This is a genomic window from Mesorhizobium sp. M0217 (assembly GCF_040321955.1).
Taxonomy (GTDB): Bacteria; Pseudomonadota; Alphaproteobacteria; order Rhizobiales; family Rhizobiaceae; genus Mesorhizobium.
Map to the genome: position 1 here is coordinate 1 of NZ_JAMYSN010000028.1, position 57,671 is coordinate 57,671.

The following is a 57,671-nucleotide window of genomic DNA, read 5'->3' on the forward strand; positions in this document are numbered from 1 at the left end:
ACGATCACGCCGGCCTGGTGGCAGCGATCGGCGAGGTGATCCCCGAAGCCGCCTGGCAACGCTGCTACGTGCACTTCCTCAGGAACGCGCTCGATCATCTGCCGAGGAAGCACGGCGACGACTGCCTGCAGGAATTGCGCTGGCTCTACGACCGGCGCGATCTCGCAGAGGCCAGGGCTGATCTTGCCGCATGGCTTGCCAAATGGTCGGCACGCTATCCGCGCCTGACAGGCTGGGCCGAGGATGCCATCGAACAAACCCTGACCTTCTTCAGGCTGCCGAGACAGCACCACAAGCATCTCAAATCCACCAACATGCTGGAGCGGCTCAACGAGGAAATCCGCCGGCGCACCTATGTCGTGCGCATCTTCCCCAATACCGAAAGCTGCCTGCGCCTGGTCAGGGCCTTGGCCGTCGAGACCAACGAAAACTGGATGGAGGCCAATCGATACATCAACATGGATGATCTGCGCGAGCACAAGAAGCTCGCTCTGCGCCAAGCCGCATGACCAGCATCATGGCTGCCCCATTTTGCAGAACTTGACGCACAAAACCATTGCCCCCGAGTCATGCGCGGTCGGTCGTGAGGTGCCTCCGGCTATCCACAGCACTTCCCGGCAAGGTGCCCAACGCCCATTAGAGGCGCATGGATCGGCTTGATCAGGGCGTTGGGCGCGGTCGTCATGAAGCCGTAAAGCTCGAAATCGCCGGCGCCGTCCTTGACCTTGCGCACCCCATGCCATGGCGTCCAGAGGCCAGCGAAGAAGAAAAGCGGCCGGGCCTCATTGAGCGCGAACCAATCCGCTGAATACCTGTCTCAGGGTCCTTATGCCGGGTGTTGGGCTGGGCTCCGAGAAACTCGTCACAGGCACCACACAGCGATGCTCAACCCCAACATACTGCTGCCAATGGCCGTATTGTGGGTTGCGGATATTGGTCGTGCCGTAGTCGGCCCTGCCCTTGACCCGTTCGAGCGGTGTCGGCATTCCCCAAAGCAGGTTGGCGACTTCACGTTGCCCGTCTGCCGCATTGCGGACCACCGGACCGGGATGGTTGGGGGCTGGTTGGGGTAGATGTCGATGGACGGTTCAGGTTGCCTGAGATGGTCGCGCAGAGCCCTGGTGCACTGGCGTATGGCTTCTTGCGACGTGGTGATGTTGTACAGATTGCACATCTAGGAAGGAGCAACCCCGTTCTTTTTGGCAAGCATGGAAAGAGCTTTTTCCTTGATATCTGCCGCGACCAAAGTCAGAGCTTCGTCGCGATCCTTGAAACTTGCGATCGATGTACCCTTGAGGGTCGCCTGAAAAGACCCGAAGACCTCTTCCTGCCACAAGCAATTTCTCGCGATCACTGGAATAACAACCGTCGTGTTGTTGGCCTCTCTCTCCATCGCGTGGGTTAGCTCAATCTGGTTGCAATAACGCGAGTTGATAAAGTCAACGCTTATCAGGAGGATGATAATGTCGGCGCTTTCTAGATTGCCCTTGATGGCGTCCGCCCATTTGTCGCCAGTCTCGATTTCGCCATCGTGCCAAGCCTCGACAAGACCAAGTCGGCTCAGCGGCGTAAGGTGCTTTAGAAGGTCAACCTTGATAGCCGCATCTGCATGCGAGTAGGAGATAAACGCCTTGAGAGGCTTGGGACTGGGGCTAGCCGCATTTTGGGGGAGGGACATAGTCCCACCGGGACCTCCTCTTATCAGTCCATTCTTCCTCAGGCGGTCCTTAGTTGTCGTGTAACGTTCTTCTATCCAACCCAGTTTATTGAAAAGGGCTGCGTTCTTAACGCTCACTTTTCCGCCACCCGACAATTCTCTAACGGCGTCCATAAACCGGTCTTCTAGAGTTCCAACGCGCTTCCGCGATTTTGCCTTGCTTGCCATTTTATGGAGCCCCCCGAATCTAGGTCGACAGTTCCAGCGAAAGTCTTTTGCAGTCAAGTCGACGCTGGAAATTAAGCCGGGAAATCCTCTAATTGGGGAGCCGGCTTGTTGCCAGCAATAAACTCGAACGGTGTTGCGTCTTTGTGTTAGCTTGTCGGGTCGGAGGTCTAGCAAGCCTGAGTTAGAGCCTTCTCAAGGGCCGGTCTGGGCACCTCAAGCTGCGCCTCGTGGCCACCCCATAGTCGTCCCCGACGCTGCGAGCCGTCCAAGGGTTGTCAGCTTTGGTGATGCTGACACGGGGCCTCAATAGCCTAACGCGCTTACCGTCATCTCAGCCCCTGTCGGTTATGTCCGCGGCCAAGGCATCGATATTCCGTCGAATTGCTCTCCCAGGTCGCACCGCTCCTTGGCTCATATCGCATTACCAAAGACTATCTCTGGAACGAAATTGACCGGCCCCGGGAACGCTCCAGGCCGATCCGAGCTAACCGGTCAATCCAAACAACTTCGAATTACCTTAGCGGGTATTACTCTAAAAATGCCCACGGTGCCCCGGTTACAGGCAGCCCGCGAACGCGGGCGAAAGGGTGGACGCCGTCCGAAACAAACCCAATCAGCGCTCCGAAATCACTCGACTCAGCTAAATGAAGGCTGTGCGGCATCTGAAGCAGCCCGTCTCTTTCATAGGACCACCGTCGAGCGCATCGGCGCCGAGGTCAAATAGCCGTTGGCTGAATGTTCTTTCAGTTGGCCGTCTGCAGCGACGCATGCACTAGGCCTATTACGAAGAAAAGCCGGTGGACGGTGGCCACAGCAGCTGTATGAACCGTGCTCGCCGGCGTGCCTTCGGACGTGGCAACCGCATCGGGTCGAGCCGATCTGGAAGGTGCTGCCGATCGCCCCGTCGAGCTACCACGACCATGTCGCCAAGCGCATCGATCCTTCCCGGCTGTCGGCTCGGGCGAAGCGGGATGAGGCCATGGCCTTGAAGGATGAGGTCCGACGCGTGTTCGAGGCCAACTTCCGCGTCTACGGCGTTCGCAAGGTCTGGCGGGAGTTACAGCGTGAGGGCTCGACGTCGCCCGCTGCACGGTTGCCCCACTGATGAGGGCCATGGGTCTTGAGGGCATCATCCGCGGCAAGCCGATCCGCACCAAGGTGAGCGACAAGGCCGCACCTTGCCCTCTCGATCACGTTAATCGCCAGTTCCATGCCCCGGCGCCGAACATGCTGTGGGTCTCCGACTTGACCTGCGTCGCGACCTGGACGGGCTCCGTCTATGTCGCCTTTGTCATCGACACCTATGCGCGAAGGATCGTCGGCCGGCGGGTGAGCCGGACGGCGCATGCCAGCTTCGTTCTGGACCCTCTGAAACAGGCTCTCCATGATCGGCGGCCCGTGCAGGGGGGCAGGCTGATCCATCACAGCGATAGAGGCCGCCCAATACGACTCTATCAGATACACCGAGCGCCTGGTGGAGGCCGGCGTTGAGCCTTCGGTAGGCAACGTCGGCGACAGCTACGACAATGCTCTCGCCGAAACGATCAACGGCCTTTACAAGGCCGAGGTGATCCATCGACGCGGACCATGGCGCAACTTCGAAGCCGTCGAGTTCGGTAGCTCGATTGGGTCGATTGGTTCAACAATCGCCGGCTGCTGGAGGCCATCGGCAACATTCCGCCGGCCGAACCCGAGGAACGCTACTACGCCATTCTGTATGACCCAGCCATGGCCGCGTGACTCAACGAAACGGCCTCCGGAAACCCGGTGCGGTTCAGTTCTCGGAGGAACGACGTTGCCGCGCGGCGCTAAAGAGAGAGGAAGATTGATCTCTTTTCATATCATTTTCTTCACATATGATACATAAACAGATCATCAAAGCATTGAAACTACTCGCTGGATGAGATACCTTTGCGTACCATCGCGCATTGGAATAGATCGCATAGGTTGCGTTATGGACTCTCAATCGGAAATTCTACGGGAAATCGGTGGGTTTTTCAGGCAGGCGAGGTTGGCCGCTGCGATGACGCAGGAGCAGGTCGCCGATTTGGCGGGTATATCCCGTCCCCGATATCGCGACATCGAAAAGGGAGCCGCAGCCGCGCGTGCGACGACGCTCATGAATATCGCTCGCGCGCTCGGTCTGGAAATGATGCTGGTTCCGCAAGCCATGGTGCCGGCTGTCCAGGCTCTATTGCGTCCGCATGATGATGACGATCGACCCGCCTTTGTTTCTCAACCTGACGATGACGATCATGGCTCCAGTCTTTCGCGCACCTAAGACGATCCCGTCACTGGACGTGCTCTTGAATGCAGTGAAGATCGGCACAATCGTCAGGACGCCGGGCGATTTCAATGCGTTCAACTTCGATGACGCCTACCGCGCGACGGGCGGCTTTCCGGTTCTCAGCCTGTCGTTCCGGGCAGCGACGGGAGGATTGCGGAAAGATCCAAAGCCTCTGGCAAGCGCCTTGCCCGCTTTCTTCGCGAACCTCCTGCCGGAGGAGAAATTGCGGGAGGCGATGGAAAGGCATCACGAAGGCAATGTGCGGCCAGGCAATGATTTCGATCTTTTAGCGGCACTGGGCGCCGATCTGCCGGGAGCCGTACGGGCGTTGCCCAGTGACGGCGCGATAACGGTTTCGAAGGATGGCTCAAAGGATCACCCCAAGGCACGGTTCTCGCTTGCCGGCGTGCAGATGAAGCTGTCGGTCATGAAGAACATTGGAAAAGGCGGCGGCCTTACCTTGCCGATGGACGACGAGCAGGGCCGGTACATTGCCAAGTTCCCTTCGACGGCGTTTCCGGGCGTTTCCGAGAACGAATTCGCCAACCTGGCGCTGGCAGCAGCAATCGGCATGGAGGTTCCTGAATGCGAACTGGTCGAGAAGTCCGATTTTGAGGGCGTTCCCGAAGAATTCAATACGCTGTCGGAGGGCAAGGTCCTTCTCGTCAAACGCTTCGATCGCGGCGCCGGTGGCGAGAGGATACACATCGAGGATTTCGCTCAGGTCTTCGGTGTCTACCCCTCGCGCAAATATGAGGGGGCCGCTTATCACGACATAGCCTTGGCTCTTGGCGTGGCCGTCTCGCCTACGGCGGCTCTCGATTTCGTCCGCCGCCTGGCACTGAGCGTCATCACCGGCAATGGCGACATGCACCTGAAGAATTGGTCTTTGATGTATCCCGGAAACGGCGACAAGCCGGCGCTTGCACCAATCTACGACGTCCTGTCCACTGTGCCATATATTCCCGCCGACGCCATGGCGCTGTCGCTTGGAGGAGAGCGCTCGTTCAAGGCGCTAGCAGCACCGCGATGGAAAGCATTTGCGAACCGCGCAAGGCTTCCGGAGCCGGCAGTCCTAAAGGCAGTGGTCGAGACGGTCAAACTCGTCAACGAGTACTGGTGGCATCTGCCTGAGCGCGACGTTGTCGCAGCGAAAGTGCTCAAGCGGATGGACGAACATGTGAAGGCGTTGACGCCGATACTGAACTCCTGCGCCGATAAGTGAGCCGAGTCCCCTCGGGTTGCTGATATAGCGGAACTTTCGATCCGCGGCCCTATGGATGGCTGGATCGAAGGCATGCCAGCGTGGCGCAAGATTCCGCGGAGTGTCCACGATGACACGCGTGAGCAAGCACGTCAGCTCGCCGGAACAGACAGCATCCCGCAATTCACCCAACAGGATCGAGCTGCTGTTCGTCCACTTCAACATAACGACGCGGTTCAAACGAATTCGGTGACTGAGGATCGCGATCCGACGCTTTGTGTCGCCATTGTCGGGTCCGCTACACGGTCTGTTGCGACGATCCTTTCTTTGGCCCTCAGGCTAAACCCCTGAAAAGCAACCATCAAATTATTCTTCGGTTCGATCAGCCAAATTGGCACGAGTCTTGAGATCCTTAGGTGCGAGGCGGCTACAGCTGCCCGACCGGCATTCATGTCGCGGCAGCCGCGATGAATGGAACGAAGGAAGGAAAGCTACATGTCAGGTTTGCGTCAGATCGCCTTTTACGGCAAGGGCGGCATCGGCAAGTCCACCACCTCCCAAAATACGCTCGCCGCCCTTGTCGACCTCGGGCAGAGAATCCTCATCGTCGGCTGCGACCCCAAAGCCGACTCCACCCGCCTGATCCTGAACGCGAAGGCGCAGGATACGGTGCTGCACCTCGCGGCAGAGGAAGGTTCGGTGGAAGACCTGGAACTCGCGGACGTGCTCAAGGTCGGGTACAAAGGCATCAAATGCGTGGAGTCGGGCGGGCCCGAGCCGGGTGTCGGCTGCGCCGGCCGCGGCGTGATCACCTCAATCAACTTCCTCGAGGAGAACGGCGCCTACGACGACGTCGACTATGTCTCCTACGACGTGCTCGGGGATGTGGTGTGTGGCGGTTTCGCGATGCCGATCCGCGAGAACAAGGCCCAGGAAATCTATATCGTCATGTCCGGCGAGATGATGGCGCTCTATGCCGCCAACAACATCGCCAAGGGTATCCTGAAATACGCCCATTCGGGCGGCGTGCGGCTCGGTGGCCTGATCTGCAACGAGCGCCAAACCGACCGCGAGCTCGACCTCGCCGAAGCGCTGGCTTCCAAGCTCAATTCCAGGCTTATCCACTTCGTGCCGCGCGACAACATCGTCCAGCACGCCGAGCTCAGGAAGATGTCTGTCATCCAGTATGCGCCGGACTCCAAGCAGGCCGGGGAATACAGGGCGCTGGCCGAGAAGATTCACGGGAATTCGGGCCAGGGCACCATCCCGACCCCGATCACCATGGAGGAGCTCGAGGACATGCTGCTCGACTTCGGCATCATGAAGACCGACGAGCAGATGCTTGCCGAGCTTCAGGGCAAGGAAGCGGCCAAGACTGCCGCACAGTAGCGACTGCTGCCGACATGAGGCGCCGCCTGACCTGGTGCGTCTTTCAAAGAACGGCGCCTCGTCGGTGAGGCGTCACCCTGAACCTTGAAAGGGGTCCCATGAGCCTGGAATACGAGAATGACGGTGGCCTCCATGCGAGGCTTATCGAGGAGGTGCTGTCGCAATATCCTGACAAGTCGGCGAAGCGCCGCAGAAAGCACCTCAGCGTGGCAAAGAGCGGCGACGAGGCTGGCGAGGAAAGCGAGGTCCTTTCCGAATGCGAGGTCAAATCGAACATCAAGTCCATCCCCGGCGTGATGACGATTCGCGGCTGCGCCTATGCCGGCTCGAAAGGCGTGGTGTGGGGTCCAGTCAAGGATATGGTCCATATCTCGCACGGCCCGGTCGGCTGCGGGCAATATTCCTGGTCTCAACGCCGAAACTACTACGTCGGCACGACCGGCATCGACACGTTCGTCACCATGCAGTTCACCTCCGATTTCCAGGAGAAGGACATTGTTTTCGGCGGCGACAAGAAGCTGGAACGGATCATCGACGAGATCGAGGAACTGTTTCCGCTGAACAAGGGCATGACTGTGCAATCCGAATGCCCGATCGGCCTCATTGGCGACGACACCGAAGCTGTGTCCCGCAATAAAGCCAAGGAGCACGGAAAGACAATCGTGCCGGTGCGCTGCGAGGGCTTCCGCGGCGTTTCGCAATCCCTCGGCCACCACATCGCCAATGATGCGATCCGCGACTGGGTGTTCGAGAAGAAGGACCTCGAGTTCGAGGTCGGCCCGTACGATGTCAATGTGGTCGGCGACTATAATATCGGCGGCGACGCCTGGGCTTCGCGCATCCTGCTCGAGGAGATGGGCCTGCGCGTGGTCGGCAACTGGTCGGGCGACGCTACGCTGGCCGAAATAGAGCGAGCGCCGAAGGCGAAACTCAATCTCATCCATTGCTACAGGTCGATGAACTACATCTGCCGGCACATGGAGGAAAAGTATGGCATCGCCTGGATGGAGTACAATTTCTTCGGCCCCTCCCAGACCGAAGCCTCTCTGCGCAAGATAGCCAAGCACTTCGGGCCGGAAATCGAGGCCAAGGCCGAGGTGGTCATCGCCAAATACCGGCCGTTGGTCGATGCCGTAATCGCCAAGTACCGGCCGCGCCTCGAAGGCAGGACGGTGATGCTCTATGTCGGCGGGCTGCGCCCCCGTCACGTCGTCACGGCATATGAGGACCTGGGCATGGTGATCGTCGGCACTGGCTACGAATTTGGCCATAGCGACGACTATCAGCGCACCGGCCACTACGTGAAAAAGGGCACGCTGATCTATGACGACGTGACTGGTTACGAGCTGGAGAAGTTCATCGAAGGGATCCGTCCTGATCTCGTGGGCTCCGGCATCAAAGAAAAGTACCCGGTCCAGAAGATGGGCATACCGTTCCGACAAATGCATTCCTGGGATTATTCCGGCCCGTATCACGGCTACGACGGCTTCGCCATCTTCGCCCGCGACATGGATCTGGCCATCAACAACCCGGTCTGGAACCTTTACGACGCCCCCTGGAAGAAAAAAGCCGAGCCGTCGGCGGCGATCGCCGCCGAATGAAACCCTGGCCTCCCGGAAGACGGGAGGCCGTGAATGCCTGTGGCCCTTCGTCCGCGGGAGACCTGAAACGTTTCGACGTCCCTGTGCCGCCCTATGGCGGGCCAGATGGAAAGAGGTAACCACCCATGCCGCAGTCGGCTGAAAAAGTTCTCGACCACGCGCCCCTGTTCCGCGAGCCGGAATACAGGCAGATGCTCGCCGAGAAGAGGCTGAATTTCGAATGCCCTCACCCGGACCAGATCGTTACCGACCAACGCGAATTCACCAAGACGTGGGAATACCGCGAAAAGAACCTTGCTCGCGAAGCGCTTGTCGTGAACCCCGCCAAGGCCTGCCAGCCGCTCGGCGCGGTGTTCGCGGCCGCAGGCTTCGAGCGAACCATGTCCTTCGTCCACGGCAGCCAGGGCTGCGTGGCCTACTACCGCTCGCACCTGTCGCGCCATTTCAAGGAGCCTGCTTCGGCGGTTTCCTCCTCGATGACCGAGGACGCGGCAGTGTTCGGCGGCTTGAAGAACCTGGTCGATGGGCTCGCCAACACGTACCAACTCTACGACCCGAAGATGATTGCCGTCTCGACCACTTGTATGGCGGAGGTCATTGGCGATGACCTGCACAGCTTCATCGAGAACGCCAAGGACGAAGGCTCGGTCCCGCGCGACTTCGACGTCCCATTCGCCCATACGCCGGCCTTTGTCGGCAGCCATGTCGACGGCTATGACGTTGCGGTCAAGGGCATTTTGGAGCATTTCTGGAAGGGCGAGGAGCGAACGGAAGCCGAGGGAACCATCAACATCATTCCGGGCTTCGACGGGTTCTGTGTCGGCAACAACCGGGAACTCAAGCGCCTGCTCGATCTGCTGGGCGTGTCCTATACTTTCATCCAAGACGCCTCTGACCAGTTCGACACGCCGTCCGACGGCGAATACCGCATGTATGACGGCGGCACGAACATCGAAGACGTGAGGAAGGCACTCAACGCCGAGGCGACGCTGTCGCTGCAGCATTACAACACCCGAAAAACACTCGAGTATTGCCAGGGGGTAGGGCAGGCGACTGCCTCGTTCCATTACCCGCTCGGAGTCCAGGCGACCGACGACTTCCTGATCGAGGTCTCCGCGATTTCCGGCAAGCAAATCCCCGAGACAATCCGCCTGGAGCGCGGCCGACTTGTTGACGCCATGGCGGACAGCCAATCCTGGCTGCACGGTAAGAAATACGCCATCTACGGCGATCCGGACTTTGTCTACGCCATGGCCCGCTTCATCATGGAGACGGGCGGCGAGCCCACCCATTGCCTCGCCACCAACGGCACCTCGGCATGGGAAGCGGAGTTGAAGGAACTGCTTGCATCATCGCCCTTCGGCAAGGACGCTCAAGTCTGGGCGGGCAAGGACCTCTGGGCGATGCGCTCGCTGCTCTTCACCGAGCCGGTGGACCTGCTGATCGGCAACTCCTATGGCAAGTATCTGGAGCGCGACACCGGCACGCCCCTGATCCGGCTGACGTTTCCGATCTTCGACCGCCACCATCACCATCGCTTTGCGCTTATGGGCTACCAAGGCGGGTTGCGCGTGCTGACGACGATCCTCGACAAGATCTTCGACAAGCTCGATCGCGAGACAAGCGAGACGGGCGTGACGGACTATTCGTATGACCTCACTCGCTAAGCGTGCCGGCCGGCTCATCGGTGAGGCCGGTCGTCTTCCCGAGGGACTTTGGAGACCGACGCAATGTCCTTGCTCAGAGCCAAAATCCAGGATGTCTTCAACGAGCCTGCCTGCGAGCAGAACCGCGGCAAGGATGCCAAGGCGCGCAAAGAGGGCTGTTCGAAGCCGCTGACCCCCGGGGCGGCTGCCGGCGGCTGCGCCTTCGACGGCGCCAAGATCGTGCTGCAGCCGATCACCGACGTCGCGCACCTGATCCATGCGCCGCTCGCCTGCGAGGGCAATTCCTGGGACAACCGGGGTGCGGCTTCGTCCGGGCCAACGCTGTGGCGCACGAGCTTCACGACCGACCTCACCGAACTCGATGTTGTGATGGGGCAGGGCGAGCGGAAGCTTTTCAAAGCGATCCGCGAGATCAAGGAAGCGTATGGGCCGCCGGCGATCTTCGTCTATCCGACCTGCGTGACGGCGCTGATCGGCGACGACATTGAGGCCGTGTGCAAACGCGCGGCGGAAAAGTTCGGCTTGGCCGTTGTCCCGGTCAATGCGCCGGGCTTCGTCGGCTCCAAGAATCTCGGCAACAAGCTTGCCGGCGAGGCGTTGCTCGAGCATGTCATCGGCACGGCCGAGCCCGACGATGTCGGCCCTTACGACATCAACATCCTTGGCGAATTCAACCTCTCGGGCGAATTCTGGCTGGTGAAGCCGCTCCTTGACCGGCTGGGCATCCGGGTGCGCGCCTGCATTCCGGGTGACGCGCGTTACTTCGACATTGCCTGCGCGCACCGTGCCCGGGCGGCTATGATCGTGTGCTCGACCGCGCTCATCAATCTGGCCCGCAAGATGGAGCAGCGCTGGGAGATCCCGTTTTTCGAGGGCTCCTTCTACGGCATCAGCGCCACGTCTGAAGCGCTCCGACAAATATCTCAGCTGCTCGTGAAGAAGGGTGCCGATCCGGAGATCCTCGGCCGTACCGAGGTATTGATTGCAGAGGAAGAGGCGATCGCTTGGAAGAGGCTAGCGGCCTACCGGCCGAGGCTCGCAGGCAAGCGCGTGCTGCTCAACACCGGCGGCGTGAAGTCCTGGTCGGTCGTCCATGCGCTGATGGAGATCGGCATCGAGATCGTCGGAACCTCTGTCAAGAAGTCGACCGTCGAAGACAAGGCGCGCATCAAGCAGATCCTCAAGGACGACAACCACATATTTGAGCAGATGGCGCCGCGCGAGCTCTACGCCATGCTCTCAGAACGCAAGGCGGATATCCTGCTGTCGGGCGGGCGCACGCAATTCATCGCGCTGAAGGCCAAGACACCCTGGCTCGATATCAACCAGGAGCGCCAACACCCTTACGCCGGCTATGACGGCATGGTGGAACTCGTTCGCCAGATCGACATCGCCATTCACAATCCGATCTGGGCGCAGGTGCGGGAGCCGGCACCATGGGATTGCCAGCCTACGGTGAGGGAGGAACGGCCGCGCACGAGAAGCGATACCGTGACCTTGCATGCTGTCCAGGAATTCTCCGGCACGACGGCCGGTGATTTCGGCGAGTGTTGAGGAAGCCAATGGGCCGGATCCTTCCCCAGACCAAAGCGGCGGCGGTCAATCCGCTGAAGTCATCGCAGCCATTGGGTGCCGCCTTGGCCTTTCTTGGCGTCGACGGCGCGATGCCGTTGTTCCACGGCAGCCAGGGGTGCACCAGCTTCGCGCTCGTGCTCTTGGTGCGACATTTCAAGGAAGCCATTCCCTTGCAGACAACGGCGATGGATGAGGTGGCGACGATCCTTGCCGGGGCGGACCATCTGGAACAGGCGATCCTCAACCTCAAGGCCCGCACAAAGCCAACGCTGATCGGGGTTTGCACGACCGCGCTGGTGGAAACCCGGGTCGAAGACTGCGGAGGGGATGTCGCCAATATCAGGCTGAAGCGCATGAAAGAACTCGCAGGTACGGAGGTGGTGCTAGCCAACACACCGGATTTCGAGGGCGCGATCGAAGAGGGCTGGACCAAGGCTGTCACCGCTATGATCGAAAGGATTACGCGGCCCGGCGAGCAGGCGCGGCAGTCGAAGAAGATCGTGATCCTGCCTGGCTGGAACCTGACTGTGGCTGACATCGAGCATTTGCGTGAGATGGTTGAAAGCTTTGGACTGAAGCCGATGATTCTGCCGGACATCTCCGGCTCGCTCGACGGTACGGTGCCCGACCGCTGGATCACGACCACCTATGGCGGCACCAGCGTCGAGGATATCCGCGAGCTTGGCACGGCTGTGCAATGCGTCGCCATCGGTGAGCATATGCGCCGCCCGGCCGAGCTGCTGCAGAGGTTGACCGGCGTGCCTTACGTGCTGTTCCGGTCGCTGACTGGATTGAAGGACGCCGACCGGTTCGTCTCGCTTCTCTGTGCGGTTTCGGGCGCGGCGGCGCCGGCTGGGGTGCGCCGTCGGCGGGCGCAGTTGCAGGACGCGTTGCTCGACGGACATTTCCACTTTGGAGGCAAGAAAATTGCGATCGCTGCTGAACCAGACCAACTCTACCAACTCGCGAGCTTCTTCATCGGCATGGGCTCCGAAATCGCGGCGGCGGTCACAACAGCCGCTATGTCGAAAATTCTGGAGGAAGTGCCGGCGCAGTTGGTTCAAATCGGCGATCTCGGCGATTTGGAAGCGCTTGGCGCCGGCGCTGATCTTCTCGTTACTCATTCCCACGGCCGCCAGGCGGCGCAGCGCCTCGGCATTCCGCTCATGCGGGTCGGCTTCCCGATCTTCGACCGGCTCGGGGCCCAGCACAAGCTCACAATCCTCTACCAGGGGACCCGCGACCTGATCTTCGAGGTTGCCAACATTTTCGAAGCCAACGGGCGAGCGCCGACGCCTGAGGCGCTTGATCCACTCCGTAAGCGAGAAATGCCAGATGAGCTCCGTTCGTCGCCTCTCGCTCGTCACTGACGAGGTTCACGCACCGAAGCCGGAACGCCAAGCCGGCGCATTGCGCGTGGCAATCGCCACGCAGGACATGAAGAACCTCAACGCCCATTTCGGGTCGGCCAGGCGCTTTGCTGTCTACGACGTGATGCGCGAGGAGTGGAATCTCGTCGAAGCCGTGGCATTCGATGACGTTTCCTACGAGAGCGGGAAGCACCGAACTGAGGGCGATGACCGCATCACCCCTAAGGTGGAGGCGCTGAAGGGCTGTCATCTCCTGTTTTGTCTGGCGATCGGCGGACCTTCGGCAGCCAAACTTGTTTCCGCAAAGATCCATCCGATCAAAGTGCCGCAGCCCCAGACCATCCAAGAGGTGCTGTTGCGCACGCAGATGATGCTCAGGACGTGTCCTCCCCCTTGGCTGCGCAAGGTGCTGGCGCAGGCAGGTGTCGCTAAACAGAAACCTTCCTTCGAGGACGAAAGCTGAAATGAGGAGTGGGCGAAATGTTTGAAGCCGCTGTTAGCCCTGCCGCCACCGAGGACGAGGCGGCCCTTGCCACCCCGTTCGTCAAATGCCTCGTGCGGCTGATCCGTGCCAATGATTCCCACGGGTCATGGGAAGGCAAATCGGACGCCGAGCTGCTGGGCGACTTCATCATCACCAGGGAACAGCGCCGTACAATTCCAATCATCGGCGATCCCGATCCGGACGTGCTGTGGAGGCTCGATAAGTTCTATACCGCCGTCGGGCTTGCGATTGAGGAGCGCTCCGGCCTGATGGCATCGCCGATGATGGAGATAAGCCACGAGGGCTTCGGGCGCGTGCTCTTCACGGCCGGGCGACTGGTCGTTCTGTCCAAGACCCTGCGCGACGTCCATCGGTTCGGCTTCGAGACGTTCTGGAAACTCGCTGCGGTCGGTACCCAACTGGCCGGCGATGCCACCGCAGCCATTGAGGCTTATCCCGAGGTGGCGCGGGCGTGATGGAACCGATTTTGGATCAAGGGGATCATGTCAGGCCTTGAGGACATACCGTGGCCAGCCCACTCAACCGAGGCGGTCGATGCCGATGTGGTTCTTGGGGTAGCGCTGATGAAGCCACTGGTCCTGATCTGTTCGCAAGATGCTGAGTTGTATCTGTTCCTCAGCCACATTCTGGGAGTGGACGGCTTTACGAGTGAGCCGGCAGGCGGGGTGAAGGAAGCACTTGCATTGGCCGATGAACGGGAGCTCCAGGCGGTAGTGCTGGACTGCGGGCCAGCAAGCGCGACAGGCTCTACAATCTGCGCCCGGCTCAAGGGGGAGCCCCGGACCGGCGGCCTGCCCGTTATTGCCCTGATCGCGCCTGGCGCCGAGAACCAGCACCTCGATCTCTGGAAGGCAGGCATTGACGAGAGCTTTGTGCGGCCCTTCGCGCCGGCCAAGCTGCTTGACTGTCTACGGATGAAGCTGGCGCTGCCAAAGCCGGGTTCAAACGGGATCGAAAACGGCAGCTGGCTCTGTTGCGGCAGCCTTGAGATGAAGCTCGATGCTCACCGGGTTCGAGGTAATGGCCACGACATCCATCTCGGACCTCTCGAATTCAACCTGCTGCGGCAATTTCTTGAGGCTCCCGGCAAGGTATTCAGCCGAGACGAGCTGATCGACGCGGCCTGGCCGGACAATATCCATATCGGTGAACGTACTGTCGACGTCCATATCAGCCGGATCAGAAAGGCGCTGAAGGCGGCCTCGCCAGGGAGCGTCATTCGTACTGTCAGGTCTGCCGGCTACTCGCTCGAGAAGCCGGACGACTGAATAGCGAACGGTAGTGTGCCACTCTCCATCTTCGTTCTGCTAAAGGGAATTCTTGCGGCTTCGAAACGCGCTACGGGCGCGACATACTCAGGGGGAGCAGTCAGATGGCCTTCAAAAGCCTACTCAGTGTAGCGGGAGCTGACCACTCCGATCGGGACATCAGAACAGCTGCAAGCTTGTGCGCCGAAGTCGGCGCACATTTGTCCGTCCTGATTTTGTCGCCTCTGCCTCTCGTTATGTCACCTCCGCCGCTAAGCGAGGGCATCTCCGAGTGGCCTGAACAACGCGCGCACGCCATTGCCGCACTGGAAAAACGGTACAGGCAAATCGAGAGATTTTCACATGACACGGTCAGTTGGAAAAAACATCCAGGGAAATTCAGAAACAGCTGAGAGCCATGTGGCTTTGCTATGACGTCGATACCCACTACTGCGATCAGGCCAGCGTCGGTGACGCGGTGCGACAGCGGGCGCTCTGCAACGACCTGACAATCGTCGGCCCCGCACTTCTCAACGACATTAATCTCGGACCCCTTGTTATCAACGGCAGCCTGTTCGATACCGGAAAGCCGGTGCTTGTCGTGCCGGAGGGCGCTGAGGCGACTCTATCGCCACGGCGCGTGCTGGTCGGCTGGGATTCGCGAGTCGAGGCGTCCCGTTCGGTTCGGGAAGCGCTGGATCTGCTAGCCGGTGCTGAGGAAGTTCGTGTCGCATTAGTCGATCCGGAGGCGACCTGCACCGGAAACGGTACCGAGCCGGGAGCCGACATCGCCGCCTATCTCACTCGGCACGGTGCTTGGGTGTCGATTGACCGGCTGGCGAGCGCCGGCAAACCAGTGGCCACGGTGCTCGCGCAGCACGCAATCGACACGTCTGCCGACATGATAGTCATGGGCGCTTATGGCAACCGCAGGCTACGTGAGCGACTCTTCGGCGGCGTGACGAGGTGGATAGTTGGGAAGCCGTCATTGCCGCTGTTTTTGGCCCGCTGACCGGTTCTGAAGTAGCACCGATGCTAAGCTCTACTCCGCTGATCACCTACCCTGATACCAAGTCGGAGCAAGGTCGCCGCAAACGAGCAGGTTTCGCGAAGCTCATGAGCAACTTGCAAGCGCCGTCGCGAAGAACATTCCCCGGACGCCTCTAACGCGCTCGGTGTCTGCTCGCCGAGACAACCCGTAACGCGCAGACAAACGGCCGGGCAGAAGCCCAGACGTCCTCAATGCGCTCAAAACACCAATACTCGAGCCGGCGTCAGGTCGAGAAAGAGAGTCGTTTCAGCGCGGCAGGCCGCGTTCGGACCGTAGCCTCATCGTATTAGCGTTATCACGATTTCCCTCACCACTGGCCGGGAGCTGAACACCGCAACCACCGTGTAGTGGCCAAGGCACCGACCTTCGAGTCGGGACTGTCGGGCTCTTGCCGGCGTCGGCGGGACTCGATCGCATTAATCACGTTGTCGTCGTCAGAGATGGTAGCGGGTTAGCGGGGAGGACGGCCGCATCTTCAGCGTTTTTAGTCGGTCCGGCCCGACCCGCGTGGCGACCGAGCGGCCATTGGGGTTGGTCAGTTCCGACAACGCACACATTCGCACCAGGCGGTCCCTGTAGCGCCTGAACACAGGGAACACAGAAGATAACGACACAAAGCAGGAATCCCGCAGAGTTCACCGGCCGGCATATGCCGGCACTCATCCTGACCTTTTCGCGACGAATCGACTATCTGATGATGGCGTATTCATGAGCTCAGCTGAACCGGCTTCGTCGTGAGAACTCCTATGCCGCCAGCGCAGGAAGTCAATCGCAAGGCGGGCGAGGGGGCACAGGCCGCGCTCGGATGGAGCGGCCCCTCGCAGATGGCGAGATCCGCTAACGCCTCCGGACCAGAACGGCAAGAAGCTCAAGCCAGTGGCTTGAAGCGGACGACGAGCCTGGCGGCAGCCAACGCAGCCATGATGTCCATCTGCTCGGTCCCTCAGCCCGAATACATGTGGAGTCGTCCGGGCCACGCTTTCGTGCCGGCCCGAAGCGCCAGATGCGTGTCCAAAACCGGACAGCGGCAGAAAACATGTCGGCTTCAATACAACCGGCCATCTTGGGATTTGGAGGCTTTTTCTAGCGATTCATGCGCTTACTGCCCGCTGAGGCGCTGGCACGGCCTTTGCGGATTGTGATGCGGCAACACTGCGTGAAAGCTGACTGCACGCAGACGCGCGAGACGAGCGATGCTCTCCTTTTCCTGCCCGTGTGCCCCCCTCGCTAAAGAGGGGAACAAGCTCGCGCATAAAGTCGCAACCTGTGGCAACAGCTTTGGAAAGCAGCATGGTATTGCAGATGAAGTCACCGGCTCCTCCGATCAAAGTGGACACCTGGCTGCGTGGCGAGCCCCTGACGAACTTCCAACCCGGCAAAGTGTATATCGTCGAATTTTGGGCAACTTGGTGCGAAGTATCTGCGGCGGAGATGCTCGAGCTGATGCAGCTACAGGAGAAATACAAGGACAGCGGACTTGAGGTCGTCGGGATCGCGGCTGATGAAGACGCTCCAACGGCCGTCGAGGCTCGAACCCAGTTGGACGCGTGGTTGGCCGAAAAGTGCCCGGATCTGAATCATCGGATTGCGTTCGACGTCACAGGCGAAATGAAGAAGCTTTGGAGGGAACCCAGCTTTTGCGTCGGGATTCCGGCCTCGTTCGTAGTCGACCGAGACGGTTGCATCGCCTTTATCGGTCATCCGAGCCAACTCGGTGAGGTTTTGCCGAAAGTGTTCAATGGCAGCTGGCCTACCAGCAACAAAGCGAAAGCCGCCGATCAGCAGCGGATCGCCACAAGCGAACCCCTGGCGCGCGAACAAGCGCTGAAGAAGCCGATCGATGACAGGTTCTGGGCGGCGGTGAACCTGGAAGATTGGAAGACGGCGCTCTGGGCGATCGAAGAGGGCATCGCCTTGATGCCGGACGACCTCAATTTCCGCCTAGCCCATGCACATCTGTTGCTTCACAAAATACAAGACATGTGGACCGGCTTGCCCGTGATGCGCCAGTTGGTTCGCGACGCGATCGACAAAAATTCCGAGGATTGGATGGTTTCGGCGCTAGACCAACTTTTCCACCCGGCTAATGACCATTCGCGCCTTCCCCCTGCTGAGCGCTTGGCGATGGGCAAGGACCTGTCCGAACACATCCTGGCGCTGAATCCCCCGCAAGGCGACAGCCTTAAGTTCCGGTCCTATCCCGCGGTCGCCCGGTACTATCACGAGAACGGCAACAATGATCGCGCGATCGAGTTGGTCGAACTGGCCCTGACGTCGCTGGACGGTCCGGAGCCTATCCCGGCCGAACTGAAAGAGCAGCATCTGCCGGATTTGCTGCAGGCCCTCGCCAAGTACAGGGGTGGGAAGGTTTGTTACGGCTCTCTCTTTGCGGTTCCGCAAAACAATTTTCCGAAGGTGCCAAAGCGCGGTCGGCCGAGGAGGATAGGTAAAAAAGGGTAATTGGTCGAAATGGCTTACTGGGCAATTCGTCCATTTCCCTGGCGTGACCGCAGCAGGAGGATCTATGCAGCACTTGGTCGATCGTCGGCAGCAGGATCGAGGCTCGAAACTTCATGGCCTCCGGCCGGATTGCGGCGGAAGTGATGTTCGACGCGAATTCACGTGGCAGACTTCGCAGTCAAGGACGTGGTCAAGGTCGGCCAGAGGGATATCGATTGCGTGACATCAGCCGCGCCGAGCCGGGCGTCGGCTGCGCAAGTGTGCCCGAAGTAGGCACCCCAGAAAACAGACATCGTGCTTCGACGAAGAGGACTGAAATGAGGAGAAGGCGAAATGTCTAGTGCTGCGGCTGCGGTCGGCCTTGCTGTCAACGTGGACGAGGCAGTCCTTGCCACCCGTTCGTCAAACGCTTCGTGCGGCTGAATCGTGCTCAGGATCTCTACGTTCATGGGAAGGCATATCGGACGCACGCTGCTGGCCGACTGCATCGTCACCAAAAAACAGCGCCGTGCGATCCCTGTCATCGGAGATCCCGATCAGGACGTGCGGTGGAGGGACATGTTTTACAGCGCCGTGGGGCTTGCGACCGAGGAGCGCTCCGGCCCGCCAATCATGGAGATGAAACTCATGGGGCTTCGGACGATTGCTTGTCACGGCGGGGCGGTTGGTCGCTCTGTCGAGACATCCGACCTTGCAGAAGATCTTCCGGGAAAATGGACGGGGACAGAGGAAGTTGCCGAGGAAACGTCGGCCGTTTTTGCCGAGTTGGATGGTGCCAAGAGAGAGCTCGCCACAATGAAGAAGTTTCGATGAGGAGCACATTCACCACCCGCGACGGCTCCGGATGGATGCCGGAATATCTCACCGCTATAGACGGCACGACCTGCATCGGCTGCGGCCGCTGTTTCAAGGTCTGCTCTCGCGAGGTCATGCATCTTTACGGCGTCGATGACGCGGGTGAAATCCTCGGCGCCTCCGACGGCGAAGACGACGATTTCGACGGCGAGCTCAATCGCATGATCATGGCCGTCGACCATGCCGGCCGCTGCATTGGCTGCGGAGGCTGCGCCCGCGTCTGCCCGAAAAGCTGCCAGACCCATGTTGCGGCCGACCAGGTCGCAGCATGATGTGAGGAGAAAAAACCAGGAGAACGCCGTTGCCCTTCAGTATCTTTTGTCGCGTCCTGGGGCTGGTGCTGTGCAGCACCGCACTGACTGTCTACTTCGCTTCTCATTCCATCGGCACAGTAGTCATGACGACGCTGGCTTGTTCGCTGCTCCTTCAGTTGGCGTATTTCGTAAGCGTGCTTTTTCTGATCTGGGATAGCCGAGCTGGCCAAAGGGCTGAGCATTTCGGCAGTTGCAAAAGAAGGCGGGTATCAGACGCCAGACCATGATTAGGTGAGGAATGAATTTTCCCAAGTGCGTCAGCTCGGTCCGATGGACGGCGTATCGCTGCTCCGGATAGAAAGTCGCCAGGCGACGCATGAGATCCAGCGTCTCTTCATCGGCTCGAACCCTCGCCGGTCTTGAGTGAGGCAGGGGGCACGTCCATGTCGGTCAGCGCGCCACCCTTCCAGCGCAAGGTGAGAAGCGCCGCCGGCCTGTGGCATACGAGCAGGTCGCGAGGAACGATCGATCATGCATTTGCTGCCCTCGGCCTTGTAGCGCTCGACCCAGCGCGCCACGATCTTGGCCGACACGCCGTAGGTGCGCGCCGCATCGGCTTGGGAAAGACGCCCCTCAATGACCGACAGCGCCATCTCCTCTCGACGCAGCGGCGTGAGACGGGCATTCTTGTGAATGTTCAATCGGACCCTCCGTTGAGTGCTGCAGCTTGGTAACTCCAGTCTCCTCGGTCCGGTCCGAATGGACAACCCTCTGAAAGCTCACATCTAGGGGGCGGGCGAGTTCCTCCTTCGCAGCCTCGAGATCTACAAGGCGCTGCTCCCAGTCGGGCTCGATCCCGCGGGTGACGAGCCTGTTGTCCGGGTCGACGGCGAGTTAGCGGGGCTGTCCTCGCAGGCCGCCGGTTCGACGCGAAGGAGCGCCGCTTCGGTGTCGGCCTCATCCCCGCAGCATCGAACGCGCGATCGCTCGAAAAAAAGTGAGCCGTATGCGCACTCCAGTGCTACCGCACAGCTGCAAGGATTTCTACGCGACGCTGCGCGCCGCCGTCCAGTGCGGTCAAGCTGCGCCAAGGAGATGGGCGCCTTCGTTTTCACGGCCTTTGGCAAGACTGGTGGCGGCCGGAATACCGCGCACGACATCAGGGCGCTTGCCGCCGATTTCCCGCGAATCTGGACGACGGGCGCACCGGTGCCGTCCAAGCGCAAGTATGCTTGGCCTTCTCATCGAAGACGTGACGCTGCTGATCGACGAGCAGGTCAACATCCATATCCGTTGGCGCGCCGGGCCCACGCAGAGCCTGTCGGTGACCAGACCACGGCCTATGTCGGTATACGCAAGACGCCGGCACAGGTCGTGGCGTTGGTCAACGAGCTACTGGCGACCGCCAACGACCGGCAGATCGCGGAGCGCCAGGCGGACTGGTTCGAGGGGTGGAAGGAGCCTTCCTTCGCTCCGGCGGGGTTCCGACGGAAGTACTGTTCGATAATCCGAAGGCACTGGTCGAACATCATGATGCGGCGACGCGGAAGGTGCGGTTCAATGTGCGGCTGCACGCCTTTGCCGCTATTGGGGATTTACGCCACCGGCTTGTGCGCCCGACCAGGCTCGTACGAAGGGGAAGGACGAACGCGGGTCTGCTATGTCAAGCGCAGTGCGATTGCCGGCCGCCGGAAGAATTGGGCGGCGTTCGAGGCACATCTGGGACGGCAGACGCGCGAGATTGCCGATCAGCGCGTGGCTCCTGCGGAGCGCTTTTGCCGAACAGGCCGTGGCGCTTCGCCCTCTGGGCGGACGGGCCGTTCGGGCAGCTGCGGGATCTATTGGTCGACGATGCGACTGCAGCCATTGAAGCCGTACCGGCCTCGCGAGCTTAGTGCGCGAGGTCCAGGCGGACTGCGCAATCGACCTGGACACGAACAGTTACTCGGTTCCCTGGCGGCTGATCGGGGAGAGCGTTCAGGTTGTGGTGCTGGGCGGCCGCGTTATCGTGCGTCATGGAGGCGAGGCGGTGGCGATCATGCCTTGTGCGGCGTCGCCAACGGAGTTGTCGAGCGCGCGCATCTTGCCGGCGTGGTTGGCGCTGCTGCGCCCGTACGATCGGCGCAGGCGGATATCGTTGCGGCTTCCGCTCTGTTGCGGCCACTGGCCGAATATGAGGCACTGGTGGGAGCGAGCTAGATGACGGCGGTCGATCACGAGATGCTGGTGGCTCAGCTCGACCGGCTGAATATGGCCGCGATCCGGATCAGCTCGATACGCTGCTGGACGAAGCGGCGCGTTCGCAAATGACCTTGCGCGAGGCTTTCGCCTTCCTGGTGACGCGCGAGATCGCACGGCGCATCTCCATCGCAGGCAAGATTGCGCAGTTCCCGTTTGTGTGCGAACTCGATGGCTTCGACTTCGACGCGCACCGTCGCTGGGTCAAGCGGCAAATCCGGGAACTGGCGACCTGCCGCTGGATTGCCCATGGCGACACGGTCCTCTTCCTTGGATCTCCAGATACGGGCAAGACACATCTGGCGGTGGCTCTCGGGCGCGAGGCGATCCGGAAGAACCATAGCGTCCAGTTCGTCACGGCGGCCACGCTCGTGGCCATCCTGGCCAAGGCCCATGAAGACGGTTCACTCGGAAAAGCAGCTGACGACCCTGTCGCGGCCGAAACTGTTGATCATCGATGAGCTCGGCTATCTCCTTCGAAGCCAATGCCGCGCATCTGTTGTTCCAGCTGGTGTCGCGGCGTTATGTGGCGAGGATCGATCCTGATCACCTCCAACCGCTCGGTGGGCGAATGGGGCAGCGTGTTTGGCGAACCAAACATCAGAGGCTGCCGCCATTCTCGACCGGGTGGTGTCTCATTTGACGGTGATCGACCCGCGTCAAGGCCTTGCGGGCCAGCGTCTGGAGCTGGTTTCGTCCCGTTCTGCGCGCGGTCCGGCTTTCGTCGTTGTTCGACTGCCTGACGGACGCGGCCGTTCAATTCGGCGTTCGGTGACCGACCTTGCAGCGGCGTCACCGGAAGAACAGGGCGTGTCGAAATCGTTGGCCTGCATCAACGTCCGAACGCTGCTCACATTGCTGCACCATTTGAACAGCACCTTGGCCTCCCGTATCGAGGAGGTGATTCGCGATGAACATACAGTCGAATCTGTACCGCGTAGCGTCCCAGACCCTCACCGAACTTCCCAATCCGGGCATGACGACACTCCCGAGCCTTTGGCTCAACTTGCCGGGGGAGACGCAGAAGCAGATCGCGCAGAGCCTCGCGCGACTTCTCTTGCGGATGCGATCGACGGGCGCGCCGACAGCGGCGGATCGGCATGTTGAGAGCATCGAATAGACCGGACAAGTACGTCACTGCTGCGCATCGCGGTAAGCTCGCTTACATTTACGTCCGCCAGTCCTCCGTGAACCAGGTGCGGCATCATCAGGAAAGCACGGAACTGCAATACCGCCTCCTCTTTCGCGCGGTCGCTCTCGGCTGGCGGCATGAACGTGTGCACGTCATTGACGAAGATCTTGGCAAATCCGGAGCCGGGACCATCGAGCGGATGGGCTTCAAGAAGCTGATCGCCGAGATCGGATTGGGGAATGCCGGGCTGGTCATCAGTCTCGATGCCTCCCGCCTTGCTCGCAACAACCGCGATTGGCATCAGCTCCTCGATTTGTGCTCGCTCTTCGGCGTCATCATTGCCGATGGTGAACGTCTCTACGATCCCTGCGCCTACAATGATCGCCTGTTGCTCGGTTTGTCCGGCATCATGAGCGAAGCGGAGTTGCACCAGATCAAGCGGCGCCTCCATCAGGGCGAGCGTCAGAAGGCGGCACGCGGCGAGCTACGCCTTCCTGTTCCCGCCGGACTGGCGCATGGTCGCTCCGGCGAGATCATTCTCAATCCCGATGAGCAGGTGCAGGCGAGGCTCGGCCTCGTCTTCGCCAAATTCCGCGAGCTTCACAGTGCACGGGCCGTGATGCGCTACCTGCGAAAGAACGATTTGCCGCTGCCCGTGCGTCCCGTGCTCGGCCCAGCACCGCACGATGTGGTGTGGCGCGAGGCCGACAGTTCACGGGTTCTCAGCATTCTTCAAAATCCTGCCTATGCTGGAGCGTATGTCTATGGCCGGAGGCGGATGGAAGGCGGGCGGATTCGCCATGGCGTTTATCGCCCGAGGACTACCAAGGTCCCCATCGCCGACTGGGAGGTTTGCCTTCAGGCTGCTCATCCTGGTTATATCGGCTGGGAGGAGTTCATGGAGAACCAGAGGCGACTGGAAAAACAACATCAACCGCTACGAAGCCAGCCATTCGGGCGTGCCGCGCAAGGGAGCGGCACTGCTGCAGGGCATCGCCGTTTGTGGGCGGTGCGGTCGCCGGATGAGCCTGCGCTATAGCGGTCCCGCCGGCGACTATCCCGTCTACACGTGTCGCGCCGACCGTGATCAGGAGGGCGGGCCGCTATGCCAGGAAGGGCGTGCGCTGCCTGTTGATGCGCACGTCGAAAGCGTCCTGCTCGAGGCCTTGACGCCGGACAAGATCGCCATCGCCCTCGCCGCCCTGGGCCAGATCGAAGAAGAGACGCGTCAACTTGAGCGGCAGTGGGCGCTGCGGCGCGAGCGGGCTCGTTATGAGGCGGAAAGAGCACGGCGCCAATATGATGCGGTCGAGCCGGAACCGCTTGGTGGCGCGTTCGCTGGAGCGCGTCTGGGAAGAGAAGCTGCGCGCCGCCGAGGCGATCGAACAGGATTACGAACGCTGGCGACATGACGAGCCGCTGGTCTTGAGCACCGACCGCCAAGCGCTTCAAAAGCTGGGCGAAGATCTGCCCGGCATCTGGCACTCGCCTTCGACAACGGCGGCCGAGCGCAAGGGCATCCTGCGCCTCATCGTCTGCGAGGTCATCCTCGACCAGAAGCGCTTCCAGGGCCAGGTCTGGTTCAAGATCCTGTGGCAGACGGGGGCGACAAGCGAGCACTCTCTCCAGAGGCAGGTCCACACCTATAGCGACTACATCGATCTGGAGCGGCTGCGCAGCCGAGTGATCGAACTCAACGTCGCGGGCGAAATGGACAAGGAGATCGCCGCGACGCTGAACGCGGAAGGCTTTGTCGCAGCGCGCGGCCACGCGTTCAAAGGTGAGAATGTCTGGCTTCTGCGGACACGTTGGGGCACCCCACTGTCAAGATCAACGGGACGAGCGCCGATCCCGACCGCTGGCCAGATGGAACCTACTCTGTTCAAGGGGCGGCCGCCGCCCTGGACGTCACACAACAAACCGTCTTCGACTACCTCGCCCGCGGCTGGATCGAGGGACGCCAGCTCACGAAGGGGCAGCCGTGGCAAAAGAACTCTCGGACAACCAGATCAACACGCTGCAAGCGCGGATCGTACGTACCAGGCGATCAAGGAAGAAGGCATCATGAAAACTTCGCTGATCCCGTGATGGCAACCGCGATCCTTGATCGCGCCTGCTTCACCACTCGACAAGTGATCACCCTCCGCGGTGACAGCTACCAGCTTCGCGAAAGCGTCGTTCCGGTCAATTGCAGAAGGCCGGGACGACACGAGACCAACGAAACTGCAAAACAATGGAGGGGGTCAGTTCTTCGTTTCGCCCAGGGGTCAAATCCTCGCTTCGCTGACATCCGGTCGCGGCGGACAGCGCGCTGCCGCTCTCTACAGCTGGCGCCAACATGAACAATGTCGACCCGCAGGTCTGGCTCGCCAACGTCCTCGCCCGACTACCCGCCTATCCGGCCGTCGGATCGATGATTCGCTGCCTGGAATTGGAGATCCGCAAAACTGCGGACCCAACCAGCGCGGCCTGGTCATGCAGCGCAACAAGGTGCATCACGTCTCCACCGTCGGACGTGTCGCCAGGGACCTCGGCGTCAGCGAAGACCTCATCCAGGAACTGACCCTCGGTCTCGAGCCCGAGGATGGCGTCATCTGCGTGTATGGTGCCAAAGGTGACGGTGGGATCTTGGCCTTCACCGATGGGAAGGCACCGAAGAGATCAAAAACCTCCTCGAAGAATATCATCGCGTCTCCCCATCGAAAGCTCGACCAGAATCGCGGTGCTCAGGTCCTCATGGCCACCAGATACGCACGTCTGTACTGCTCGTGCGCCGCATCTATGTATTGAAGAGCCGGTACGAACGGCTGTGGGAGAGCGGCACCTGGAAAATCTTGCGCGGCATATTGGTCAAGACCTCGACGCCGGAATCCGTAACGCGAATCGACTCGCTAATCACGTAGCCAAAGTCTTCCTCGATCCAGTTGCCCAACATCAGGTGGAAGGTCATGTTAGGCTTCAACTCCGTGAAATCGCCATCCCTGAGGCTAGCGGTTGGCTCTAGCCAGCCGATTCCCAGCGCGTAACCACAGCGGGACTCCTTTTTAAGTCCATGCTTCTCGATCGAGCGATAGAACGCGTTGGCGACATCACTGCAGGTCTTTCCGGGACGGACTGCCGCAAGTGCGGCTTCCAGACCTGCAACCTGGATATCATGAACGCGCCGCAGCTGATCCGATGGCGCACCGATGGAGTAGGTGCGCATAATTCCGGCACTATAGCCATGGCGAGTGCCCCCAAGCTCGAGATTGATATGCGAACCATGCCGAAAAATATCTTCACGCCACGTGAGGTGAGCTGTTCCTGTCAACGGCGAAGAACACATATTGATCTGCTCGACGGCAGTCCCGGCCTTTCCGTTTGCGCCGCGGATTAAGGCCGCAAAGATTTCGGCAGCGGCGTCCGCCTCACGCACGCCCGGACGTATCACCTCAGCAGCACGCAGGATCGCCGCATCTGCTATTGCCGCGGCTTCGCGCATCTTTTCAATTTCAAGGTCGGACTTGATCAGGCGGATCCATGTGATGGCTAAGCTGCAGTCAACGATCAAGGCATTGGGCAATCGCCTTTGGAATTTCTCCGCAGCTTGCGCTGGAAGGCTGCTGGCCTCAATCCCTATTCCACGGTGCGTTAGGCCAATTTCTTCAAGATAGTTGATAATCACGTCATAGCCGTCTTTCTCAGAACTGGCGATAACTGTTTCGGGGTAAGAGATGATCTTTTCACGTCCCATAAAACACTGGTAAATCGCCGCTATTGCATCTAATGGACGGAGAATGAACGCCGGCTCTTCTTCCTGCGCCGAAACTACCAGCCCCTGCGGTACGTAGGCAGAGAGCGCAGTGTAGCCACTAAGATAAGTTATATTGTGTTGGTCCGTGACAACAAGGGCACCGATCTCGCGCCGTTTCATCTCCTCCTTAACTAGGGCGAGCCGCCGCAAGTATTCGCTTCTTGGGAACGCCTGCGGTCCTTGAGGGACAGTCATGAGTTTGGCTCCAATTATCCGCCTTGAAAGGCTTGGTGCGATTTCGGTCGTGGGGCGACAGCTGCAGCGCATTGTCATCTAGCAGCTGATTTTTTTACCAGCCGAACCCAACCTCCGGAATTGAAGGAACATGGGCGGGTAAGGGCTGTCAAATGCGGTTTATATATCAGCATCATCTGGAAACGAGATTGCTGAGGCTCTCGACAGGCTACTTTGGTCAACTGGCGCATATTCTTCATCACTAGGTCGGCGCGCCAAGCCAGACGCCGCGCCTGACGGCGTTCTCACCTTCGCCGAGGTCACTGCGCTCGACCGGATCGACGCGTCCCGAACGCGGCCGCGCCTCCAACAGCCCAGCTCTCTGCTTACCTGCTGCAAATCGCTATGCTTGGCGGCTATCTCGCTCGCAACCATGATCCGCCTCACGGCAAAGTGGTCGTCTGGCGCGACATAACCCGATTTACGACATCACCTTCGGCATCTCCATTGGATCAAGCGATCAAGCCGACGATAGGGCAATCGAAAGCTTCACCGGATGCATACCGGACCATCGAACCATCCGTCCTCGTCGCACGTGACCGAGGTGGCGGGTATGGCGAGGCGATCGCCACGGCCTTGCCGCATGCCGATCAGGCGGCCGATTGCTGACACCTGATGGAAAACGTCAGACGCGCCTTTCTCGACACGGGCAGCAAAAGTTCCGTCAGTTCCGAAAGGCAGCAGCCAGGGTCACACGAGGGGAAGATGAGCCGTAAGATGCAGCTGTGAATCTTCGATCAGGGTGCCGTGAAGCGCCCTAACCGCGTCATCCAAGTACGATTCATCTACAATGAAGACTATATCTACGTTGCGCATGAGTTGATGTACTCCCAGGACCTCTATGCACCTTATGAATTATTGCTTCCTTGGCACCTGTGAGCACGGCGATTCGAGCTAATGTGACCTCGGTGTAGCCACGGCCAAAGAGTCGCACCAACCCACCCGGGCATAAGCTGTAGCCCGTGACGATGGGTAGTTTCTTGCGGAGATCGATTGCGGATAGCGCTCTCTCAATCCCCTCGTCGAGCCTCATTTAGCTTCTTCGCGCCAGCCCGTCATGTCCACAAACATCGCCTCCACGCCGAGTGCCCTGAGCAGCAGAACCGTGTTGTGGGCGCTGTGAGCTTCGCCCTGCGCGGCCAGAATCTCGCGCACGGTATTCAGATGCTCTTCGCGCCTGAAGTGACCATACGAGCAGAGCCGCTGTAGATCCAAAAGGCAGCGGCGCACTCCTTCAATGCGCGTCCCCAGCTCGACGTCTCGACACGTCGGGCTGTCAGTTTCTCCTCATTGAAATCACTGACGATCATGATTCGCCTCTGACGCTGCCGAGTTCACTGTGCTGCCGATCACGCTTTCGATAGCGCCCTCGAGGATGTCGAGGCCTTGGGTAAGCTGGTCCTCCCCAATGACGAGAGGTGGCAGACATTTCACCACCTCGTCATGGGGACCAGCGGTTTCGACAATGAGGCCCTTCTGGAAGGCGGTTTTGACGACCCGACCGGCGATCTCGCCGGATTTCAGATCGATCCCCCGCATCATGCCACGCCCCTTGGTTGACATTCGCCCTGGATCGTATTTGCGCGCGATCTGATCGAGGCGGCGTTTCAGCAGATATCCATTCTCCCCGACCGACGCCGCAAAGGTATCCGTCCGCCAGAAATGCTCCAGGGCTGCGCGGGCCGTGACGAACGCATGGCAGTTGCCGCGGAACGTTCCATTGTGCTCTCCCGGCTCCCATCTGTCGAGTTGTCGATCAATAAGGACCAGGGCCATTGGCAGTCCATAGCCCGATATCGATTTGGCCATTGTGACGATGTCCGGGCGAAGCCCGGCTGCTTCGAAGCTGAAGAATGCATCGGTCCGGCCAACGCCCGCCTGAATGTCGTCGACGATAAGCAGAGCTCCATGTCTGTGCGCAATGGCTGCTATTTTGCGCAGCCATGCCGTCCCGGCGACATTCAGGCCGCCTTCGCCCTGAACTGTCTCGACAATCACCGCCGCCGGGGCGTCCACGCCGCTGGAGGGATCCGAGAGCAGGTGATCAAGGTAGTCGGCGGTATCTACACTGGACCCAAGATAGCCGTCATAGGGTAGCCTGGTCACGCCGCCGAGCAGCTGGCCGGCAGCGCGGTGGTATCGGTTGCCGGTGCAGGAGAGAGCGCCAAGGCTCACGCCATGAAAGCCGTTGGTGAATGCTATGATGTTGGGCCGACCAGTGATTTTGCGCGCCAGCTTGAGGGCAGCCTCGACCGCATTGGTGCCGGTCGGACCGGGAAACTGTACGACGTAGTCTAATTGTCGGGGCCTAAGGATCGTCTCGTGGAATTCCCGCAGAAAGGACTCCTTCGCTTCGTTATACAGATCAAGGCCATGGGTAATGCCGTCACTCGCAATGTAGTCTGCGAGCGCGGACTTCAGCTCAGGCGGGTTATGCCCATAGTTTAGACTTGAGCAGCCCATCAGAAAATCGAGATAGGCTGTCCCATCACGAGCAAACAGCTGAGCCCCTCGTGCCTTGGCGAAAACGACGGGAAAGCTGCGAGCGTAGCTGCGCACTTCGGACTCCAGATGGTTGAAGATCGCAAATTCCTTGCCTGCTTCTGGTTTGGCTCGGTCAGTCATCGTTGCTTCTCCATTCGAATATTGACTTGGCAGATCATCGGAATGTCTGTGTAGCTAAGGAGTTAGATAGGGCCGATTGCGATCATGTACTCGCAATCAAGCCGCCCCTTAAAATGGGCTTGGCGATCGAACCAGAAAGCTTGCCGGATAGGTGCGCCCTGGTCCCGAGCCACGGCAGCAAAAGCAATCCGGAGGCTGTATTGCTGAAGCGTCACCGTGACGTTGATGTGCGTCACGCCGTCGCCAGATCGTCTATTCAGGGCTGATACGATCAGTCCCTTACCGAGCCCGGTGTTGCGTACCTTCGGATGCACAGCAATCTGCCAAACGACGAGCGTCGATGGGTGGCTCGGTCGCCGGTAGGCTGCCAGACAACCAACCACCTTACGAGCTCGCTGCGCGAGCACGAAGGTGTCGGCGAAATCACTGCAAAGCAGGAGCTCGCAATACAGCGAGTTGCGGTCTAATTGCGGGCAGAGCGCGATGAGATCCCATACATCGGCTGCATGAATCTCCGTCGGTCTTCGGAATGTCACCCTGTCCAACTGGCCGTCGGACCGAAACGAGAACCTCTGACTATTATGGACCATCGGAGCCTTCCAGCGAACACTATCACCGCCTCTCGACCGGCGAAGCCAACCACTTGCTTGACCAGATTCCCATCAACAGCCGCGAAGATCTATGCTTCCAAGTCTCTTCGACCCGAGACCTGCCGCAGACTGGAAGATATCATTCGCCGAAATGATAGGGATTAATGTTTTGTTAAATCCTGTTGGAACACGCCCAGCTGAACCAATGCCGGGATGGTGGATCTCGGCACCTTTAGTCGATGGTCGGCGGCAAGATGCGTCTACCACGACTTGATGTGGTTCTCGGCCGCGCCACGCCCCGGCAGTAGACATCCTCGTAGAGCGCCTTGGCCTTCCGACCGGCAAGGTTGGTGACGACGAAGCGGGTATCGGCACCTTGGGCGCCGACCTCGACCCGCGCGATGATGCGCTCCAAGGGCTCCAACTGGCGGCGCCGTCAACGAACTCCTGCGGACCTTGCCCGTCTTCGCCGCTTCGAAGCGCGCCTCGTGCTGGTCTCCAAATCCGCGACATGCTTGCGCAGGGTAGTGGTGGGCGCCACGCCGAGGATGAAGTCGACATCTTTAGCGCGGCACCAGTCGATGAACTGCGGGCTGCAATAATGGCTATCGCCGCGGATCAGGATTCGCGTGTTCGGCCAATTGCTCCGGATCCCGCACCAGGCGGCGCAGGTGAGCGCGGATCTCAGCCCCACTCGGCCGCTTGGCCAGTCGCAGGATCGCGCTGACGAACCGTCCCGGACCATCGAACACTACGATCGGCTGGAAGCCGTACTCGTCATGGTGGGCATTGAACAGGCGAAGCTGTTGGCCTCCGTGCACAGCGTCGAAGGTGTCGTCAATGTCGAGTACAATCCGCTTCGGCACCTGCCGGAACGAGGCGCAATAGAGATCGACCATCGCCCGCCTCATCGCCACCAGCTCCCGTAGGCCGGGCAGGTTCTCCAGCCGGCACAGCGTCGATTGCGACGCCCTCCTCATAGCCGGCGGCGATCATCTTGATGCGAAAGCCGATCATGTCCGCCAGCCTGTGGACGACGTAGTCCGGGCAGCGCGGCTCGTTGATGCAACGCGCCACCGCACCCGCTTTTCCACCTCGGCCAAAGCCAGAACGCCGCTGTTGGACGACAGCATGCCGCCGCGAAACGGGTGACGACGGACTTGCCGCCGACTGATGACAAACCGCTCAGCGGCAGCGCAAGATCATCCAGGGTGGGTGTGGTCTTCGGGAAATGGTTCGGGTCGGCTTGAGGAAAGGATTTATCATTTCAACACGCGACATCCACTAACCGTCGATAACCGCAGTCCTTGAACGCCTGCTCTATCATTCGACACCGGTGAGCATCCACGGTGAAAGCTTTCGGCTTCGCGAATAGAGTCGTGCCGGCCTATTGCAGAGCACGGTAACGTGCTTGAGAAGGAAACCGCGACCGCTTGTTTTATATGGCCCATTTTGCCCGCAAGCTGGGTGATGCATCTGTGCAATTTTGGTGTCACCGATAGTATTACATGAAAAACCGTTTGCACAGTAGTCAAAAAAGCTTAATACAGCATCGAAAAAGCAATATAAACGGATAAAAAATTAAATATAAAAACTGTTGACTATCGGGGCGATATAGAAGAATTGATTAGCGACTAAACGGCATATCATCGCACTCTGCACGCCGCTGGAAGGAATTAGAAAACCACATGTGGAAAATAAAACTCCGGAACTATGCAAAAAAAGTTTCGTTATTTGTTTTGGTTTCGGCATTTGTTCCGGCGCCGGCAGTGAAACGCTTGCGCTCAACATTTCTTGGCGGTGCTGCTCAATCGGTCGAGACCGGCGGTCGTGCTCCCGATGCAAAAGACGGTCAACCACTCGCCCGCTGACGAGACGCCTACGTACCAGGGTCCTGAAATGAATATCGACGTTTTCACGGCTCATGAGTCTAAGGTTCGTCGCTACGGACGATCGTTTCCTACTGCTGTTAAAAGGGCCCTTAGAGCGACGATTTGGGACGAGGCCGGTAACCCACATATCGATTTTCTCGTAGGATCCGGTGCCCTGAACTATGGGCACAACAATCTGAATATTATCGCGCCAGCGATTGAATATCTCGTCGGCGGCAACATCCTTCTATCACTCCGCATGTATACGGCTGCGAAGTGGGAATTCATCGAAGTGTTTGTGGATTCGACCCTGAAGCCCAGGAGGGTTTCTTACAAGATGCAATTTCCTGGCCCGACCGGCACAAACCCTAACGAAGCGGCGCTTGCCCTCGCGCGAAAATATACTGGCCGCTCGAGCGTCATGGCCTTCACGAATGTATTCCATGGTATGTCGCTCGCCTCTCTGGCGGTCTCGGGCTCGGCGTCGACCAGGGAACTAGTCTGCGTTGCTCGCCACGATGTGATCCGTGTCCCTTATGACGGATGCCCGAACCAAGATTTCGATTCCGCGAGTTACATAGACTCCGTTTTAGGCCACTCACGGAGCGGCATTGAAAAGCCCGCCGCAATCATTCTGGAGACCATACAGGCAGAAAGCGGCATGAACGCCGCATCGGCAGCTTGGCAAACGGAAATCCAGCGCATTGCCGCAAACACGGTGTTGTTTTGATCGTCGACGACATCCAGGCCGGTGCGGGCCGAACGGGCGAGTTCTTCTCATTCGAGTTCGCGAAGATCAATCCCGACATAGTATGCCTTTCGAAGTGCCTAAGCGGGTCAGGTAGTCCGTTCTCAATTGTTCTAATTTGCCCCGCCTCGGATTTTTGGAATCCCGGAGAACATAGCGGCAATTTCAGAGGCGATAATCTCGCCTCCGTGACTGCAGGGGCGACGTGCAAGATGTTGTCCGACGGACAGTTTACTACAGGTGTCGAGCAGACAAGCGCCAAACTGCAAAGACACCTAGATAGCCTTGTCGCGAAATTCCTCAGTGCATTGAACAAAAGCGTGGCCGCGGTGTCTGATGGCCGGGCTCAAGTGCCGTTCACAGGCTGTTGGAGGCCGGGTGCACGATGTCGCGTTCGAAAATGGCCTGCTGATCGAATCTTCAGGACCAAATCGCGACGGATCAAAGTCCTGTCACCGATAACCATCACCGACGACGAACTCGATCATGGCGTCGCCATCCTAGATCACGCACTAAAGGAGCAAGCCAATGGGCACTAACCAAGGATCTCGAGCGCCTGCCATCTCGCGTCTTACAATCATAGAACGAACCGGCACAATCAGCACTGCGGAAATCGTCTCAGTCCTGAAAGGTGAAATCACAGCTCTGCACATCAAGCAAGCTTTCAGTACGGAAATAGCGGAAGAAATCACCGCAAACTTTGTGGGCAGTCCCGGTCTCAAGGAGCGTGAAGATGGCGTCCCCGGACAATATGTAGGCGCATCCCACTACAGGAAGGATGCAGCCAGCTATTTCGCAGAATCGGAAACTGCGCGACCATACGTCGACGCCCTTTTCGGCAATTTGGTTGATCCAGTGCGAGCACTATTCGACGCGTTGAAGCGCGAGCTTCACAAGCAGGGCATTGAATTGAGACTTGCTCGCTCGGCGCACGGTCAGGCCAATGTCTGTCGCGCTCTCAGTTGGTCTGACGGGGGGACGTATGCTCTCGAACCCCACGACGATGTCGCTCAAGTGCTGTGTGCCGGGAACGATTACGAGCTTTCTGCCGTGGCGATAAACATCGTTGCAGCACTCAACTTTTATCCCAGCATGGCCGAGGAGGGTGGCAATCTGCGACTCTGGTATCACAAGCCGACAGTCACCGACCGAAAGTCGCAAGGGGTGGAGATCACGGGATACCCCTATTCGGCAGCCTATCTTGAAGACGTTCCTTGTCGCGAATTCCAGCTCAAGGCTGGGGACGTCGCACTGATCGATGGCGGTTTCGTTCATGGCGTTACCAGGCAATCAGGGAATGGAAGACGTCGGCTGGTGCTAAACAGCTTCTTCGGATTTGCCCGCCCGGATCTTGTCCTCTGGTGGACCTGAAGTGGATTTGGAAGCGACGACCTCCGCCCGCAGTTAAGGCGTCAACATCTTTCCTAACAGGTCCGCGACGGCGCGCGCGGGCGCCTCTTCAATGTCGATCTGGTGAGCTAAGTCGGCTATGTCTTCGGCTTCGACAAACCGCGCCAGCTGGCGCGGGCAATCTGGGCATGCTGACGAATAACTCGGAATCCGGCCGAGGCTGTGGCCACGTTACAGGGAAGCGCTGCACGGCAGACCATCGCCGGTGCGCCAGTGTGACGGCAACGGGGCGATTGTGTCCTTGGAGACCTCAATTGACGGAAAGTCATGTGGATCCACACGAGTGGGGACGTCCAGTTGACGAAACTCAGGAGGAAGTCGCAATGACCCTGAAGCGGCATTTCGACGCAACCATGTTGTCGGCAACAAGTCGCGTTGTGAAGGCCCCGAGGCTTCGTTCAATTCCCAGCCATTTTGATAGAAGCTCACTGATATGCGGGGCCGTAAAAATATGCTCGATCTAGTTCGCCGCTCTTTGCGTTGCGGTCTCGCGAACCTGGTGAAGGCGTTGTACTACTGTCTCGGCTGTCTCTCGGAATGCTCGCCCGCTTTCATCAGAGTGATCGGATAGGTGGTCAGGTCTACCAAAGTAGTGCCAAGCCAGGTCTCGAGCGCTCGAATTCTACGACTGACGTGGGCTGCGTGACATTCCGATTGTTTGCGGAGCCAGAAAGCTTTGTTGTAGCAAGTGTCAGGAAGCCTTCTAGCCATTTTCGGTTCCATCGAGGCGTCCTCAGCCGGGGATCGTCTTTAAGCCATGTTCTACTCAAAAGCTCGATCGCGTGCCCACGCTACACACGAAATGGCCAACGCCTTGGTGGCGTCCAAGCAATTATCAAGAATATGCTGGGGTGAATTCGAAAGCCCGACAGGCACCTCGGTGCAGCCCAGGATCACTTTTGATACGTTCGAATTCAGCAATTTCTCCACGGCCTGCTCCAGACGAACCGATGCTGATTGTATATCACCTGCCTTCACGCTTCGAATCGCTGGCCACACCAGTGCGTCGGTCTCACAAGTGGACAAGGTAATGCACTCATAGCCGCGTACCCGGAGACGCTTGTCATATATACCCGCCTTGATTGTTGCATCGGTTGCAATCAGCCCCACCTTGCTGTGCGAGGTGCCAATTTCGTCTAACTGATCAGCGACGGCGTCACTGATATGCATGATCTCGGACCGAGCGTTGCGTCTTATCTCGTCGTACCAATAGTGGGCGGAGTTGCAAGCGATCGCAATCCCGTGAGCACCTGCACGTTCGAGACAGAAGATGCCTTCCATCATTGCCGATAAGGGCGACGCACCGCCGCGAAGGATGGAATCTGATCGATCAGGTATCTGAGGCACCGAATGGATGATGATAGGCACATGTTCCTGATCGGTGCAGGCAGGAGTAGCTTCGATAACCTTTCTAAGGAAGTCCACAGTCGCCAAAGGGCCCATCCCTCCCAATACACCAAGTGTGCGCGCGGTTCGGGCTGCGGGATTTTGTTGTCGTTCGGGGGTGACCATAAAGGCATGATACTATCGGAGCGACATCCGGTCTAATGAAAAATTTGAAAGGATGATGCTGTCATGAATAGCATCGCGACATCGCACTTCCTGCCGTCGGCTGGAAGCGCCATGTCTTGATCGATCGTAGGCCTCACACCTGAACGCCAGCGCCTTGGCTTTTGGGCAGGGCACAATTCGTGACGTTCTGGATAGCAACAACGCTACTCGGCGGTGTGGGCCGGCACCGATAACAGCTCTGAGAATAACGAGCTGTGGCTCGGCAGACAAGGCACCTCGGTATCCACCACGAGAAGCGAAAAAGGCGACCCACTAGCCTGAATATCTCAAGGTAAGGGGTGCATCGGCCCCAAGAAGCTGAGAAACTGCTTTTGTAAAGGGTTATCAGCTTCAGGAACGGGGTCCGATGCACACACTGTATCTCCGACCAGCTCGAATTTGAAGGCTTCGACGGCCACAAAGTGGTCGCCGGTTTCGACGGCGGAGCGATCACCTCAGATGCCGGCGCCTTGCTTGTGCGCCACGTTGCGCCGCAGACGCGGAGGCGATCGTCGCCGCGCAACGCCCGGGCCTTACAGGCGCGCTCGATCACCGCAAGCAGGACAGTCTCCTTGCACTACGGGCGGACGCCACGCGGGCTTTTTACTGGCTATCCGGCGTCAACGGGCGTTCCTGTTGTCGCGTAGCGCCGTGTCCGGTTGAAGACTTCTATGTTTAGAACTCGACACACTGAGGCGCATATTTTCGCCGACGCGGCGCCAAACACATCGTTTTGTCCCTCTTGCTCGCACAAACCCTCTGTTGGCACGCCGATAGCAGGAGAGACCGCGAAGAACATGACAGCGGTCAGCCGTCGCAGGAGGAGCTTATGAAAGTAGCCGTCGTGAGGAACAGTGATTTTACTGGCGTAATCAACCGGTTCGGACAGCCTTATCCAGAGCCTCCACACCCTTGGCCCTCCGATGTTTACTACGAAGAGGTGGTGGCGGCACTGAAAGAGGGCGGTCACGAGACACTGTTGTGCGAAGGCGACAAAGGACTGCTCAAGACGCTCGAACGTTTCATGCCACCCGATCCGAAAACCCGCCCTTCAGGGATCGTTTTCAATTTAGCAGAGGGTATTCAGGGCGAGTACCGTTTCACCCACGTTCCGGCCATGCTCGAGATGGCCGGCGTTCCATACACTGGATCGAGCCCACTCGGGCATGGGCTGACGGACGATAAGGTGATCAGCAAGATGCTCATGCGCAGTTGCGGCGTGCCGACGGCGAACTTTTGTGTCATGCGCCGCGGAACGGAGAGTATCGGCGACCTGCGATTCCCGCTCGTAGCGAAGCCGCGTCACGAAGACAACAGCTTCGGTTTGCAGCTTGTACATGAGCCCGCTCAGTTGAGGCAGGCAGTGGAGATGATCGTCACGCAATATGGGCAGGACGCGCTTGTGGAAGAATACATCGATGGGCGAGAAATCGCCGTCGCGCTGCTGGGAAACGGAGAGGTCGAGGTATTGCCTCTGGTGGAGCACGACTTCGGCGACTGCGAAACGCGTCTTTTGACTTGGGAAGCGAAATACAGGTCGATCAGGAGGCCGCCAAGAATTTGCCCGGCGCGAATCGGGAGTAGCCTTGGGACTGTGCTGCAGGATATTTCCGTTGCGACGTTCCGTGCGTGCCGGTGCCGGGATTATGCCCGCGTCGACCTCCGGATCGACCGCTCCGGCCAGCCCTTCGTCCTGGAGATCAACTCCATGCCGGGGCTCAGCATGCGGTCTGCCTATGTCCTGGCAGCGAAGACCGCCGGTCACAGCTTCTCGAGGTTGGTCAATCGCATCCTCGATGTCTCCCACACACGGTATTTCGGAATCGGCATTCCCCAAGGGCCGGCGCCGTCGGGTACCTGACGGCGGGGCTGTCACTCTGTCGCTCCCAGCAGTTCGGTGAGGCGATGATCGCGAGGTCGCCACAGGCGAATTAAGTGAACCTTTTCCTGGCGCTCTACAATGCGGTGACGCGCAGGCGATCGTCGAAGCTTTGGCGGACGCCGATCTCGACGGGCGCAGGAAGGCCAATCGTCTCCTCGTCGGTCCGCCGCGCCGGTGGGTTGGAGCGGGGCAACGCAACCTCGGCCGCCAGGCGTGCCCGATATTCGGCAATCGTCCTGAGCAGTTCCTTGCGATCACGGTCGGTGGTGGGCGCTGACCACACGCGGCGCAGATCGCCGCCGGGCGCGAGGAGCGCTTTGGGCTCGGCATCGTCCAGCGCACGCGGGCATTGTCGCTGGCGGTGGTGTCGTCAGTTCCTTCTCCATCGCTGGCACGGCTCTCGCCGTTCCTTTTGCAGATGGTCCACGCCAGCGCGTCTATGGCCCTGGTGCGCTGTTCTGGAGCGAGCCGCGTAACCGGACAAGCGCGACGGAGTCTTTTCTGGTGTGAACGGATCAATCTTTGACGCCGTTCGGAATACAACGTGTCCTGACGCGATATGCCGCTACGGCAATCAGTTAGCTTTAACCGTGGCCTTCCTATATTGCGCGTCAAGCCAAGAACTGCCGAAATACTTCGCTCCCTCTGACAGCGCGACATTAATCGGGCCGCAGCATAATGCAGAGCGTTTTTAGGGCGTCGCGAATGAAAGGGGGTGGCAAGAGCGCACCGCGGCGGATCGCGACGGTTAGCTGAAAACGTGTTGGACTAAGCCGCCGGCCGCCGAATGGCTGAGCTCCTCGACCACACCTGGAACCCGTTGAGCGCTGGGTAGTTGTCCGGCCTGCCGTAGTCGGCGTAGTGCCAGGCAGAACGGCGGCGAACCACCTGTGCTGCGCGGCCAGTGACACCACCGGGAAGTGGGTCGGACATGGCTACAATGTCTGAGACGGAAGGCTTTAGTTCTCACATCCGGGCGGGATTTTCCCCGTGCATGAGCCGCAAGGCGCTCCTAGCGCAACGCCGTCAGCTTACCACCCAGGCGTTTCCCTTCCGTTTTGTGCGCTTCACGATGAACCGGCTGTCCAGGGTTCGCCCGCGGTAGTGGGTGAATCCGAGGACGCGAAGGTCTCAGGCCACCGGTCGCCGCGCCGCTGATGCGAGAAGGCGGCGAGCCGGCCAAGCTCGATCAGCCGCGTCTTCATCCTCGTGGAGTGTCAGGCCGAAGCCGGCCAGCCGCGCCCTGAGTGCTAAGAGCATCTCCTCTGCGTCCGCCTAGTTCTCAAGCCCATAACGAAGCCATCGGCATGGCGCACGATCACGAAGTACCGCATGCACGGCGACGACGCCATTGGCGGGCCCAGAGATCGAGGGTAGTGCAGAAAGGTGTTGGGAAGGAGCAGGCTGATGCCCCCTTTGCGGGTCGGGATGGACGGCCTCCGTCCCGCATCGAGGTGCCATAGTGTGGCTGTCGCAAGTCACATGAGGAGTGCCGTTCATGGAGAAGGTTATCATCTGGATGTCGCCAAGTAGGTCTTGGTTCATGGCATCGACGCCGGCGATCGCAGTTGTTGTCCGTCGGAAGCTTCGCCGCCACGATGAGGCTGGGTTCTTCGAGGCGTTGCCCTCCTGCCTGATCGGCATTGAGACCTGCGCGACGGGACACCACTCGCCACAACCCAGGTCGGTTCCATGATCCGGCCGGCAATCAACCATCTAACTTATGGAAGCCTGCCATATCATTTCTATATTTGCCCGCATGGCGTCCACCACTTAGCTTCAAGGAATAGAGGGAAATCCCCTGCATCGTCACCTCTAGTGCTTATGTGGGGGGTCACTTCTGCCTGGATGGAAGGAGCCGACTGCGGCTTGGGTAGACATTCACGGGAGGGTAGAATGAGCAATTGCCAACTCAACCGACGCGTGCTTGCGAAAGCGCTTCTAGTGGAGCGCCGCCGCACCTTTTGTGCTGCGCTCGAGGGCATTCGCCTCGTCTTGCGACGATCATGTTGTCCGCCTTGCAGGTGCTAATCCCGACTCCCTGAATCCATTCGCAACTAAAACACATGAAGCAGCTGAATTAGGTCACCTAGATGCTCGCGACGATGTGACGAGGCTCCAGCCTGACATGGAGTTCTTTCATGCTGGGCAACTAGCCTAGTTGATGAAGATTCGGCTAGGTCACTAGTGAAGATTTGAGGAGTTGCGCTTCCTACGGAAGCCCCGCGCATTATCTTCGAGTTGAGTGACGACAGCTGCTGGAGGGGAGTTCAGCAAAAAGGGTTCTACTAAGTGCACTGGTAAGGCGAGCGAGCTGTGCTTGAATGGCGGTGGACTTGGCTGTGGGCCTTTTTGACAGTCGACCCAGGAGAGGTGGCCCAATTGCTGGGTCGTACACATAATAAGGCAGGGAGGAACGCATGACTAGTTTGATAAGCAATCGTCGTACAATGATGAAAGCGATGCTGTTGGGCTCAATGGCCCCGTTAATTTTTCGTTCAAGCGCGTTTGCTTCGGCATCGGGGGATGAGCACATCGTGCGCATTGGCGCTATTATTGCGCCAGATTCGTTGAATCTGTTCGCGACATGGTCATCGTTCTGGCCGCTAACCTTCACCTACGATGCACTTGTCGGCGTTGACGCACAGCGCTACCCTGATCGAAAGGGGTTTGCCAAAGAGTGGTCCGTCGCTGAAGATAACGTCACGTGGACCTTCAAGATCTGGCCTGGAATGAAGTGGTCGGATGGCCAGCCTGCCACAGCCAGAGACGCCGCATTCACGTACAAGTACCTGCAAGCCTCAATTGGTAAGTCCGACGAGCTGAACGCCGGCTGGAACAACACAGACGGCTTGGAAAACGTCGAGTCCATTACGGCAGTCGATAATGATACTTTGCGGATGGTGACCAAAGCACCGACCCGTTGGCCGCTTGACAACACCATTATGATTGTCCCCGAGCACATCTGGAAGAATGTTAGCTATACGGAAGCACGCAGCACCTTCCGCAACGACCCACCGCTCGTGGGAACAGGGCCCATGATCATTTCAGAATTTCAGCAAGGTCAATTCGTCCGGTTCACGGCTAACCCGTACTTCCGCACGGGTCAGCCAGCGACGGCTGGCATGGTCCTCGTTTTGTTTACTTCCTATGACCCAATGGCCCAAGCGTTAAAGAGTGGTGATATTGACTATGGGAATTTGACGGCCGCCCAGTGGGCGTCCCTATCGAACGATTCCGACATCGTGGTCGGTCAACACGGCACCGAGTCGCGTGCATATCTGGCCTTCAACACAGCGTCTGGGCAGGGAACGGGTAGCACGAAGGCGCTGCAAGATCCAGCATTTCGCGACGCGATTGGCTACGCAATAGACCAGAAGGCGATTGTCGATCGCGCCTACCGAGGGCATGCCGACCCTGGCCTGGGACTAGTGATGCCGACGGCGAAAGATTACTACTCGGATCTGGGTGACATTAGACGCCATTTCGATCTCGAGGCGGCGGGTCGACGGCTTGACGCGGCCGGCTACCGTGACACGAACGGCGATGGTGCGCGGGAGGACAAGGAGGGGAAGTCCCTGCAGCTCGAAATGCTAACAGGAACGTTTTCGGGTAATGACGAAATTCCAAGCGCGGTGATGCAACTGATCTCAGGCTGGCTGGGGCAAGTTGGTATCCCCGTATCGGTGACCCAGTTAGAGTCCGGCGCACTAGTCGCCCGCACGAAAACGCCAGCGGACGGCGGCGGAGGTTGGGATCTGCTTCTCGCCAGCAACTGGCCGTCTCCCACCCCTGACGGTCTGCTCAGATTGGGCAAGAGTGGCGATCACGTCAACAGGTCATACTGGAGCAACGAGAAGTTCGAGAAGCTCTTGTCCCAGATTGACGTCACCGTGGACCTTAAGAAAACTCAGGAGCTGGTCGATCAAGCGGCGCGGCTCGCCTACATCGAAGCGCCATACATCATGCTGAGCTACCCTTACCTTCTCGAGGCCCATCGCAAGGATCGCTTCCAAGGTTGGGGTACGAAAGATGCGATCTCCCAGTGGGGGTACTTCCCGTTCGATCGGCTGAGGCCAGTCTGATGGCTAGTAGCGCGGTAAAAGGAAGCCGGAAGGGGAGGCGCATAGGAGCCATTACTATCAGGGCGGCCGTGACCCTTCTGATGGTGGCGACGCTGAACTTCGTTTTATTCAGGGTCATTCCTGGCGACCCCGCGTCACTGCTTCTCGGCGGAGCGCGCAATGGTGTGAGTAATGAGCAGATGGAGGCGCAGCGTCAAAACTGGGGTCTCGGCAAGCCCCTGTTTCCTGACCAGATGGTCGGCTATTTGTCGGCTACTGTCCACGGCGATCTGGGCTACAGCTTCAAGTTCAGGGGCCAGCGGGTCGCCGATCTCATCTTGGCGCGGTTGCCGGCCACCATTGCTCTGGTCGGTCTAGCCCAACTTCTTGCCATACTATCCGGGGTTATGCTTGGCCTGTATGCGGGTTGGCGCAGGGGAGGAGCCGTCGACCATATCGCGACGGGGACCTCCCTAGCGCTCTACTCCACGCCGTCGTTCTGGCTTGCTATGGTATTGGTGGTCATCTTTAGCACCATGTTGGGATGGCTGCCGAGCTATGGTCTCTATTCACCTGGCGGTAGCACTGGGTATATTGAATCGCTCCTCGATCACCTACGGCATCTGGCGCTGCCGGTCACCGCCGTGGCTCTTGGGCTAATCGGCCAATACGTTGTAGTCGCACGTGCGGCAATGAGCGATGTAGTCACCGAGGATTACATGGTAACCGCTCGAGCCAAGGGACTTACTAATGGCCAGATGCTGATGCGTCATGCATTTCGCAATGCAATGCTGCCGGTCGTAACGTTGATTACCCTGAATCTCGGTTACGTGGTCGCTGGCGCCATCACCGTGGAAGCCGTGTTCGCCTGGCCGGGCATCGGCGCGCTGACGGTGGAAGCGCTCAACGCACGAGATTACCCGGTCCTCCAAGGCATATTCCTCTTAATTGGGGCGTCGATCGTTGTTGCGAACCTCGTAGCCGATCTTGTCTACGGCCTTCTTGATCCAAGAGTACGATAGTGAGCGAAACTGCAGTTCAATATTCCCCACGAGGGCGGTTGCGAGCAATAAAAAGCTTTCTGCGCCAATTTCTTGGTTACGGCGGCGCCCAGGCGGGCCTCATATGCTTGATATTCTTTGTTTTTCTAGCTGCAGTCCCCAATTTTCTGGTGGGACCGCTTGAGACGGCCATCAATGCGACTGGCGATTTCCTCGCACCACCCTCGGGTCAGCACCTGCTCGGCACGGACGAAGTTGGACGGGACGTGCTCAATCTGGTCGTCCATGGGGCCGGGATATCGCTCACTATAGCGCTGCTGGCGACTGTGATTAGCCTCGTTGTTGGTACCGCAGTTGGCACAATTTCAGGCTACTTTGGCGGCTGGGTTGACGTTTGGCTGATGCGCTTGACGGACTTCTTTTTCGTTATGCCATCCTTCGTGCTCGCGCTGGTCATCACACCCGTTGTCCTCGAGGTGATTGGACGCGGCGGGGACATCCTTGGCTTTCGTCCTTCTCTTTTCGTAATCATTGTCGTTATCGGAATGACAAGCTGGTCCTTCGTCGCACGTGTCGTTCGCAGCCAAACGTTGTCGCTTAAGGAGCGAACATTCATTGATCGCGCGCGCGTTGCGGGGAGCAGCAATCTAAGCATTATGGTGAGGCACATCCTTCCTAATCTCGTGCCGCAAATCGCGGCGAACGGGGCTCTGGTCGTCGCAGGCGCAATCTATATCGAGACGTCACTCTCATTCCTCGGGCTTGGCGATCCGCTACAGCCCTCATGGGGCACTTTGCTTTCGCTGGCCCAGCGCGCCGGCGCCGCGAGTACTGGAGCTTGGTGGTACCTCGGCGCGCCCGGGCTGTGTGCGCTCGCGGTTTCTCTGAGCTTTGTTCTGATAGGCAATGCCCTCGACGACACGTTCAACCCACGGCGGAGGGTTATTCCATGACAAACTCCTCCCAGGAGAAGGCTCCGCTTTTGGAAGTCAACGGGCTCTCTGTTGACTATGGGCTGAAGGGCGTTTCATCGCGTGCGATCGACAGGGTAAGCTTCGCGCTCCGGGCCGGTGAGGCCGTTGGCCTGGTTGGTGAGTCGGGAAGTGGGAAGACTACGACTGCAATGGCCATCGCGGGTTTGCTGTCACCCAACGCGCGGGTCAGCAGCGGCGAGGTCCGTTATCGCGGTAACCGACTGCCGATCGATGATGATGTGGCGATGCGGCCACACCGCTGGAGCGAGACGTCCGTTGTCTTTCAGGGAGCCATGAATGCGCTAAATCCCGTTCACCGCATCATCAAGCAAATCGCCGAGCCATGCGTGCTGAAGCTCGGGATGTCGAAGGCTGACGCAATCGCCCGAGCAAAGGAGCTGCTCGAACTCGTCGGCATTCCGGCAGATCGCGGCACCGCTTATCCCCACGAGTTGTCGGGCGGTATGCGCCAAAGGGTAATGATTGCTATGGCGCTCGCGTGTCGCCCCTCAATCATCATCGGTGACGAGCCGACCACGGCGCTCGATGTCATCACTCAAGCCCAGATCCTGAAGCTGCTGGGTGGGTTGCGATCTCGGCTTAGCCTTGCCCTCATTTTGATCACCCACGATCTTTCTGTGGTGGCTGAGTGCTGTGATCGCGTCATGATCATGTACGCGGGCCGCATCGTCGAGGACGGCACTGTCGCTGAGATCTTCGCCAGACCCAAGCACCCGTATACCAGACTGCTGATAGACGCGATCCCGAACCCGGCGACCGGCAAAAAGATCATCCGGTCAATAGCCGGGGATCCCCCCAATTTGGTAAACCGGCCCTCAGGCTGCGCCTTCCATCCGCGTTGCCCATCAGCGACGGGGGTTTGCGCGACGGAAGTCCCCAGTCTCGATCAGTTCGGGCGGGGACGCGTCGCCTGTCACCTTCACCGGTCCTCGCAAGAAGACAAGGTCGCAGCTCATGCCTGACACCGCCGACATCCTGCGTCTCGAGCACCTGCAAGTTTTATTTCCTATCCAGGGCGGGCTGTTCGACCGTGTGCTGGGCCGACCTGCCGGCGCCGTACGCGCGGTGGATGGGATCGACCTCAGCGTCGGGCGCGGCGAGATCGTCGCCTTGGTCGGGGAATCGGGAAGCGGCAAGACCACTGTGGGCCGCGTCATCACAAAGCTTGCCCAACCAACGGGCGGTAAGTTGCTGTTCGAAGGCCGCGATATGACGTCCGAGCGAGGCGCCTCAGCCCTGCGTCCTTATCGCCATCGTGTTCAAATGATCTTCCAGGACGCTTATCAGGCGCTCAATCCGCGACACACCGTGTTCGATATCGTGGCGGAGCCGTTGAGGTCACTTCGGCTGGTCGACAACGCCAGCGAACTCACGGAGCGAGTCAGCGAAGCTCTAGCGTCGGCCGGGCTCAATCCTCCCGAGGACTTCCTCACCCGATTCCCCCACGAGCTGTCTGGCGGGCAGCGCCAGCGGGTCGTGATTGCCGGAGCACTTGCGGTGAAGCCGGGTCTCATTGTTGCCGATGAACCTGTCTCGATGCTCGATGTCTCGATACGCGCACAAATTCTTCAGGTCCTGGTTGATCTTCGCGACAAGCACAATATGTCGCTGCTGTTCATCACCCACGACCTGCCTCTTGCCTGGTTGATCGCCGACAGGATTGCTGTCTTGTATCTTGGAAAATTGGTCGAGATTGGTAGCGCCGACGAGATCACATTCAACCCCCGCCATCCGTATACCATCGCCTTGCGCAACGCCACCCCGCAGCTTGGCGGCAACGCAGGCCGCGCCGAGATGCCGGCCCTGCAGGGTGAGGTTCCAAGCGCCGCGCGCGTGCCGAAGGGATGTCGTTTCAATACGCGTTGCCCCCTTGCCTTTGACCTCTGCAAGGTGGAGGAACCGCCGGCAATCGAAGTCTGGCCCGGACACATGTCCGCGTGCTGGCGAAATGAAGGCTGAGACTTTGTAACAAAATCCCCGACGAGATCCTCGCCAGAGTCTTCGCACGCGTGCACCGTGTCGGCCGCCGGCTAGGGCTTACCATCTGGATTCACGATAGCTGGGGTCTTCATTCCATGCTTGTCAATTCCGAGATATTCTCGATACTCGTATAGCAAGCAAGGGAGCTGCCGCGAGATCATCTAGGTAGATCATTCATATCACGTGTTACGGGCTAAATGGCGGTAGCATATAGAGATGCAATATTGAAGGATGGTTGAGAACCGCATGAACTTTGCCATGTGCTTTCTGTCGTCCGACAGAAAACATTATTAGGCGCCGAACGTGATGCTGCCGAAATCATAAAACGGGAGATGTTTGGCAATTTGAGCCATGGCAAGCTGAACGGTTTGCACGCTATCTCTCAGGAGGAACTTTAATGCAATTGCTGCGGCAAAATACTCCTGTTTTCAGATGAGGGCGATGTGATGGGAGACAAGCGCTTGCAGCCACCGCTTCCTCGTGCGGAGCCACGGATCAGGGTCCTTCACGACCACGTCACGATCGATGGGTATCGTTGGCTTCGCGACCGGGACAATCCCGATGTCCGCGCGTATCTGGAAGCCGAGGGCGGCTATGCAGAGCAGGCGGCAGCTCACCTTTCAGCGCTTAAGGCGGAGATCATCGCCGAGATCGAGGGGCGTCAGCTTCGCGAAGGCGCCTTACCATCGTTCCAAGTTGGGCCTTTCGAGTACTTCCAAAGGCACGAGCAGGGCCAGTCTCATCCAAGGTGGTGGCGGCGGCCGGCAGGCGGAGATCGGGCCGAGCTTGTAATCGATCCGAACGTGCTTGAAGGGGCCGAGGTCTTTTACCGGCTCGGTGTCTTCGAGCCGAGCGACGACGGGCGGTTCGTGGCCTTCAGCTTCGATGTCATCGGGGACGAGAACTACGAGCTTAGGGTTCGGGACATGGAGACCGGTCGTGACGTCTGGCAGGGCTCGAGGAGGGCTGCGATGGTAGCTTGGGCATCGGATGGTCACACCCTGTTTTTCACGCGGGAGCGGCCTCGCCTGCGACGACAATGTAATGAGCTTATCCGACTCGACATCGCAACTGGGGACTCTGAGGTAGTCTTCGAGGAGGCTAATGGGTACTTGGAAATACGGGTTCGGCGTTCTGATAGCGGGGTCTGGTTGTTCTTGGACGTGATTGCCAGCTCGGACTGGTCCTCTCCTGTTCATATGGGCGCTGCAGAGGTGTGGTGTATTCCTGCCGACGAGGCAGGGGGCAAGTGGCGCCGGATTGTGAGGCGTGAACTCGGGTGCAATATTTATGTCGAGCATTGGCGCGACAGCTTTTTGTTTCGAGCAGACGACGCTGGACCCTCTTGCCGGCTCGTGCGGGCGCCGATAAATGACCCGTCACCGTCGTCCTGGGAGGAGGTCGTTCCGCATCGAGCAGGCGTGGCGCTCGAGGAGGTCCACATCCTCGAGAAGCACTTGGTTGTCTTGGAGCGAGAAGGCCTGCGTCCTCGCCTGGTCTCGCGTGACGGAAGAGGCGGGGTCGGGGCAACGATCGTTCCCGAGGAACCGAGTTGCACTCTTAAAGTAGGCCTGTCAGCCGGTGGCATCCATTCCGTCGCACGACATCCGTTCCGAAGCTCGAAGTTGGTCTACTCGATTAGCTCATTCGTGACGCCCGATACTGTCGTGGAGCATGATCTCGCCGATCCCCGCTCGACAGTCCTGTACCAGGCCCGCGTTCCCGGGTATGACGCGGCTCAATATGTGGCGACGGTCGTCATGGCGAAGGCGGAAGACGGGGTGCAGGTCCCGATCTCGTTGGTCGCGCGGCGCGATCGAACGAATCCCGGGCCGGTGTTATTGAATGTGTACGGCTGTTACGGATCCACGAGATGGCCGTCGTTTATGGCGGCTCGCTTAAGCCTGCTCGATCGCGGGGTTGCTTTCGGATGGGTGCACGTGCGAGGGGGGGGCGAGCTCGGACGTCCATGGCACGAGGCGGCTACCCGCGATCGAAAGCGCATTACCTACACAGATCTTATCGCTGCTGCCGAGGGGCTGGTTGACATCGGGTTCGCTAGTCGCGACGCAATTGTGATTGAGGGATCTAGCGGCGGCGGCGGTACGGTGCTTGCCACGGCCGCCTTGCGGCCAGACTTATTCTGCGCCGTGCTCGCCAAGGTTCCGCTCTGCGACATCTTGGATACCGAGATGGACTTCATGATGCCGTACGCCCTACAGGAAACGGCGGAGTACGGAGATCCCCACATAGCACACGAGTATCGGTACCTGCGCAGCTACGACCCGTACTACAACCTCAGCGCGGATCGCCCGCTTCCGCCGACATACGTCGACGCTGCACTCGATGACGGCCAAGTGCTCTATTACCAGCCCGCTCGCTATGTGGCGCAGCGTCGGTCCTGTTCTGCCGATCGCGATCCCGAGCTGGTCTTCCGCATGCGGATGGTGGGCGGCCACAGCGGCGCGTCTCATGGGCCTAGCGTAGACGAGGAAAGAGCATTTCGCATGGCCTGGACGCTCGACCATCTCCGACGATCAAGCAGCTGAGCGCTGAGTGTCGCAAAGTACTGACGGCTGTAGTCAATTCGGGCAATCCGGCGTCGCGTCTCTTGTGTCCACATACATAGCCCAAAATCTACAGTTCCATTGCGAAGGGAATAGAGCGAACTCTTTCGCAGCAGGGGCGCACATGTTTGGGGTTGGCGCTCACGTGCTTGTGACAGAGCGGGGTGCGGAATTTCTGAGCCAAACACCCCCTCGCTCTATCGCGCATGATCCTTATGCAAGTCGAACCGACGCGAAGGGATGAATGGTTGGCCGCGGTGCGGCTCGAGTGTCTCCGGGACTTGAAGGAACCTTGTACGCGACACCGCGTACCTCACGGTCTTCTTGGAAACTGACCCTACGGTTCTACTAGCCTGGCAACGACACGACGACTGAAGCGGTGACGCTGCATTCCCGAATGATCAGGAACATTCGTGCCGCGCGTAAGGACCAACGCCCACAGCGCATCCGGATCGGAGGGAAGTTGGTCCGCCGTCGTCGCCATGGAGAGTGACTGGTGCTAAACCGCAGATTATACCCGATCTGAGCGCGCATATGGAAGTATCGGTTATCCACACTCCAAGCAATCATGTGGGCACCGTTTGCGCAGGTTGATGACGTGTTGTCGCAGACGCAAAAATTTCAAGGAATTAGTCCGAATGAAGTCTGCGCTGCGAGGATGGAGCCGCAGCAGTAAATGCTGCCGTACGGGCGTTATACTATGGTTCAACGGAGATTTCTAACGATGAACGAAATGCCACATCTGACATTTGACCTCGACATGCTCGGAGTGAGCACGGGTCATCTTATTGTTCCCAAGGGGGCCGACTGCGAAGCTCTTTCGATTCCGGTCTTCAGTCTCAATAAAGGGGAGGGGCCGCGTCTTCTTATCACTGGTGGAAACCATGGTAACGAACTGGAAGGACCAATTGTAGCTCGGCGGCTTGTTGATTGGCTGCCTGCAGCGCAAACTTGCGGGAAAGTGATCATCGCACCCGACATCAATCCACTCGCCCTCCAGGCTTCCACCCGCAACACGCCGGTCGATGGGAAAAATCTCAATCGAGTTTTTCCTGGCCGCTCCGACGGATCGGTTAGCGAACGGATTGCGGATGCGGTTTCGCGTGTCTTGTTGCCAATGGCGGATACCGTATTCGATCTGCACAGCTTCGGGCCGACATGGGACTGTGCACCCTCGGTCATTATACATCCTGTCGCTGATGCCGATCTGATGGCCAAGACGGTCCGAATGGCAGAAGCATTCAAATTGCCTGTGACATTGGTCTGGGATTTTCACGACACGGCTGGAATGTTCGATATCTTGGCCCAAAATGAGGGTAAGGTATTAGTTTGCAGTGAATTCGGTGGCGGCACTGTCAGTGCCAAGGCTCTGGCCATCTATGAAGCTGGGGTGCGCAACGCCCTTATAGCGCTCGGACTAGTCGAGGGAGAAGCGGAGCATCCAAATTTCCGTCAACACAAGTCCAGCCAGACCCTCGAAACCCTCTCGTCTGACGAATTGCGATCCCCCTCACGGGGCATCTTTGAACCTCGCTGCTCGATACTCGATGAGGTGAAGAAGGGAGATCTCATAGGCGTCCTGCATTCCATTGAGTCGCTGTCTGCTGGTACCGTTGTTATTTGCGCGCCTACCACTTCTATCGTTTACGCTATCCGATCTGGAGGGTATGTCGAGGCCGATGAGGAGATAGTTTATTTTGCTGGGCCGCTAAAGATATGAGAATCGTGCGTGTCGAAACCTCAAGACCAACAGGAAACGATGATTTGCTGGGCGGCTTCGAGGATGAGAACGCTATCGCGTACACCTTAAGTGCTTGGATTGTGGGCAGCGCGAACAGATATGCGAGGGCGTCACCGGTGAATGGTGTGCGAGCTATGCTGATGAACGCGGCCGAGATTGCGGGCGCCATCAAAGAGTTCGACGGCGCCGAAATACTTGCGCTGCGAGGTCGGTAGCGGCCGAGCGTCCTGCATCACCTCGCTCCTATAACACGAAATCAGCAGAATTCCTCGGCCAGTGCCGAAAGCCGGCACAGCGCGCTCACAATGGTTCGCTCTGTCCCACCCGAACGAGCTCGAGCTTTTCTTCATTAGATGGGGTATTCGGCTTGCGCCCCTTCTTCAACGGTGATGCAGGAGGGTGCTGCGCTTCGAGCTGAAAACGTGGTCTATTCAAACAGCCACAAGCATCAGGAAAGGAGGTGCAGCATGAAGCACTTTGTCGGTTTCGATGTCGTGGTAAAAGAAACCGCCGTTTGCATCGTTGATGAATCCGGCAGGATCTGCCGCGAGTTGAAGGTCGTCAGCCACCCTGACGATCGCCTCGCCGTCCTGAAGGATTCTGCCTTGAACATTGAACGGGTCGGCCTCGAGGCCGGGCCCTTGTCGCAATATCTTTCGAGGGACTGGCGAGCGCCGGGATGCCGGTCATCTGCATCGAGACGCGCCATGACAGCGTTCCTGAAGGCGCAGCCGAACAAGACGGACGCGCGCGGCTTGCCGGCGCTTGATCACGGTGCCCGGTGTGTGGTGGCGCTCGCCTATGCCGCGACAATCGACATCCCGCAGCGGTTCAGAAACTCCAAGGCGGTGGGACCATCTAGGGTGACGCCAAAGCTCAACAAGTTCGTGGAAAGCAAGCGCGTTGGATGCATACCCCTGGGGACGGCATGATGCGGACATTGCTCTATGAGGCTGCCCAAACGCTGATGACTCGCGTGACGAAATGGTCGTGGCTCAATCCTTGGGCGATGAACGTCGCCTAGCGACGCGGGATGCGCAAAGCAATTGTCGCGCTCGCACGTCGTCTGGCAATCATTATGCATCGCATGTGGCCGGACTGCGGATTCCGACGTGAAGCCGGCCGCCATTCCGATCAAACACCGGCCACGATTCCGGTATGAAGCCGGCCACCATTCCAACCAAAGACCGGCCGGTTTCGGCACTGAAGATTACCTCCTGGGTCAGCAACTTTGGCATCAATTACCTCGCGATGAACGAGGACATTTTGATGCCGGCAAAGAGAAGGCTGACCATGAGACAGTTAAGACAAATGCTTCGGCTTGCCGGAAGCGTGACCAGCTCCCGCGAGATTGCGGTGGTATTGGGGATAGCGCGCGTACGGTGCAGGATAATCTGCGGCGTGCCGCGGCAATCGGGTTGAGTTGGGCCCTGCCAGGCGAGCTGACCGATGACGCGCTTGAGAACAAACTCTTCGCTCGCAATGGCGTCAAACAGGGCACGCGGCGACGCACGGAACCGAACTGGGCCGATCTTGCGGTCGAGCTCAAGAAGCCCGGCGTCACCTTGCTCATCCTGTGGGAGGAGTATCGAGGGTCGCATCCCGACGGATATGGCTACAGTCGCTTTTGTGAACCTCTACGGGGATTTAAGCAGCGACTGTCACCGACGATGCGCCAGGAGCATGCGGCCGGCGACAAGGTCTTCGTGGATTATTCCGGCAAGAAGATCCCGATTGTCGATCGCAAGACCGGTGAGATCCGCGAGGCGGAGATCTTCGGCTGAAGAAGGTTATGCTCGTGCGCCGGGCCTGGGCCGAGTACGAGCGCAATCAGACTACCCCGGAGCAGAACGCTGCCGGTTTTTCACCCGGCCTGCGTGGGCGCATGCCCCGCCAGGGTAGCGGTCTGTTGCAGGGACGGCTGCTGTGCGGCCGCTGCGGTGCACGCATGCGGGTCCATTACGAGCCGTCCGAGGGGCGGCTGCGCCCGTATTACGTCTGCAACGAAGCCGTCGTGCGACACCCCGGCAAGCATTGCAAATGGGTGCGCGGCGCTCCGGCACAGGACGGCGGCGCGCAGCGTCTCATAGAAATCCTTGCAGCCGTGCGGCAGTGTCGGGGTGCGCATGGGGCTCACCGTTTTTTTTTACGGGCGATCGCGCGTTCGATGCTGCGGGGATGGACACTGATGCCGAGCGTCGAATGCAGAAGTTGCGCCAGGGATCGTGCCTGCAGCGGCGCGCCCGCGTGCTGGTTCTGCTCGATGAGCTGCATAACCTCGTCGGTGAGCTTGTGGGCCGACTTTGGCCCACGGGTGCGCGGCAGCAGGCCGGTAATGCCCTCGCGTTCGAACGCGGCCTCGGCCTGATAGTAGGCTGGCCGCGACAGACCGAAAAGCGAGGTGGCATCGGCCTTGTTGACGCCATCCTCCTGGACGTGACGCAGCATCTCGTACTTCACCTGCACGAGATCGAGAGGATCAAAGAAATCACGAAACCAGGGGGCGCGGACGGCTTCTGGACGAGGGTTTAGTGCTCCGAGCTGGCGCAGTCGATCGCGTTTGGTCTCGTTGGGCATGGTACAACCTCTTCGCTTTATGTAAACTAAATTACGCCTTACAAGAGAACGTGTCAATCTAACGAACGCAGCTACAATATTGATTCAATGCCGAAAACTAAAGCGATACAGAGGCGGCATAGTTAGATTGACATATACGGCATAAATTGCCTGACACGCGGTCAGCCGCCATGGCTGCGCTCGATTTGCTCGATCAACGCCGCCAGGGTTGCCAAATCATCTGGACGCACGAACGACCTGCCGGCCGCGACCTGAATGAAAACATCGGGCTCGGCGACGTCCGTCCATGACGCGAGCAGCGAGCGAAGCCGCCCCTCCGCGTCGTCGAACATGACGCGATCCTCGCCCCAGTTCTGCTTGCGTGTCGACAGCACGAAGCGCTGGCCGCGTCACGGATGGAACGGGTGCGTGACCTCGAACTCTATACGCGCTTGAGTGTCAGCACGAACTGCATTCCTGAACTTGAAAGAAATCGAAAGTGGAGAATGGAGTGCGTTCGCCCAGTCCTGCATTCCGGGGCGCCTGCGCAACCAGACTTTCTTCTCGCTGGCTGAGGCCAATGCCGCCATTGCCCAGGCGCTCGATCGCATCAACGACCACGTCATGCGCCGGCTGGGCGTCAGTCGCCGGCAGCTCTTCGAGACAGTCGAGCGCCCGGCTTTGGCCAGTCTTCCACTGGAGGATTACGAGTTTGCCGAATGGCGTTTGGCCCGCGTCTCGACGGATTACCACGTCGAGTTCAAGACCTTCTTTTATTCCGTGCCCCACAGCCTCATTCGCCAGCAAGTCGATCTGAGAGCAACGGCACGCATCATCGAGATCTTCCACCACGGCAAGCGCATTGCCGTCCATCAGCGCCGCTATGGCGGCCCTCGTCATGGAACTGATCCGGATCATATGCCCAGCTCCCACCGGCGATATGCCGAACGGACGCCGGATCGTTTCCGTCGATGGGCCGCATCCGTCGGGCCCGAGACGGAAGGCTTGATTGACGCAATCCTCGCCAGCCGCCCACATCCTGAACAAGGCTTTCGAACATGCCTGGGTGTCCTGCGCCTGTTTCGCGATGTCACACGCGATCGCGCCGAAGCCGTGTCAGCCCGCGCCGTCGAGATCGGTGGGGTGAACTGCAAGAGCATCGCCTCGCTCATCGCCAATCACAAGGCCGCAAGGCAGTCCACCGAACCAACCGCCATCGTCGATCACGCCAATCTGCGTGGCCCTGATTACTTTCATTGAGGAGACACACCAATGCTTATCCATCCCACCATCGACATGCTGCGCGAACTCGGCCTTCATGGCATGGCCACCGCCTTCCAGGAGCTCGACGCACAATCCGAAGCACGCGGCCTCGAGCATGGCGAATGGCTTGCCATGCTGCTCGAGCGCGAGGCTACCATGCGCCGCCAGAAGGGTTTCGAAGCCCGCGCCAGGGCTGCAAAGCTTCGCCATGACGCACAGATCGAGAATGCCGACTTTCGTGCCGCACGCGGTCTTGACCGCAATTTGTTCATGGCGCTCGCCGGCTACGACTGGGTTCGCAAGCATCACAATCTTCTCATCACCGGGCCGGCCGATCCCACAACATAATGCACACCTCCCTATGTTATTGAAAAAGCTGGATCTGCTGATCCTGTGATTGTGATAATGGACTGTGTCCGCTCCTGCCGGAATGGTGCTGGATATCGAGTTGCTCGATATCTTCATGACGGATGATCCAGGGCGTACCCTTGCAATACTGCTCGGCCTTCAGATCGCCGGCGCGGATCATGCGCAGCACGGTCATTGGCCGCAGGCCGAGCTTCGCAGCCGTTTCCTGCAATGTATACTCGCCGCGCTCCGACCGTTCGTCCTTTTTGTAGACGGCGATGTCGTGCTGGTTGCGGAAAGTGCAGACACGGGACTGCGTCCATCCGTTCAGACGACCCGTGGTTTTGCCGAGCCGGTTGAGAAGCGATGCGATCGCTCTATCCGGCAATTGGCGTGCCAGGGCACGGATCAGGTCCTCGATGTCCGGCGGGGCGCCCCAAGGGTGATGGCCTGCCTTGTTCTTCCTGCCCGAAAGCGCGGTATGGTCGCCGCCCTGCCAATGCACCAGCATTTTGATGTGGTCGTCTTCGAGGGCGACGACAATCTCGCCGATCACGGCACGGATGATCCGCTTGCGCGTGGTGGCGGTGGCGTTGGCATGATGCCATGCCAGTTCGGTCGGCGCCCATGCGCAGCAGGCTCCGCCGTTGCTCTTCTCCCAGAGCTCAGGCTTGTGGCGGTCGAGCGCGTCAAGCTCGTCCTGACGCTCGCGGACGGCTACGAGCGCGGCATTCCAGCGTCGCTCCAGTTCGCCTGCTACAACCCGGTTGTCCGGGTCGACGGCGTCATACTGGCGGCGTGCATGGGCGGCTTCATAACGTGCCTGCTCGAGTGCGAGCTCCACATGGCGCCGCTTCTCTCCAGCCTGCACGGTGGAGGTCTCGATGGCCGTGATCGCTGCTTCCATGCCGAGCGGTTGAAGGCCTTGAAGAACCTCCGCGCTGACCGCCTGATCGACCCGCAACGATCCGAAGCCGATGCACGGGTCGGTTCCGTGGTTGACCTGCGCTCCGCGGCAATGATAGCGCCCCGTATTGCCGTTGCTGCCGGAATAGGAGACATGCAGCTTGCGGCCGCAATGGCCGCAGCGCAAGAGACCGCCGAGCAGCAACTCGCCCCGTCGAAGAGCACCGCGCGGCACCAGGCCTTTGCTTGTGGCATTGTCCGTGATCAGGCGCTGATTCCTCTCAAAATCGTGCCAGCTCAGGTAACCTTCGTGATGGTCGATGAGCAAGACCTCCCAGTCGGCGCGATCGCGCCTGATCCCACGCAAAATCCGTTTGCGTCCGGCCTCTATGGTGACTTTGCTGCAGGTTCGCCCGAACGCATAGGCGCCGGCGTAGATCGGGTTGGTGAGAATGTGGTGCACCGTATTGTAGACGGGCAGCTTCCAGACGATCGCCCTGTCCGCCGCGCGCGTGTAATTTACGGCAGGGAGCATAATGCCCTCGCGGCGCAACCACAGATGTACCTGCTGGATGCTCTGCAGTTCGTCGAAACGCCGGAATACAAGATCGATCGCCTCGCGGATCCGCAGGTCCGGGTCTTTCTCGACCCGGTTCCGGCCCGACTTGACGTAACCGATCGCCACCGTCAGGAAAAGTTCGCCCCGTCGTGCCTTCTGCTTCAGGGCTTCGATCGAGCGGGCCCGCAGGATCGAAAGCTCCAGTTCGCTCATCGTGCCCTTCATGCCGAGCAGCAGCCAGTCGTTGGGATGACGCGGTTCGTAGATGCCGTCCTCATCGATGATGAGCGTTCCGACAAGGCCGCAAAACTCGATGAGCGTATGCCAGTCCCGGCCTCAAAGCCCGGACGGCTGATGCCAGACCCTGAACTACCGAGATCTTCATCGATGACGATGGCGTCTTTCCAGCCAAGGGACCGCGCTCGCTCGGCAAGGCCATATTGGCGTCGCCGGCTCTCGGGATTGTTGACGAGTTGATCGGCCGTCGACTGCCGGACATAGACATAGGCACCGCGCGCGAGATGTTCAGCGGTGATCTTCATGATCTGCCTCCCGTCCCGTCTGGCTCACCACCGCTTCCCTCAGCAAGGTCTCGATCAGCGGGAGGGTGCGTTCCCGGATTTCGCCTGGAAGACTCGATGGCGGAGCCTTCTTGGAAAACAGGTCTGGCTGGTCGGTTCGGCATTGCCTGCCCTGCATGGTCGTCTCCTGGCTCGCGTGAGTCGCTCTGCAGAAAACGTAGACATGCATCGACCTCGCGGCGCAGGTCGCGCAGGCATGAAAGGGGAAAACGGGGCGCCTCGCGAACCGCCATCGTCAGGGCGATTTCTTCCGTCATCCAGATCGGAATCAGCGCCAGGCTGCCATCCGGTTGTCGCCCGACATAGGCCGGCTCACCGCAATAACGCTGACGGCCTGTGACGAAAATCTCCCCGCCCGAACGTGGATGAAAGGCGTAACGGACAATCTTCTTTGCCTCGCCATCCTGATAACGGGCATTATGAGCCCAGTCCGACAGCGGCAAGAGCTGGCTGGCCTGTGCGCTAGGCCACAAAGCTTGCCGAGAGGATTTCTCCGTCGCCTATCACCGCGTTCCATGGCTGTTTGCAACACTTGCCCTCGCGAGAGGCGACGGACGTTATGGCCGGATCTTCAAGCAACTCGCCAAAACCGACCTTCTCATTCTCGATGACTGGGGACCGGAAAAACTCAATGATGACCAGCGGCGTGATGTGCTTGAGATCATTGAAGACCGCTACGAACGCCGATCGACAATCGTCACCAGTCAGCTGCCCCTGGATCACTGGTATGAGATCGTTGCAAACCCAACTCTGGCCGATGCCATCCTGGACCGCCTGCCACCAGCTTCTTCTCAAGCGCCGCCAGCCGGGTGCAGGTGGCGCGGTATTCCTCGCCGAGCATCTCGAACAGCTCCTGTGCCAGCGCCCGCACGCCATCATCGGCTGCAACGCGGGCCAGCAGCGGCTCGATATGGGCAAGGCGCTTCGCAGCCACCAGTCCGAACTCGGCCGCATGGCCGCGGATCGCATTGGAAAGCTGCGTGCGCCGCCGAACCATTTGCTCGCGCACCCCAAACAGCATCTGACCCGCCTGCTGCTCGACGCTCTTCACCGCCACGAAGCGGGTTCTCGGCCGGCTCGTCGCCTCGCAGTTCGCCTCCGCATCGGCCGCGTCGTGCTTGCCGCGCCGCAAATAGGCCTTTCGCGTGCTGAGCCGCCATCAGCACCGGATCGTGGCCCAATGCCGACAGCGTGCGCGCCCAGTGATGCGAGCCGCCGCACGCCTCAAGCCCGACCTTCACCGGCGCCAACTTGGCGAAGAACGGAACGACCCCACGTCGCTGCAGCTTGCGGATCAGCACAGGCCGCTCCAAAGCGTCGACACCGTGCAATTGAAAAACACTCTTGGACGTATCCATGCCAATGCGGATAACTTGTTCACGGACGGCTCCCTTGTTTGAGATCTCATACGACCTCACTCTGGCACATTCGATGCCGTCGGGCGCCGTCCACCCTATCATGCCCCTGGGCCATGTGATCCAGAAGGCCGGGAAGGAGAGAGGACAGAGAGTTCCGCCCGCCGGCGGACAGACGTCCTTCGCAGGACGATGGATGAGGTGAGTTCGCTGAGACACTCGTACTGATTGCAACCTGCCATCAAGACGCTCATTAGATTGTACCGCCTTATTCTCCGACCCCACACTGAGAGGCGAAACGTCGAGGCCGAAGAGAAGCAAGGCCCTGCGA

Annotated in this window: 47 protein-coding genes and 12 pseudogenes; 43 read left to right on the forward strand and 16 right to left on the reverse strand. The window is 59.3% G+C overall.

The window, feature by feature from the left end; genetic code table 11:
* Positions 1-509: transposase (locus tag NKJ18_RS27975; RefSeq protein WP_352760797.1), on the forward strand; the 509-nt coding region annotated here is incomplete at its 5' end.
* Between the two features lie 665 nt (positions 510-1,174).
* Here NKJ18_RS27975 and NKJ18_RS27980 read toward each other — a convergent pair.
* A complete protein-coding gene (locus tag NKJ18_RS27980; protein WP_023816852.1) occupies positions 1,175-1,885 on the reverse strand; it encodes a toll/interleukin-1 receptor domain-containing protein in 711 nt (236 codons plus the stop codon).
* An 868-nt stretch (positions 1,886-2,753) separates the two neighbouring features.
* Between NKJ18_RS27980 and NKJ18_RS27985 the strand changes: the two are divergent.
* From NKJ18_RS27985 to NKJ18_RS28060, 16 genes and pseudogenes are all read left to right on the forward strand, one after another.
* Positions 2,754-3,625, forward strand: a pseudogene (locus NKJ18_RS27985) (IS3 family transposase); the annotation flags it as partial.
* Positions 3,626-3,839: 214 nt separating this feature from the next.
* Positions 3,840-4,166, forward strand: coding sequence for a helix-turn-helix domain-containing protein (locus NKJ18_RS27990; RefSeq protein WP_023690557.1), 327 nt, complete (start codon positions 3,840-3,842; stop codon positions 4,164-4,166).
* On the forward strand, positions 4,141-5,397 hold the full coding sequence (locus NKJ18_RS27995; protein ID WP_352760799.1) for a type II toxin-antitoxin system HipA family toxin: 1,257 nt from the start codon (positions 4,141-4,143) through the stop codon (positions 5,395-5,397). Before NKJ18_RS27990 ends, NKJ18_RS27995 begins: the two co-directional genes overlap by 26 nt.
* A gap of 474 nt (positions 5,398-5,871) precedes the next feature.
* Positions 5,872-6,765: a nitrogenase iron protein gene (gene nifH, locus NKJ18_RS28000; RefSeq protein WP_352760802.1), complete on the forward strand. Its 894-nt coding sequence runs from the start codon at positions 5,872-5,874 to the stop codon at positions 6,763-6,765.
* A 98-nt stretch (positions 6,766-6,863) separates the two neighbouring features.
* Positions 6,864-8,366, forward strand: a complete 1,503-nt coding sequence (gene nifD / locus NKJ18_RS28005) for a nitrogenase molybdenum-iron protein alpha chain (protein WP_352760804.1) — start codon at positions 6,864-6,866, stop codon at positions 8,364-8,366.
* A 125-nt stretch (positions 8,367-8,491) separates the two neighbouring features.
* The gene (nifK, locus tag NKJ18_RS28010; protein WP_352760806.1) at positions 8,492-10,033 is read left to right on the forward strand and encodes a nitrogenase molybdenum-iron protein subunit beta; all 1,542 of its coding nucleotides are present in this window, start codon (positions 8,492-8,494) and stop codon (positions 10,031-10,033) included.
* Positions 10,034-10,096: 63 nt separating this feature from the next.
* Positions 10,097-11,587: a nitrogenase iron-molybdenum cofactor biosynthesis protein NifE gene (gene nifE, locus NKJ18_RS28015; protein ID WP_352760809.1), complete on the forward strand. Its 1,491-nt coding sequence runs from the start codon at positions 10,097-10,099 to the stop codon at positions 11,585-11,587.
* A gap of 8 nt (positions 11,588-11,595) precedes the next feature.
* Complete coding sequence (nifN, locus tag NKJ18_RS28020; RefSeq protein ID WP_352760811.1) at positions 11,596-12,978, forward strand: nitrogenase iron-molybdenum cofactor biosynthesis protein NifN; 1,383 nt, start codon at positions 11,596-11,598, stop codon at positions 12,976-12,978.
* Positions 12,944-13,441: a nitrogen fixation protein NifX gene (gene nifX, locus NKJ18_RS28025; protein WP_352760814.1), complete on the forward strand. Its 498-nt coding sequence runs from the start codon at positions 12,944-12,946 to the stop codon at positions 13,439-13,441. The genes nifN and nifX overlap by 35 nt, the downstream gene beginning before the upstream one ends.
* Before the next feature lie 17 nt (positions 13,442-13,458).
* Positions 13,459-13,938 carry a NifX-associated nitrogen fixation protein gene (locus NKJ18_RS28030; protein WP_352760816.1) on the forward strand — a complete coding sequence of 160 codons (480 nt, stop codon included), beginning with the start codon at positions 13,459-13,461 and terminating at the stop codon, positions 13,936-13,938.
* A 27-nt stretch (positions 13,939-13,965) separates the two neighbouring features.
* Complete coding sequence (locus tag NKJ18_RS28035) at positions 13,966-14,751, forward strand: response regulator transcription factor (RefSeq protein ID WP_352760818.1); 786 nt, start codon at positions 13,966-13,968, stop codon at positions 14,749-14,751.
* A 355-nt stretch (positions 14,752-15,106) separates the two neighbouring features.
* Positions 15,107-15,742 carry a universal stress protein gene (locus NKJ18_RS28040; protein ID WP_352760820.1) on the forward strand — a complete coding sequence of 212 codons (636 nt, stop codon included), beginning with the start codon at positions 15,107-15,109 and terminating at the stop codon, positions 15,740-15,742.
* Positions 15,743-17,071: 1,329 nt separating this feature from the next.
* A complete protein-coding gene (locus NKJ18_RS28045; protein ID WP_352760822.1) occupies positions 17,072-18,241 on the forward strand; it encodes a TlpA disulfide reductase family protein in 1,170 nt (389 codons plus the stop codon).
* Positions 18,242-18,688: 447 nt separating this feature from the next.
* Positions 18,689-19,054, forward strand: coding sequence for a CCE_0567 family metalloprotein (locus tag NKJ18_RS28050; protein ID WP_352760824.1), 366 nt, complete (start codon positions 18,689-18,691; stop codon positions 19,052-19,054).
* Complete coding sequence (fdxB, locus tag NKJ18_RS28055; RefSeq protein WP_352760826.1) at positions 19,051-19,368, forward strand: ferredoxin III, nif-specific; 318 nt, start codon at positions 19,051-19,053, stop codon at positions 19,366-19,368. Before NKJ18_RS28050 ends, fdxB begins: the two co-directional genes overlap by 4 nt.
* Positions 19,369-19,493: 125 nt before the next feature.
* Positions 19,494-19,637: an exopolysaccharide production repressor protein gene (locus NKJ18_RS28060; protein WP_352760904.1), complete on the forward strand. Its 144-nt coding sequence runs from the start codon at positions 19,494-19,496 to the stop codon at positions 19,635-19,637.
* Between the two features lie 204 nt (positions 19,638-19,841).
* Here NKJ18_RS28060 and NKJ18_RS28065 read toward each other — a convergent pair.
* Positions 19,842-20,051: pseudogene (locus NKJ18_RS28065) on the reverse strand (leucine zipper domain-containing protein); the annotation flags it as partial.
* Between the two features lie 718 nt (positions 20,052-20,769).
* On the opposite strand from NKJ18_RS28065, the pseudogene NKJ18_RS28070 reads away from it, so the two are divergent.
* The 5 genes and pseudogenes from NKJ18_RS28070 to NKJ18_RS33075 all read left to right on the forward strand — a co-directional run.
* Positions 20,770-21,549, forward strand: a pseudogene (locus tag NKJ18_RS28070) (Mu transposase domain-containing protein); the annotation flags it as partial.
* Positions 21,550-21,656: 107 nt separating this feature from the next.
* On the forward strand, positions 21,657-22,049 hold the full coding sequence (locus NKJ18_RS28075) for an ATP-binding protein (protein WP_352760829.1): 393 nt from the start codon (positions 21,657-21,659) through the stop codon (positions 22,047-22,049).
* A gap of 124 nt (positions 22,050-22,173) precedes the next feature.
* The gene (locus NKJ18_RS28080) at positions 22,174-22,695 is read left to right on the forward strand and encodes a DUF5372 family protein (protein ID WP_352760832.1); all 522 of its coding nucleotides are present in this window, start codon (positions 22,174-22,176) and stop codon (positions 22,693-22,695) included.
* The gene (locus NKJ18_RS28085; protein ID WP_352760835.1) at positions 22,689-23,759 is read left to right on the forward strand and encodes a recombinase family protein; all 1,071 of its coding nucleotides are present in this window, start codon (positions 22,689-22,691) and stop codon (positions 23,757-23,759) included. The genes NKJ18_RS28080 and NKJ18_RS28085 overlap by 7 nt, the downstream gene beginning before the upstream one ends.
* Positions 23,743-23,787 (forward strand): annotated as a pseudogene (locus NKJ18_RS33075) (hypothetical protein); the annotation flags it as partial. The gene NKJ18_RS28085 and the pseudogene NKJ18_RS33075, both read left to right, overlap by 17 nt.
* A gap of 36 nt (positions 23,788-23,823) precedes the next feature.
* Here the strand turns inward: NKJ18_RS33075 and NKJ18_RS28090 are convergent.
* Positions 23,824-23,952: a hypothetical protein gene (locus NKJ18_RS28090; RefSeq protein WP_352760910.1), complete on the reverse strand. Its 129-nt coding sequence runs from the start codon at positions 23,950-23,952 to the stop codon at positions 23,824-23,826.
* A gap of 94 nt (positions 23,953-24,046) precedes the next feature.
* Here NKJ18_RS28090 and NKJ18_RS28095 point away from each other — a divergent pair, with 94 nt between their 5' ends.
* Together NKJ18_RS28095 and NKJ18_RS28105 are read left to right on the forward strand one after the other, a co-directional pair.
* Entirely contained in the window at positions 24,047-24,808 is a 762-nt protein-coding gene (locus tag NKJ18_RS28095) for a hypothetical protein (protein ID WP_352760838.1), read from the forward strand.
* 387 nt (positions 24,809-25,195) lie between these two features.
* On the forward strand, positions 25,196-25,510 hold the full coding sequence (locus tag NKJ18_RS28105) for a hypothetical protein (protein ID WP_352760912.1): 315 nt from the start codon (positions 25,196-25,198) through the stop codon (positions 25,508-25,510).
* Here the strand turns inward: NKJ18_RS28105 and NKJ18_RS28110 are convergent.
* From NKJ18_RS28110 to NKJ18_RS28130, 5 genes and pseudogenes are all read right to left on the reverse strand, one after another.
* Positions 25,500-26,708, reverse strand: coding sequence for a M24 family metallopeptidase (locus tag NKJ18_RS28110; protein ID WP_352760840.1), 1,209 nt, complete (start codon positions 26,706-26,708; stop codon positions 25,500-25,502). The two genes, NKJ18_RS28105 and NKJ18_RS28110, sit on opposite strands and share 11 nt — an antisense overlap.
* A 1,068-nt stretch (positions 26,709-27,776) precedes the next feature.
* Complete coding sequence (locus NKJ18_RS28115; RefSeq protein WP_352760842.1) at positions 27,777-27,902, reverse strand: hypothetical protein; 126 nt, start codon at positions 27,900-27,902, stop codon at positions 27,777-27,779.
* A gap of 141 nt (positions 27,903-28,043) precedes the next feature.
* Entirely contained in the window at positions 28,044-29,372 is a 1,329-nt protein-coding gene (gene ectB, locus NKJ18_RS28120; protein ID WP_352760845.1) for a diaminobutyrate--2-oxoglutarate transaminase, read from the reverse strand.
* A 62-nt stretch (positions 29,373-29,434) separates the two neighbouring features.
* The gene (gene ectA, locus NKJ18_RS28125) at positions 29,435-29,962 is read right to left on the reverse strand and encodes a diaminobutyrate acetyltransferase (protein ID WP_352760847.1); all 528 of its coding nucleotides are present in this window, start codon (positions 29,960-29,962) and stop codon (positions 29,435-29,437) included.
* A 232-nt stretch (positions 29,963-30,194) separates the two neighbouring features.
* A pseudogene (locus tag NKJ18_RS28130) lies at positions 30,195-30,942 on the reverse strand (transposase).
* 708 nt (positions 30,943-31,650) lie between these two features.
* On the opposite strand from NKJ18_RS28130, the gene NKJ18_RS28135 reads away from it, so the two are divergent.
* From NKJ18_RS28135 to NKJ18_RS28145, 3 genes and pseudogenes are all read left to right on the forward strand, one after another.
* Positions 31,651-31,833, forward strand: a complete 183-nt coding sequence (locus NKJ18_RS28135) for a hypothetical protein (protein WP_352760850.1) — start codon at positions 31,651-31,653, stop codon at positions 31,831-31,833.
* A 28-nt stretch (positions 31,834-31,861) separates the two neighbouring features.
* A pseudogene (locus NKJ18_RS28140) lies at positions 31,862-33,120 on the forward strand (diaminobutyrate--2-oxoglutarate transaminase).
* Entirely contained in the window at positions 33,110-33,952 is an 843-nt protein-coding gene (locus NKJ18_RS28145) for a 2OG-Fe(II)-dependent halogenase WelO5 family protein (RefSeq protein ID WP_352760852.1), read from the forward strand. Before NKJ18_RS28140 ends, NKJ18_RS28145 begins: the two are co-directional and overlap by 11 nt.
* An 801-nt stretch (positions 33,953-34,753) precedes the next feature.
* Here NKJ18_RS28145 and cuyB read toward each other — a convergent pair.
* The gene (cuyB, locus tag NKJ18_RS28150; protein ID WP_352760855.1) at positions 34,754-35,503 is read right to left on the reverse strand and encodes a cysteate racemase; all 750 of its coding nucleotides are present in this window, start codon (positions 35,501-35,503) and stop codon (positions 34,754-34,756) included.
* 868 nt (positions 35,504-36,371) lie between these two features.
* Between cuyB and NKJ18_RS28155 the strand changes: the two genes are divergently transcribed.
* A complete protein-coding gene (locus NKJ18_RS28155) occupies positions 36,372-37,403 on the forward strand; it encodes a D-alanine--D-alanine ligase family protein (protein WP_352760857.1) in 1,032 nt (343 codons plus the stop codon).
* A gap of 94 nt (positions 37,404-37,497) precedes the next feature.
* On the opposite strand, the gene NKJ18_RS28160 is transcribed toward NKJ18_RS28155, so the two are convergent.
* A complete protein-coding gene (locus tag NKJ18_RS28160; RefSeq protein ID WP_352760859.1) occupies positions 37,498-37,707 on the reverse strand; it encodes a hypothetical protein in 210 nt (69 codons plus the stop codon).
* A 1,284-nt stretch (positions 37,708-38,991) separates the two neighbouring features.
* Here NKJ18_RS28160 and NKJ18_RS33080 point away from each other — a divergent pair.
* From NKJ18_RS33080 to NKJ18_RS28215, 12 genes and pseudogenes are all read left to right on the forward strand, one after another.
* Positions 38,992-39,093: pseudogene (locus NKJ18_RS33080) on the forward strand (IS110 family transposase); the annotation flags it as partial.
* Between the two features lie 751 nt (positions 39,094-39,844).
* On the forward strand, positions 39,845-41,509 hold the full coding sequence (locus NKJ18_RS28165; protein WP_352760862.1) for an ABC transporter substrate-binding protein: 1,665 nt from the start codon (positions 39,845-39,847) through the stop codon (positions 41,507-41,509).
* The gene (locus tag NKJ18_RS28170; protein WP_352760865.1) at positions 41,509-42,510 is read left to right on the forward strand and encodes an ABC transporter permease; all 1,002 of its coding nucleotides are present in this window, start codon (positions 41,509-41,511) and stop codon (positions 42,508-42,510) included. The genes NKJ18_RS28165 and NKJ18_RS28170 overlap by 1 nt, the downstream gene beginning before the upstream one ends.
* Positions 42,510-43,442: an ABC transporter permease gene (locus NKJ18_RS28175; protein WP_352760868.1), complete on the forward strand. Its 933-nt coding sequence runs from the start codon at positions 42,510-42,512 to the stop codon at positions 43,440-43,442. The genes NKJ18_RS28170 and NKJ18_RS28175 overlap by 1 nt, the downstream gene beginning before the upstream one ends.
* On the forward strand, positions 43,439-44,446 hold the full coding sequence (locus NKJ18_RS28180; RefSeq protein ID WP_352760871.1) for an ABC transporter ATP-binding protein: 1,008 nt from the start codon (positions 43,439-43,441) through the stop codon (positions 44,444-44,446). The genes NKJ18_RS28175 and NKJ18_RS28180 overlap by 4 nt, the downstream gene beginning before the upstream one ends.
* The gene (locus tag NKJ18_RS28185) at positions 44,439-45,443 is read left to right on the forward strand and encodes an ABC transporter ATP-binding protein (protein WP_352760873.1); all 1,005 of its coding nucleotides are present in this window, start codon (positions 44,439-44,441) and stop codon (positions 45,441-45,443) included. Before NKJ18_RS28180 ends, NKJ18_RS28185 begins: the two co-directional genes overlap by 8 nt.
* A 482-nt stretch (positions 45,444-45,925) precedes the next feature.
* On the forward strand, positions 45,926-48,013 hold the full coding sequence (locus NKJ18_RS28190; protein WP_352760876.1) for a prolyl oligopeptidase family serine peptidase: 2,088 nt from the start codon (positions 45,926-45,928) through the stop codon (positions 48,011-48,013).
* 742 nt (positions 48,014-48,755) lie between these two features.
* Positions 48,756-49,751, forward strand: coding sequence for a succinylglutamate desuccinylase/aspartoacylase family protein (locus NKJ18_RS28195; RefSeq protein ID WP_352760878.1), 996 nt, complete (start codon positions 48,756-48,758; stop codon positions 49,749-49,751).
* 5 nt (positions 49,752-49,756) lie between these two features.
* Positions 49,757-49,987, forward strand: coding sequence for a hypothetical protein (locus NKJ18_RS28200; RefSeq protein WP_352760880.1), 231 nt, complete (start codon positions 49,757-49,759; stop codon positions 49,985-49,987).
* A gap of 252 nt (positions 49,988-50,239) precedes the next feature.
* Positions 50,240-50,934 (forward strand): annotated as a pseudogene (locus NKJ18_RS28205) (transposase).
* The gene (locus tag NKJ18_RS28210; protein ID WP_352760881.1) at positions 50,885-51,556 is read left to right on the forward strand and encodes a transposase; all 672 of its coding nucleotides are present in this window, start codon (positions 50,885-50,887) and stop codon (positions 51,554-51,556) included. The pseudogene NKJ18_RS28205 and the gene NKJ18_RS28210 overlap by 50 nt, the downstream one beginning before the upstream one ends.
* Before the next feature lie 101 nt (positions 51,557-51,657).
* Positions 51,658-51,801: pseudogene (locus tag NKJ18_RS28215) on the forward strand (recombinase zinc ribbon domain-containing protein); the annotation flags it as partial.
* Positions 51,802-51,905: 104 nt separating this feature from the next.
* Here NKJ18_RS28215 and NKJ18_RS28220 read toward each other — a convergent pair.
* Both NKJ18_RS28220 and NKJ18_RS28225 read right to left on the reverse strand, forming a co-directional pair.
* Positions 51,906-52,349 (reverse strand): helix-turn-helix domain-containing protein, encoded by a 444-nt coding sequence (locus NKJ18_RS28220; protein ID WP_352760884.1) that lies wholly within the window; start codon positions 52,347-52,349, stop codon positions 51,906-51,908.
* A 161-nt stretch (positions 52,350-52,510) separates the two neighbouring features.
* Positions 52,511-52,726, reverse strand: a pseudogene (locus NKJ18_RS28225) (DUF5372 family protein); the annotation flags it as partial.
* An 85-nt stretch (positions 52,727-52,811) separates the two neighbouring features.
* On the opposite strand from NKJ18_RS28225, the gene NKJ18_RS28230 reads away from it, so the two are divergent.
* Positions 52,812-53,588 carry a Mu transposase domain-containing protein gene (locus tag NKJ18_RS28230; protein ID WP_352760886.1) on the forward strand — a complete coding sequence of 259 codons (777 nt, stop codon included), beginning with the start codon at positions 52,812-52,814 and terminating at the stop codon, positions 53,586-53,588.
* A gap of 12 nt (positions 53,589-53,600) precedes the next feature.
* Positions 53,601-53,924 (forward strand): annotated as a pseudogene (locus NKJ18_RS28235) (ATP-binding protein); the annotation flags it as partial.
* Positions 53,925-53,955: 31 nt separating this feature from the next.
* On the opposite strand, the gene NKJ18_RS28240 reads toward NKJ18_RS28235, so the two are convergent.
* From NKJ18_RS28240 to NKJ18_RS28250, 3 genes are read right to left on the reverse strand one after another with little or no spacing between them, the layout of a single operon-like run.
* Positions 53,956-55,617 carry a recombinase family protein gene (locus tag NKJ18_RS28240; RefSeq protein WP_352760889.1) on the reverse strand — a complete coding sequence of 554 codons (1,662 nt, stop codon included), beginning with the start codon at positions 55,615-55,617 and terminating at the stop codon, positions 53,956-53,958.
* 8 nt (positions 55,618-55,625) lie between these two features.
* Positions 55,626-55,946: a recombinase family protein gene (locus NKJ18_RS28245; protein ID WP_352760891.1), complete on the reverse strand. Its 321-nt coding sequence runs from the start codon at positions 55,944-55,946 to the stop codon at positions 55,626-55,628.
* Entirely contained in the window at positions 55,943-56,428 is a 486-nt protein-coding gene (locus NKJ18_RS28250) for a hypothetical protein (protein ID WP_352760893.1), read from the reverse strand. The genes NKJ18_RS28245 and NKJ18_RS28250 overlap by 4 nt, the downstream gene beginning before the upstream one ends.
* On the opposite strand from NKJ18_RS28250, the pseudogene NKJ18_RS28255 reads away from it, so the two are divergent.
* A pseudogene (locus NKJ18_RS28255) lies at positions 56,424-56,762 on the forward strand (ATP-binding protein); the annotation flags it as partial. The gene NKJ18_RS28250 and the pseudogene NKJ18_RS28255 overlap by 5 nt on opposite strands.
* Here the strand turns inward: NKJ18_RS28255 and NKJ18_RS33085 are convergent.
* On the reverse strand, positions 56,683-57,117 hold the full coding sequence (locus tag NKJ18_RS33085; RefSeq protein ID WP_502906184.1) for a hypothetical protein: 435 nt from the start codon (positions 57,115-57,117) through the stop codon (positions 56,683-56,685). The pseudogene NKJ18_RS28255 and the gene NKJ18_RS33085 sit on opposite strands and share 80 nt — an antisense overlap.
* Positions 57,118-57,671: the final 554 nt, after the last annotated feature.

Excerpts from the sequence above, each read along its gene's own strand:
- NKJ18_RS28220 (WP_352760884.1), bottom strand. The coding sequence starts at position 52,349 with ATGCCCAACGAGACCAAACGCGATCGACTGCGCCAGCTCGGAGCACTA.
- NKJ18_RS28245 (WP_352760891.1), bottom strand. The coding sequence starts at position 55,946 with ATGAAGATCACCGCTGAACATCTCGCGCGCGGTGCCTATGTCTATGTC.
- nifH (WP_352760802.1), top strand. The coding sequence starts at position 5,872 with ATGTCAGGTTTGCGTCAGATCGCCTTTTACGGCAAGGGCGGCATCGGC.
- NKJ18_RS28135 (WP_352760850.1), top strand. The coding sequence starts at position 31,651 with ATGTGGAAAATAAAACTCCGGAACTATGCAAAAAAAGTTTCGTTATTT.
- NKJ18_RS28060 (WP_352760904.1), top strand. The coding sequence starts at position 19,494 with ATGACGACGCTGGCTTGTTCGCTGCTCCTTCAGTTGGCGTATTTCGTA.
- NKJ18_RS28075 (WP_352760829.1), top strand. The coding sequence starts at position 21,657 with ATGACCTTGCGCGAGGCTTTCGCCTTCCTGGTGACGCGCGAGATCGCA.
- NKJ18_RS28185 (WP_352760873.1), top strand. The coding sequence starts at position 44,439 with ATGCCTGACACCGCCGACATCCTGCGTCTCGAGCACCTGCAAGTTTTA.
- NKJ18_RS27980 (WP_023816852.1), bottom strand. The coding sequence starts at position 1,885 with ATGGCAAGCAAGGCAAAATCGCGGAAGCGCGTTGGAACTCTAGAAGAC.
- NKJ18_RS27995 (WP_352760799.1), top strand. The coding sequence starts at position 4,141 with ATGGCTCCAGTCTTTCGCGCACCTAAGACGATCCCGTCACTGGACGTG.
- nifE (WP_352760809.1), top strand. The coding sequence starts at position 10,097 with ATGTCCTTGCTCAGAGCCAAAATCCAGGATGTCTTCAACGAGCCTGCC.
- NKJ18_RS28085 (WP_352760835.1), top strand. The coding sequence starts at position 22,689 with ATGTTGAGAGCATCGAATAGACCGGACAAGTACGTCACTGCTGCGCAT.
- NKJ18_RS28170 (WP_352760865.1), top strand. The coding sequence starts at position 41,509 with ATGGCTAGTAGCGCGGTAAAAGGAAGCCGGAAGGGGAGGCGCATAGGA.
- nifN (WP_352760811.1), top strand. The coding sequence starts at position 11,596 with ATGGGCCGGATCCTTCCCCAGACCAAAGCGGCGGCGGTCAATCCGCTG.
- NKJ18_RS28165 (WP_352760862.1), top strand. The coding sequence starts at position 39,845 with ATGACTAGTTTGATAAGCAATCGTCGTACAATGATGAAAGCGATGCTG.
- NKJ18_RS28180 (WP_352760871.1), top strand. The coding sequence starts at position 43,439 with ATGACAAACTCCTCCCAGGAGAAGGCTCCGCTTTTGGAAGTCAACGGG.
- nifK (WP_352760806.1), top strand. The coding sequence starts at position 8,492 with ATGCCGCAGTCGGCTGAAAAAGTTCTCGACCACGCGCCCCTGTTCCGC.
- NKJ18_RS28045 (WP_352760822.1), top strand. The coding sequence starts at position 17,072 with ATGGTATTGCAGATGAAGTCACCGGCTCCTCCGATCAAAGTGGACACC.
- NKJ18_RS28195 (WP_352760878.1), top strand. The coding sequence starts at position 48,756 with ATGAACGAAATGCCACATCTGACATTTGACCTCGACATGCTCGGAGTG.
- NKJ18_RS28145 (WP_352760852.1), top strand. The coding sequence starts at position 33,110 with ATGGGCACTAACCAAGGATCTCGAGCGCCTGCCATCTCGCGTCTTACA.
- NKJ18_RS28155 (WP_352760857.1), top strand. The coding sequence starts at position 36,372 with ATGAAAGTAGCCGTCGTGAGGAACAGTGATTTTACTGGCGTAATCAAC.
- ectB (WP_352760845.1), bottom strand. The coding sequence starts at position 29,372 with ATGACTGACCGAGCCAAACCAGAAGCAGGCAAGGAATTTGCGATCTTC.
- NKJ18_RS28030 (WP_352760816.1), top strand. The coding sequence starts at position 13,459 with ATGTTTGAAGCCGCTGTTAGCCCTGCCGCCACCGAGGACGAGGCGGCC.
- nifD (WP_352760804.1), top strand. The coding sequence starts at position 6,864 with ATGAGCCTGGAATACGAGAATGACGGTGGCCTCCATGCGAGGCTTATC.
- NKJ18_RS28050 (WP_352760824.1), top strand. The coding sequence starts at position 18,689 with ATGGGAAGGCATATCGGACGCACGCTGCTGGCCGACTGCATCGTCACC.
- NKJ18_RS27990 (WP_023690557.1), top strand. The coding sequence starts at position 3,840 with ATGGACTCTCAATCGGAAATTCTACGGGAAATCGGTGGGTTTTTCAGG.
- NKJ18_RS28105 (WP_352760912.1), top strand. The coding sequence starts at position 25,196 with ATGCAGCGCAACAAGGTGCATCACGTCTCCACCGTCGGACGTGTCGCC.
- nifX (WP_352760814.1), top strand. The coding sequence starts at position 12,944 with ATGAGCTCCGTTCGTCGCCTCTCGCTCGTCACTGACGAGGTTCACGCA.
- ectA (WP_352760847.1), bottom strand. The coding sequence starts at position 29,962 with ATGGTCCATAATAGTCAGAGGTTCTCGTTTCGGTCCGACGGCCAGTTG.
- fdxB (WP_352760826.1), top strand. The coding sequence starts at position 19,051 with ATGAGGAGCACATTCACCACCCGCGACGGCTCCGGATGGATGCCGGAA.
- NKJ18_RS28035 (WP_352760818.1), top strand. The coding sequence starts at position 13,966 with ATGTCAGGCCTTGAGGACATACCGTGGCCAGCCCACTCAACCGAGGCG.
- NKJ18_RS28240 (WP_352760889.1), bottom strand. The coding sequence starts at position 55,617 with ATGAGCGAACTGGAGCTTTCGATCCTGCGGGCCCGCTCGATCGAAGCC.
- cuyB (WP_352760855.1), bottom strand. The coding sequence starts at position 35,503 with ATGGTCACCCCCGAACGACAACAAAATCCCGCAGCCCGAACCGCGCGC.
- NKJ18_RS28110 (WP_352760840.1), bottom strand. The coding sequence starts at position 26,708 with ATGACTGTCCCTCAAGGACCGCAGGCGTTCCCAAGAAGCGAATACTTG.